Here is a 56,753-nt window from a genome sequence, read left to right as displayed (position 1 = left end):
GCGAACGCGCCCATCACCATCGATTTGCGGGCCCACTCCGAATAAGGATGCTGGCGGTCGACCGCGTCGAACTTCTTGCTCGCCTCGTCGAGGCGTCCGGCATTCAGATTGGCGAGCCCTTGGTTGTAGAGAACGTCGGCCGGTTCGGTCTGGTCGACATAGGTCGACAGGTCGATATCTTTTTCCGACGACATGCAAGCAGACAGCAAGAGCGATGGAACAACCACCGAAAGCGCCAGGAAAACGGACCGCTGCGGCGCTTTCAATTGACCGACTCGCTTGAAGAACATGATTGGATTGCGCCCTTTCGGCGTTATTTCAGTGCCTGTTGCATATCGTTTCCCCAAAACTGGTCCCCACTTCCAGGCGACATGCACTATCGACGGCAGCAGCCATAAACCATAACCGCCTTGCCCGGCAACGCTATGTCTAGGCAATCGAACATTTTTGTGGCGGCCGGGCCGCGCCGGAGCATCCCTGCGATTTCGCCGGCAAATGATGCATTCATGCAACACCAGCGAGCTGCGATGGCATCCGGAAAGTGGCGGCGACTCAGATCATCCAGGGCGCATAGAGAGGCGCGTTGACGGCGCTCATCTCGGCCGCACGGCCGCGCTCGCGGCGGGTCGTTTCGACGATCTCGAACGCGGTACGGTCCGACAGCACGCGCCGCAAGGCGGCCGCATTCAGCCTATGGCCGCCACGATAGGAGCGGAAGCAGCCGATGAAGCGGGCCCCAGCCAGTGCCAGGTCGCCCATGGCGTCCAGCGTCTTATGGCGTACGAACTCGTTGGGGTAGCGCAAGCCGCCCATGTTGATGACGCGGTTGTCGTCACCGATGACCAGCGAATTCTCAAGCGAGGATCCCAGCGCATAGCCGGCGGCCCACAGCCGCTCGACGTCCTTCATGAAGCCGAAGGTGCGGGCGCGCGCGATGTCGCGGCGGAAAATGTCCGCATTGATGTCGGACGCGAACAGCTGCCGGCCGATCGCCGGGCTTTCGAAATCGATCTCGACCTCGAAGCGAGTGCCGTCATAGGGCCTGAACTCAGCCCAGGAGGCGCCGTTCTCGATGCGGACCGGCTTGACGATCCGGATGTAGCGCCGCTTGACCGACAGCGTTTCGATGCCGGCCTGGTCTATGGCCTCGACGAACGCCATGGCGCTGCCGTCGAGGATAGGGACCTCATGGCCGTCGATCTCGATGATGACATTGTCGATGCCGAGCCCGAACAGCGCCGCCATGATGTGCTCGACCGTGGCGATGTGCTCGCCAGAGGGATCACCGAGCATGGTGCACAGGTCGGTTGCGCCGATCTCGGAAAACAGGGCGCGGAACTCGCGACCTTGCCCGTTCTCACTAAAAAGCTGGAAAACAATGCCGGTGTCGGCATCCGCCGGGAGAAAGCTGATGGAAACTTCCTTGCCGCTGTGAACGCCGGTGCCCGTAAGCGACGCGCGCGTCTTCACTGTCGTCTGATAGTCGTGCAAGACAATCCCCATAAGCCCAAAATGCCTAGGTCCGCTTCTCCAGCCCGAGGGGCGCGGCTCTCTTGTAAAAATCGGCAGGCCAGGTCACTTCCCCCGAAATCCCGGCAAACCGACGACGGTAGGCAGCGAAGATAATGTCCCGTCAGGGATAGTCCAAATCACGGTTTCTTACTCTTTGTAACCGCAACCGACATATGGATAGCCTCTTAAGTGCTTGAATTTGCATTCTTTTAAACGTTAACAGGCAAGCAATTCCTTGCTTGCCTGTTAACAATTGTTACAGCCCGTTAACCGCTCAGTTGGCCTGGCGACGCAGGAACGCCGGAATTTCCAGCTGGTCGTCCTCCTGAGTCGCCCTGGCCTGCGGCGTCAGGCGGCCTTGGTCGTCGAGCTGGCCGCGACGAGGCGCGTAGAGCTGCGCGTCCTGGCTTGCCAGACGGCGCACTTCCGGTGCGGCCTGACGCAGCTTGGGCTCGCGCGGCTGCGCCGGCTGCAGGCGTGCAGGCTCTTCCTCGCGGCGCGTCAGGCCGTTGGTCAGACGCTTCAAGAGCCCCATCGGTCCGCTGTTCTCATGGTCGGCCGGGCGGCTCTTGGCGTCGACCTCGGCCTTCACGACAGGCGGAAAGTCCTCGACGCGCGGCATGCGCTGGGGAGCCATCGCGACCGGCTGCTGGACTTCGCGCAGGATCTCGCGCGGCTGAGGCGCCGGCTGCATCTGCTGGACCACGGGCTGCACCATCGGTTGCGGCTGCGCCGGCGGAGCCTGGAAGATCTTGCTCTGCGGACGGAAATCATCCGCATGGGCAATTGGCGCCGGACGGGCTTGTGCCATCGCCGCGGCGTTTGCTTCGGCCAGTTGGATCGCTTCCGCGACCGGATCGGCGGCGCGCGGCTCGAACGCAGCCTGCTGGACCGGCGCGGGGCGGCTTTCCGCCGCGGCAACGGCCGGGCGGGCGGCCGGCTTCTGCGGCGCGGTGCGGATCGAGATCGGCGCGGCGGCGATTTCGGCCGCCGACTTGTCGATGCCGGTGGCGACAACCGAGACGCGGATGACGCCTTCGAGCTCCTCGTCGAAAGTGGCGCCCAGGATGATGTTGGCGTCCTGGTCGACCTCCTCGCGGATGCGGGTCGCCGCTTCGTCGACTTCGAACAGCGTCAGGTCGCGGCCGCCGGTGATCGAGATCAGCAGGCCCTTGGCGCCCTTCATCGAGGTCTCGTCGAGCAGCGGGTTGGCGATCGCGGCTTCCGCGGCCGCCATCGCGCGGCCCTCGCCCGATGCCTCGCCGGTGCCCATCATCGCCTTGCCCATCTCGCGCATCACCGAACGAACGTCGGCGAAGTCGAGATTGATCAGGCCTTCCTTGACCATCAGGTCGGTGATGCAGGCTACACCCGAATAGAGAACCTGGTCAGCCATGGCGAACGCGTCGGCGAAGGTGGTCTTGTCATTGGCCAGCCGGAACAGGTTCTGGTTAGGGATGACGATCAGCGTGTCGACGCATTTCTGCAGCTCCTCGATGCCGAAATCCGCCGTCTTCATGCGGCGCTGGCCTTCGAAATGGAACGGCTTGGTGACGACGCCGACAGTGAGGATGCCCTTCTCGCGGGCGGCGCGCGCCACGACCGGCGCCGCTCCCGTGCCCGTGCCGCCGCCCATGCCCGCGGTGACGAAGCACATATGGGTGTTGGACAGGTGATCGATGATCTCGTCGATGCATTCTTCCGCTGCCGCGCGGCCCACTTCAGGCTGGGATCCGGCGCCCAGCCCCTCGGTGACATGCGCGCCGAGCTGGATCAGCCGGTCGGCTTTCGACATGGTCAGCGCCTGCGCGTCGGTGTTGGCGACAACGAACTCGACGCCGCGCAGACCGGCGGTGATCATGTTGTTGACGGCGTTGCCGCCGCCGCCGCCGACGCCGAACACGGTGATGCGTGGCTTAAGCTCGGTGATGTCCGGCTTTTGCAGATTGATGGTCATTGTCTCCGTCCTTTGCCTTTCCTGCCGCTTCGCCGCCGCGGCCACTTATGGGGCTGTCCCCGTCAATTAGAAACTGTCTCTCAACCACTGACTCATGCGATGCAGTTTTCCGCCCGTTCCGGTCATCCTGAGACCGGAAATTCCTTTCGCCGGATGGCTCTCGAAGCTCGCCATCTGCGGATAGATCAACAAGCCGACGGCCGCCGAGAAGGCCGGCCCCTTCGCCGCTTCGGGCAGGCCCGCCACGCCGAGCGGGCGGCCGATGCGCACATTGCGCCCCAGGATGCGGCGCGCCGCTTCCGGCAGGCCGGCAAGCTGGCTGGCGCCGCCGGTCAGCACCACGCGCTTGCCCACCGCATTGCCGTAGCCGGACTTGTTCAGCCGGTCGCGCAAAAGCTCGAGCGTCTCGTCGATGCGGGCACGCACGATGCGCGTCATGACGGAGCGCGGAATCTGGAGCGGCACTTCGCCCTCGTCGCCGATCGGCTGGATCGAGACCAGGTCGCGGTCATCGGCGCTGCCGGGCAACGCCGAACCGTGCATCACCTTCAGCCGTTCGGCGGCATCGAGCGAGGTGGACAGTCCCTTGGCCATGTCCAGCGTGACGTGGTTGCCGCCGATGGCGATGGCGTCGCCATGGACGAACTTGCCTTCCGAAAACACCGAGATCGTCGTCGTGCCGCCGCCCATATCGATGCAGGCGGCGCCCAGTTCCAGTTCGTCGTCGACCAATGCCGCCAGCCCGCTGGCATAGGGCGTCGCCACCATGCGCTCGACCGAAAGATGCGAGCGGTTGATGGAGAGCTCCAGGTTGCGCATCGGAGCGGCGTCGCCGGTCAGCACATGCATGTCGACGCCAAGCGTGTCGCCGACCATGCCGCGCGGATCGCGCACGCCGCGCTCAGCGTCGAGCGAGAAGCCGACGGGGAGCGAATGGACCACCTCGCGCTCCGTCTTCAGCGCCTGCTTGGCGCCGGCACCGAGCACCCGCTTGATGTCGGCCTCGTCGGCCTCATGGCCGCCGAGATTGATGGTTGCCGAGAAAGCTTCGCTCTTCAGCCGGCCGGCGGTCATGTTCACGATCAGCGAATCGACCGTCAGCCCGGCCATGCGCTCGGCGGCGTCGACGGAGAGACGAATGGCATGTTCGGCACGATCGAGATCGATGACGACGCCCGATTTGACGCCCAGCGACTTCTGGTGTCCGATGCCGATCACCTGGATGCGGTGCGAGCGTCCGCGCAGCAGCTTGCCGTCATCGCATGGCTTCAGCTTCGCCACCATGCAGCAGACCTTGTTCGAACCGACATCCAGCACCGTCAAGGTGCCGGAGCGGCGCGACGAGGCATCGCTTGAACCGCCAAGCCAGCTCATATCTTCGTCTCCGGCTTGCGCTTCAGCATTTTCGGCTTCTCGTTGAGCGCGGCTTCGCGCTGGGTCGCCGCCTCCGGCGTCAGTTGCACGACCAGCCGGTCGGACAGCCGCATGTCGACGGCGGCGATGTCGCGCGACAACAGCCCCTTGTCATGGTCCATGCCGACGAGTTCGGCGAGTGCCTGATCCTCGCCATCCTCGGGAAGCTTGACAGTGATGCCGTTGTCGAGCTTCAGGTCCCAGCGCCGATCGCCGACACGGACATAGCCCCTGATGCGGGTCGCGAGATCCGGGTATTTTTCGATCTTCGCCAGGAATTCCGGCGCCTTGGCCGGCGCGCCGGCTCCGATCAGCAATGGCAGCAGCACCTGCTTGCCACCCGAGAACGGTGCGATAACGGCACCGTCTTTTTCGATGACGGAGAGATCGCTGCCCTGCTGCCAAAGTGCGAACGCCTGACGCTCCTCGACGCGCACCTCCAACGTGTGCGGATAGACCTTGCGCACCGCGGCGACCTCGATCCAGGGCAAGGTGGCGATGCGTTCCCGCGCCGCCTCGGCATCGAAGCCGATCAGCGACGTCCAGCCATCGAGCTCGAGCCTGTCGAGAATATCGATCTCGGACGTCTGGCGATTGCCGACCACCTTGACCTGGTCGACGGCAAAGCCGGTCCGGGCAGTGATGCTCTGGACGATGCCGTCGGCATGACCGCCGAGATAGGCGCCATAGGCGCCGCTCGAGGCAATGAGCACTGCCGACATGATCGCGGCGGAGAAGCGCGGCGCCTGGAATTCGCCCTCGCCCAGGCGCGCCAGGATACGCACCGGGCGGCGAAGCACGCGCGGCAGCACGAAATGGTCGAACGACAATGGCAGGCTGAACAGCGCCGGCCCGGCCACGCCCTTCCCCTTGCCCTGCCCCCATTTCAACGCAGACACGAAGCGTCCTCCACCATCCAACTCAACAGATCGCCGAACGAATGCCCTGCCTGGGCGGCGATTTCAGGCACCAGAGACGTCGGCGTCATGCCCGGCTGGGTATTGACCTCGAGCCATACAACCTCGCCATTTTCGGAGTGACGATCGTCATAACGGAAGTCCGACCGGGAAACGCCCCGACAGCCGACAGCTTGGTGAGCCTTGAGCGCCAGTGTCTGTATTTTTTGGTAAATATTCGGTGAAACTTTTGCGGGGCATTCGTGTTTTGATCCGCCCGCGACATATTTTGAATCGTAGTCATAGAACGAATGGCCCGTCGGGATGATCTCGCAGACGCCAAGCGCCACGTCGCCCATGACGGCACAGGTCAGCTCGCGCCCATGGATGTAACGCTCGACCATGACGGTATCGCCATATTTCCACTCGGACGAGCCGATGACCTGCGGCGGATGCGACTGCCCCTCATGCACGATCACGACGCCGAAGCTCGACCCCTCATTGACCGGCTTCACCACATAAGGCGGCTTCATCGGATGGTTGTTCTGAATGGCGAAGCGATTGGCGACCTTCGATTCGGCGACGGGGACACCGGCCAATTTCACGACTTTCTTCGACTGCTCCTTGTTCATCGCAAGCGCCGAGGCGAGCACGCCGGAATGGGTGTAGGGAATGCCGAGATATTCGAGAATGCCCTGAATGGTGCCGTCCTCGCCAAAAGGACCATGCAGCGCATTGAAGGCGACATCGGGCCCGAGATCGGCAAGCACGGAGCCGACGTCGCGCCCGACATCGACGCGCGTGACTTGATAGCCTTCCGTCTCAAGCACATCGGCACAGGCCTTCCCCGAAGACAGGGACACGGGCCGCTCGGACGAGAAACCACCCAGCAGGACGGCCACATGCTTGTTTTTCATTCCCCGTCATCCCCTCTCACGGCGGATCAAAAACCAAGATTTCCGCAACATTGAGTCCGAGTCTCCCGGCAGGTTGCCCCCCAGACGGAAAACGCGGGAAACGCGTCGAACGACTCAAATCAGGAAACGCTTTGGAGCAGAGAATCAGAGAGTTGATTCACTGGCAAGTGCTTATGATTCCGAGAGATTCACTTTCTGAGAAAATGGATGCGAAAACCGTGCTGTTGAGTCTTTGGAGCAACGGTCGCGCGGTCGTTCCGGACCGGTTGAAGTTCATGCGTCACATGAACTTCAACCGCGGCTAGAGCAGCTGTCCAAGAAACTCCTGGACGGCGTGTCCGGGGCGGAAGTCCCCGATGCGCTTGATCTCCCAGTGCAGCCGGATGCCGGAATGTTCGAGCACCCGCGTGCGCACCGTTTCGCCGAGATATTCGAGTTCGTAGCCGGTCGCTGTCCCGGTGTTGATCATGAAATTGCAGTGCATGGGCGACATCTGCGCGCCGCCGATCAGCAGGCCGCGGCACCCGGCCTTGTCGATCTCTTTCCAGGCTGAGGTGCCTTCAGGATTCTTGAAGGTCGAGCCACCGGTCTTCTCGCGGATCGGCTGCACCGTCTCGCGATGGTTCTGCACCGCGTCCATCGCCGCCTTGATCACTGCCTTGTCCTCAGCAAAGCCCTCGAAAATCGCCGAGGTGAAGATCAGCCCGGACGGTGCCGACGAGTGCCGGTAGGCATAGCCCATATCGGCATTGCTCAGCGTCTGGACGTTGCCTTTGCGGTCGAGCGCACGCACCTCGACGACGCGCTCGCGCGTCTCGACGCCATTGGCGCCGGCGTTCATCCTCAGCGCCCCGCCGATGGCGCCCGGTATGCCGTGGTAGAAATGGAAGCCGCCGATGCCGGCTTCCAGCGCCACCGCGGCGATGCGCTTGTCGGGCGTGGCCGCGCCAGCCTTGATCGATGTCGGCGAAACAATTTCGGTTTCACCGAACCCCTTGGCCGACAGCCTTATGACGAAACCCGGAATACCCCCATCGCGCACAAGCAAGTTCGAGCCGACGCCGACTATGGTCAGCGGTATCTCTTCGGGAACCGCTTTCAGGAAAGCAGCGAGATCCGCCTCGTCCGCTGGCTGAAAGAGCGCCTCGGCCAGTCCTCCGGCGCGGAACCAGGTGATCTTGTCCATCTCGGCATTCGGCGTGATGCGGCCGCGCAGGCCGGCAAGCCGCCCGCCAAGTCTGTCGATCAGCGCCTGGCCCTGCATCATGAGACGGCCAGCTCCTTGGGCAGCGCATAGGCCCATTGCGTGATGTTGCCGGCGCCGAGGAAGACGACGAAGTCGCCGGGCCTGGCCAGATCACGGACAACAGGCGCTATTGCTTCCGGACCCTCGATGTAGCGCGCGTCGCGATGGCCCCCGGCGCGGATGCGCGACACCAGCGCATCCGAGGTCACGCCTTCGATCGGCTCCTCGCCGGCGGCGTAGACCGGCGCCACCATCACCGTGTCGGCGTCGTTGAAGCAGGCGGAGAACTCATTGAACAGATCATGCAGCCGGGTAAAACGGTGCGGCTGGGCAATGGCGATGACGCGGCCCTTGGTGGCGCTGCGCGCGGCTTTCAGCACCGCAGCGATCTCGACCGGATGGTGGCCGTAATCGTCGAACACTTCGACGCCATTCCAGGAGCCGGTTTGGGTGAAGCGACGCTTGACGCCGGCGAAGGACGACAGGCCTTTCTTGATCGCCTCGGCCGACAGGCCGAGCTCATGCGCCACCGCGATCGCCGCCGTCGCATTGGAAACGTTGTGGCGGCCGGGCATCGGCAGGCGCAGATCCGATATCGTCGTCTGGCCGCGTCCCTTGCGGTCGCGGATCACCACGTCGAATTCCGAGGTCGCGCCGGCCATGCGATGGTTGGTGAAGCGCACGTCGGCCTGCGCGTTCTCGCCATAGGTGATGACGCGGCGATCCTCGATTCGGCCGACCAGCGCCTGCACCTCCGGGTGGTCGGTGCACATGACGCCGAAGCCGTAGAACGGCACGTTCTCGACGAACTGGCGGAAGGCTTCGCGCACCTTCTCGAAACTGCCGTAGTGATCGAGATGTTCGGGATCGATATTGGTGACGACGGCGATATCGGCCGGCAGCTTGAGGAAGGTCCCGTCGCTCTCGTCGGCTTCGACCACCATCCACTCGCCGTCCCCCATGCGCGCATTGGTGCCATAGGCGTTGATGATGCCGCCATTGATGACGGTCGGGTCGAGCCCGCCGGCTTCGAGCAGCGTCGCTACCATCGAGGTCGTCGTCGTCTTGCCGTGCGTGCCGCCGATCGCCACTGCCTGGCGGAAGCGCATCAGTTCGGCCAGCATTTCGGCGCGGCGCACGATCGGCAACAATTTCTCCCGTGCCGCCTTCAGTTCGGGGTTGGATTTCTTGATAGCCGTCGAGACAACCACCACTTCGGCATCGCCGAGGTTTTCTTCCCTGTGGCCGACAAAGCATTCGATCCCCTTGTCGCGCAGCCGCTGCACATTGGCGCTGTCGGCCTGGTCGGACCCCTGCACCTTGTAGCCGAGATTGTGCAGCACTTCGGCGATGCCGCTCATGCCGATGCCGCCAATGCCGATGAAATGCACGAGGCCTATGGTCTGCGGCATCTTCATGCGTGCGTTCCCTTCTTAAAATCCGAAACGGTTTTGCGGGACGCAATAGCCTCTGTGAGATCGGCGAGCAACCGTGCGGCATCCGGTTTGCCGACCGACTTCGCCGCGGCAGCCATTGCCGTGAGCCGTTCGGGCTCGGCCATCAGGGCGCCGATCAACGCCGCGATGCGCTCGGGCGAAAGTGAGGATTGCGGCTCCACCTCGCCACCGCCGGCGGCCGCAAGGGCGGCTGCGTTCGCGGCCTGGTCGTGATCGAGCGCATAGGGGTACGGCACCAGCAGCGCCGGTCGGCCGATGACGGCGATTTCCGAGACGGTCGAGGCGCCGGAGCGCGACATCACCAGTTGCGCGGCCGCTATGCGCGCCGCCATATCGCTGAAGAAGGGCGAGACCTCGACACCAACGCCAAGCGCTGCATAGGCCGCCTTCACCCGCCCGACATCATCGGCCCGAGCCTGCTGCGTGATCACCAGCCGCTTGCGCAGGGCGTCGGGGAGCAAGGCGACGGCCGCCGGCACCGCATCGGAGAAGAACTGCGCGCCTTGGCTGCCGCCGAACACCAGCAGGCGGAAGGGATCGTTCCCGGCCGAGGCGGCGTAGGCGGTCTTTGCGGCTTCGAGCACCTGTGGGCGGACCGGATTGCCTGTCGTCACCGTCTTGGCGCCGACGGCGCTTTCGTCTTGCGGCAGGAAGCCACCGGCAATCGCATCGACGCGGCTGGCCAGCGCCCGGTTGGCGCGTCCCATCACAGCGTTCTGCTCGTGGATCAGCGTCGGTACCTTGCGCCGCGTCGCGGCGTAGAGCGGCGGCAAGGTCGGATATCCGCCAAAGCCGACCACGGTATCGGGCTTGATCCTGCCGATGATGGCGGACGCCTGGCGCACGCCGCGCCAGATTTTCCAGAAAGCGCCAAGCAGGGCAACAGGATTTTTCGAGCCCAGCGTCGCGGACTGGATCGGGTGGATGGCGGCGGCCGGGAAGTGGCCGGCAAAGCGCTCAGCACGGTCGTCGGTCGCCAGATGCACCGTCCAGCCACGCGCGTTCAACTCATGCGCCAGCGCCTCGGCCGGAAACAGATGTCCGCCGGTTCCGCCCGCCGAGAGAAGGATAACGCCTCTGGCCATGTCACCCCGCCGGCATGGCGCGCTGCGGCAAGGCAAAGCCCACCTGCTTGCGCTTTTCCGGCCGCTTGCGCGTCAGCGCCAGCACCATTCCCATCGAGATGGCGATGGCAATCTGCGAAGAGCCGCCATAGGAGATGAACGGCAGCGTCATGCCCTTGGCAGGCACCAGTTGCAGGTTGACGCACATGTTGATGACTGCCTGCAGGCCAAACACGGTGACGAGGCCGCCGACCGCATAGCGGGTGAAATCGTCATGCTCCTTCAGCGCCGTGTTGAGGCCGCGCAGCACGATGAAGGCGAAGATGGACATGATGAAGAAACACATAATCAGTCCGAATTCCTCGCCCGCGACCGAAAAGACGAAGTCGGCATGGCTGTCGGGGATGACCCGCTTGACGGTGCCCTCGCCCGGTCCGACGCCGAACCAGCCGCCATTGATCAATGCGTCGCGGCCCATATCGACCTGGAACGTGTCGCCTTCGCCAGTGAGGAACTTGTCGATACGCAGGGCGACGTGCGGAAACACTGTATAGGCGGCAAAGACGCCACCGACGCCGGCCGCTCCGAGCACGACAATCCACAGCCATGGCAGCCCCGCCATGAAGAACATGATGCCCCAGGTGCCGGTCGTCAGCATGGTCTGGCCGAGGTCCGGCTGCGCCACCAGCAGCGACACGACCAGCACCAAGAGCAACATGGCGAAGAGATTGCCCGGAATGTCGGGCTGGCGCTTGTGTTCGGCGAACAGCCAGGCGCACATGATGACAAAGGCGGGTTTCAAAAACTCCGAGGGCTGGATCGACAGGCCGGCAAGCGACACCCAGCGCCGCGCGCCTTTCACCTCAACGCCGATGTAGAGCACCGCCACCATCAGCACCAGCATCAGGCACAGCATGATCAGCGCCATGCGCCGGATCTCTCTGGAATCGAGGAAGGACACCGCCAGCATCACGCCGAGCGCCGGCACGGTGAAGATGATCTGCCTGGTCGCGAAGTGAAAACTGTCGAGGCCGATGCGTTCGGCGACCGCGGGACTTGCGGCGAAGGACAAGACTATGCCCAGCCCCATCAGCGATAGGAACGCCGCCAGGAACCAGCGATCGATGGTCCACCACCAGGTCGCAACCGGGCTTTTGTCGAGACGGCTCTGCATTATCGTGCCCCTCCGATGGGTTTGACGCCCTCGATAGCATTCGCAGCTTGCCTGAAGGCTTCGCCGCGGACCTCGAAATTCTTGAACTGGTCGAAACTGGCGCAGGCCGGCGACAACAGCACCACCGCCTCGCCGCCATCGTCCTTGGCCGCATCATGCGCGGCATGCTCGACCGCGGCTGCAAGCGTGCCCGATATCTCATACGGCACCGCCTCGCCCAGCGTCGCCGAAAAGGCCGGCGCCGCCTCGCCGATCAGATAGGCCTTGGCGATACGCGGGAAGAAGCCGCGCAGCGGCTCGATGCCGCCTTCCTTGGGCAGGCCGCCGGCGATCCAGTAGATGCGTGAAAAGCTCGACAGCGCGGGTGCCGCCGCATCGGCGTTGGTCGCCTTGGAATCGTTGACGAACAGCACGTGGTCCTTGCGGCCGACCTGCTCCATGCGATGCGCCAGGCCCGGAAAGCTTTCCAGTCCGGACTGGATCTCGCCGAGGTCGAGCCCGACCTTGAGGCAGGCGGCCACCGCGGCAAGCGCGTTTTGCGCATTGTGCTGCCCGCGCAGCGAGCCGATGCCTTCGAGGAAGGCGACCCGGCTGTAGCGGCCATGCACCGCTTCCATCAAATTGGTGCCATCGGCGAAATAGCCGTCGGTCAGCGGCAGCCGCTTCGAAATACGGATGACGTGCCGCCCCGCCCGCTCCAGCCGTTCGGCAATCTGCGCACACCAGGAATCGTCGATGCCGACGATCGCGGTCTCGCTGCCGGCAACCAGCCGCTCCTTGATCGAAGCGTAATGCTGCATGGTGCCGTGACGGTCGAGGTGATCCGGCGTCAAATTGAGCAGGATGCCGGCCGTCGGATTGATCGATGGTGCGAGGTCGATCTGGTAGGACGAGCATTCGACGACATAGTGCCGGTCGGGTTGCGGCGGATCGAGTGTCATCACGGCGCGGCCGATATTGCCGCCCATCTGCGTATCGCGGCCGGAAGCCTTCAATATATGCGCCGTCAGCGCCGTGGTCGTCGACTTGCCGTTGGTGCCGGTGATGGCGATGAAGGGGGCGGCTGGCGCGCCGAGCGTCCGCTCGCGGCAGAAAAGCTCGACGTCGCCGATGATCTCGACACCCGAACCGCGCGCCAGTTCCACCGTCCAGTGCGGCTTGGGATGCGTCAGCGGCACGCCGGGCGACAGCACGAAAGCGGAGAACGTCGCCCAGTCGGCTGTGTGCAGGTCGCCGGTTGCAATCCCGGCGGCTGCCGCCTTGGCGACACTGTCGGGATTGTCGTCCCAGGCCAGAACCTCAGCCCCGCCCTCGATCAGCGCGTGCGCGGTCGCGATCCCCGAGCCGCCGAGCCCGAAGAGCGAAACACGCTTGCCTGCGAAGGATGCGGCGGGAATCACGGGGCGCGCCTATCTGAGCTTGAGGGTGGAAAGGCCGACCAGCGCCAGGATGACGGCGATGATCCAGAAGCGGATCACCACCTGGCTTTCGGTCCAGCCGAGCTTTTCGAAGTGGTGATGGATCGGCGCCATCAGGAACACACGCTTGCCGGTCATCTTGAAGTAGCCGACCTGGATGATGACGGACAGGATCTCGACCACGAACAGACCGCCGACGATGACCAGCACGATCTCGTGCTTGGTGGCGACCGCAACGGTGCCGATCAGCCCGCCCATGGCCAGCGAGCCGGTGTCGCCCATGAAGATCGCCGCCGGCGGCGCGTTGAACCAGAGAAAGCCGAGGCCGGCGCCGATGACCGCGCCTAGCACAACAGCCAGTTCGCCGGTGCCGGGCACGAAATGGATCTGCAAATACTCGGCGAATACGGCATTGCCGGAGAGATAGGCAATGACGCCGAAGGACGCCGCCGCGATCATGATCGGTACGATCGCCAGGCCATCCAGGCCGTCGGTGAGGTTCACCGCATTGCCCGCCCCCACGATGACGAAGCAGGAGAACGGGACGAAGAACCAGCCGAGATTAATCAGGAATTCCTTGGCGAAGGGGAATGTCAGCGACGAGGAGAACGGCGCCTGGCCATTATGCATGATCGCCCAGGCGGCGATGCCGGCGATGACGAATTCGAGCGCCAGCCGTGCTTTGCCGGAAAAGCCGAGATGCGACTGTTTCGTCACCTTCAGATAGTCGTCGTAGAAGCCGATCGAGCCGAAGCCCAGCGTCACCAGCAACACCACCCAGACATAGATGCTCGACAGGTTCGCCCATAGCAACGATGAGCCGATGATGCCGGACAGGATCATCAGGCCGCCCATGGTCGGCGTGCCGGCCTTCTTGAAATGGGTCTGCGGCCCGTCGGCGCGGATCGGCTGACCCTTGCCCTGGCGCAACCTGAGCGAATTGATGATGGTCGGCCCGAAGATGAAGACGATCAGCGCCGAGGTGATCAGCGCCCCGCCCGTGCGGAAGGTGATGTAGCGGAAGACATTGAAGACCGAGATCTTGTCCGCGAAATCGACGAGCAGTGTGAACATGCGCTTTTCGTCCCCGACTTGACCCTAGGTCTGTTTGCCGATTGTCGTTTCAGCCGGGAACTTGCCCAGCAACGCATCGACCAGCTTTGCAAAGCCGATGCCCTTCGACGATTTGATCATCACCACGTCGCCTGGCCTCAGCGCGGCAAGCAGCACCGGCTTCAATTCTTCGGCGCCGGCGCGGTATTCCGTCCTGATCTCGCCCGGCAGCGCTTCCGCTAGCGCCCGCATCTCCGGCCCGCCGAGAAAGACGGTCTGCGTGCCGGTGCCGACGATGAGACCGGCAAGTGCAGCATGCAGCTTGGCCGAATACTCGCCTAGCTCCAGCATATCGCCCAGCACGGCGATGCGGCGGCCTTCGCCCGTCACCGGCGTCGCGTTGAGCAGCGCCATGGCGGCCGCCATCGAGGCGGGGTTGGCGTTGTAGCTTTCGTCGATCAGCGTGATCGGTCCACCGGGGTGGCTTGAAGTCGGGCCGCCGGGATGATGCAGCACATGGCGTTTGCCGCGGCCGCGCTCAGCCGAGAGATCGGCCAGCGCCAGGGCAACCTTGTCGAGATCGGCGCCGACCAGACGGGCCGCGCCGAGGACCGCCAGAATGTTCTGCACCATGTGGCGGCCGGGCGCGCCGATGCGAGCCGTCACCTCGTGACCGCCGATCCTGGCGGCAATGTCGGAATGATCGGCATGGACCTCGCATTTGACCAGTCTGAAGGTTGAGCGCGCGTGCTCGCCGAACCCATAGACATGCTCGACGCCGGCGGCGTGCGCCATCTTGTCGAGAAGCTTGAAACGCGCGTCGTCGCGGTTGAGGATCGCCGCGCCGCCAGGTTCCAGCCCTTCGAAAATTTCGGCCTTCGCCTTGGCGATCTCGTCCAGATTGCGGAAGAAGCCGAGATGCGCCGCCGCGATCATGGTGACGATGGCGACATGCGGCCTTACCATCTTGACCAGCGGCCTGATCTCGTCGGGATGGTTCATGCCGATCTCGAACACGGCATAGTCGCAATCGGCCGGCATGCGCGCCAAGGTGAGCGGCACGCCCCAATGGTTGTTGAACGACTGCACCGAGGCATGCACCTTGCCGACCGCCGACAGCACGTGGCGCAGCGCTTCCTTGGTGGTCGTTTTGCCCGCCGAACCGGTCACCGCGATGATCCTGGCCTGGGAACGGTCGCGCGATGCGACACCGAGCTTTTCCAGTGCCACCAGCACGTCCTCGACGACGATCATCGGCGCCGTCAGCCGGCCAAGCGACGGCAGCTTGCCTTCGGCCACGACCAGCACCCCGGCTCCGGCCTTGATGGCGGCGGTCGCGAAATCATGGCCGTCCATCGCCTCGCCCTTGATGGCGAAGAAAGCGTCGCCCGGCTGAAGGCTGCGGCTGTCGATCGAAATGCCCGATATGCCGTCCGGCATCGGCCCGATCGGTCGCCCGTCCATGGCGGCGACCAGCGTCTCGGATGTCCACAGCAAATTCATGCGGCACGCTCCAGCAGCGCGGCACGGACTTCTTCGTGGTCGGAGAAATGCAGGGTCTCGGTGCCGATCGTCTGGCCTTCCTCATGACCCTTGCCGGCCACGATCAGCGTGTCCCCGGCATGCAACATGGCAACGGCCTCGTGGATCGCCGCGCGCCGGTCACCGATCTCGATCGCGCCGGGAGCGGCGGCAAGGATCGCGGCCCGGATCGTCTCCGGCACTTCCGAGCGCGGATTGTCGTCGGTGACGATGACGACGTCGGCGAGCCGCGTCGCGATCTCGCCCATGATCGGCCGCTTACCGCGATCGCGGTCGCCGCCGCAGCCGAACACGACGATGACCCGGCCGGTGGTGAACGGGCGCACCGAGGCAAGCACGTTTTCCAGCGCGTCCGGCTTATGCGCATAATCGACATAGACCGGCGCGCCGTTTGCAGTCGTCCCGACAAGGTCGAGCCGGCCGGGTGCGCCCTTGAGTTTCTCCAACGCCTTCAAGGCCTTGGCGACTGGCGTTCCCGTGGAGATGGCAAGCCCGGCCGAAACCAGCGCGTTGGCTATCTGGAAATCGCCGGCCAGCGGCAGGTCGATCTCGTAGAGCATCCCGTCGGCCTCGACCTCGGCACGCTGGCGGTGGCGCTCATGCTCGACCCGCTTCAGCGTCAGGAAATCGCCGTGGCGGCCGACCGTCAGCACGTCGAGCCTTGCGGCCTTCGCCGCCTGGATGGTTGGCGCCGACCACGGATCGTCGGCGAAGATCACGGCCGGCGCGCCCTTCGGCAGCAGCGCATCAAACAGACGCAGCTTGGCCCGGTGATAGTCCTCGACCGTCGGATGGTAGTCCATGTGGTCGCGGCCGAGATTGGTGAAGCCGCCGGCGGCCAGCCTGACGCCGTCGAGACGGCGCTGGTCGAGACCATGGCTGGAGGCCTCCATGGAAGCATGGGTGACGCCGGCGTCCGCCAGTTCAAGCAACAGCTGATGCAAGGCGACGGGATCTGGCGTCGTCAGCGAGCCATAATCGTTGCGGCCCGGCGCCACCACGCCGGTGGTGCCGATCGAGGCCGCGGCAAAGCCGGCTTGCTCCCAGATCTGCCTGACGAAAGCGGCGACCGAGGTCTTGCCGCTGGTGCCGGTGACGGCCACCATCATCTGCGGCTGTTTGCCGAAATAACGGGCCGCGCTCAGGGCCAGCGCCAGGCGCGGGTCATCGACGGCCAACACTGGAACTGGCAGTCCGCCAAGGGCGCTGTCCTTGCCCGCGACGATCGCGGCAGCCCCTCGTGCGGCGGCGTCCGCGGCATAGGCGGCGCCATCCGCCTTGCTTCCAGCGAGCGCGAAAAAGACGACGCCGGGTTTTACCTGGCGGGAATCCGAAGAGATGCCGGTAACCTCCAGATCGGCGGAAGCTGTTCCTTCGACTGGCAGGATACCGGTTAGATTTTTGAGCTTCATCGAGTTCCGTTCACCGCAACAAAATAGCGCGCAGTTGCCGGCGCGCCCTAAGAATCATTGATAGGAAACCAGCGTTGCACCATTTTCATGGCTGAAATCTGGCTTCACGCCAAGCATGGCCGCGGAACGCCTGATGATATTGCCGGCCATGACCCCGGCATTCGCGGCCGCGACGTCCGTCATGCCCGGCTTTTCCGGGTGCGGAGCATCGGCAATCGTAAACACGAGATATTGCGGATCGTCCATCGGGAATGCGGCGACGAACGTATTGAAATTCAACTCCTTCGAGTAGCGGCCATTGATGACCTTCTCGGCTGTTCCGGTCTTGCCGCCAACGCGGTAGCCGGGGACCCTGGCATTTCTGGCCGAGCCCTTCTCGGCGTTGAGCATGTAGAGATAGCGCATGCCCTCGACCGTTTTGTCGGCTACCACTTTCTTGGCCGCCGCCATCGCGTCCTGCTGGCTGCGGACCAGGAATGTCGGCTCCATCAGATATCCGCCATTGATCAGCGCCGCGCAGCCGACAGCCGCCTGCAACGGTGTCGTCGACACGCCATGACCGAAGGCGATGGTGAACGAGTTGACCTGTTTCCAGACCTTCGGCTCAGTCGGACGGGCGACTTCCGGCAGTTCGGTCTGCATCTTGTCCAAGATGCCAAGACGATGCAGGAATTCGCGGTGCGCCTCGATGCCGACCAGTTCGGCCTCCCTGGCCGACCCGATGTTGGATGAATAGAGGAACACCTCCGGCAACGACAGCACGCGGTTCTTGCCGTGGAAATCGTGAATGGCCTGATGGCCGACCCGGATTGGATGCGAAGCGTCGAAGCGGCTCGCCATCGTCGCCTTGCCGGAATCGAGCGCCATGGCTGATGTGAAGCTCTTGAAGGTCGAGCCCATCTCATAGAGCCCCGCCGACATCCGGTTCAGCCGGTCCTTGTCTTGTGCATTGTAGGGATTGTTCGGATCAAAATCCGGCACCGAGGCCATGGCCACCACTTCGCCGGTCTTGACGTTGAGCACGACGGCGCCCGCGCCCATGGCGCGATAGCGCTCCAGGCCGGCGGCAATCTCGTCGCGCACCACATGCTGGACGCGCAGATCGATCGAGAGCTTCACCGGCTTGAGATCCTTCGCCACCGCCAGGCCCGACGCCTGCAGATCGCTCAGGCCCTGCTCGTCGATATATTTCTCCATGCCGGAGATGCCTTGATTGTCGATATTGGTCAGGCCGACAATGTAGGACGAGGTTTCACCACTGGGGTAGAAACGGCGCTTCTCGGTGCGGAAGCCGAAACCGGGAATGCCGAGCTGCATGATGTCGGCCTGCTGCTTGGGCGTCAGCTGCCGCTGCAGCCAGACGAAGCCGGCGCCGCTCTTCAGCTTATGGTAGGTCTGCTCGTAATCGATCTCCGGCAGCACCGTCGACAGCTTTTCGATCGCCTCGTCGGCGTCGACGATGCGGCGCGGCTCTGCAAACAGCGATGCCGTCTTGATGTCCGTCGCCAGCACCTCGCCGTTGCGGTCGACAATGTCGGGTCGCGAGGCCGTCACCCGGCTCTGCGGGCCGCCCGACATGTCGGGGGTCTGGAAGCCGAGATAGACAAGCCGCCCGGAAATGATCGAGAAGATACCGAAGAACACCGCCATCGTCATGACGATGCGCGCCTTGCCCTTGCCTCCGGTCGCCTTGCGGGCGCCATCGACCACGATTGAACCGTCTTCGCTGGCCCTGGGGCGACGTTTCAGCAGTTTGCCGATCATTGGGCGATGCCTCCGGTCACGATGGGATCCTTGCCGTCCGAGGGTGTGTTGCCGGAATTGTCTGCCATGCCGCCTTGGCGCCCGTTCAGGATGTCCTGGATGTCGAGGGTTTTGGCTGGCAGGTCGCCGAGGCCGACGATCTGGTGCGCGCTGACCGGCTCCAGTTCAAGCTGCGACTTGTAGAGCTCGGCGAGCTTCTGTAGCCGCGATGGCTGGGTGAGCAGGCTCCAGTCGGCCTTGAGCAGGTCGATCGTGTCCTCCTCGTAGCGTATCTCAGCATGGATCTTCTGCACTGCAGCCAATTGGTCCTCGGCCTCGCGCTTGGTTTTGTAGGTCAGGGCCGCCGCCGAGACCATGACGGCGATGAGGACGATGTCGCTGGAACGAAACACGTGCTTACCTCTCCCCCGGCCGCTCGATGCCAGGAAGTTTTGGGCCGGGAAGTTTTGGAAGGCCGAAAATCGAAAAATCGCCGGCACGCGCCGGCGCATCGGTGCGGATGGCGGCGCGCAGCCTTGCCGAGCGGGCGCGCGGGTTGGCCGCAGTCTCGGCCTCACCCGGCGTCACGCCGCCGCCGGACTTGCTGAAGGTGGCACTGCGTGCCCGTGCCTCCGGCATGTGGCGCGAGCCGCTCGCGGCGTCGGAGCGATCGGCAATGAAGCGCTTGACGATGCGGTCCTCCAGCGAATGGAATGTCACCACGGCAAGTCGTCCGCCCGGCTTCAGCGCCCGCTCGGCGGCGAACAGCGCCTTGGCCAACTCACCGAGCTCGTCATTGACGAAGATGCGCAGCGCCTGAAAGACGCGGGTGGCGGGATGGATCTTGTCCTTCGGCGCCCGGCCGATATGCGTCTCGATGGCGTCGGCAAGCTCCAGCGTGCGCTCGAACGGACGCTTTTCGCGACGCGCTTCGATCATGCGCGCGATGCGCCCGGCGTGGCGCTCCTCCCCGAGGAAGCCGAAGATGCGGGCAAGATCGCCCGGCTTGAAGTTGTTGACGACATCTGCGGCGCTGAGGCCCGCCTGCGCCATGCGCATGTCGAGAGGCCCATCGACGCGGAACGAAAACCCGCGCTCCGCCTGGTCGAGCTGCATCGAGGAAACGCCGATGTCGAGCACGACGCCGTCGGCACTTTCGACATGCTGGTCCAGCATCGAGAATGGCGCCTGCACCAATCGCAGGCGGCCGCCTGATTGGGCTTCGAGATTGCGACCAGCCGCTATGGCATCCGGATCGCGATCAATGGCAACCACGGACGCGCCGGCCGCCAGGATGGCCTTGGTGTAGCCGCCGGCGCCGAACGTGCCGTCGACGATGACGTCCCCTTCCGCTGGCGAGAGCGCCTGCAACACTTCGGCAAGGAGGACCGGAATGTGGCGGGCCGGTCCGCCAACGGCGTTGATATCATCGCCGTGGCCCACCGTCATTCCGGTCGCTCCCCAGGCTTCGTCCCCTGCCGAAGCTGCAAAAGCCGGGCCCGCGCCTGCGCTCCGTAGGCCGCAAGCCGTCCCGGCTCCCAGATCTGAAAGAAATTGCCGCGCCCGACAAAGGCTACTTCCGCCGAAAGGCCGGCATGTTCGCGGATGAAGTCGCTGATCGTGATGCGACCATCCTGGTCCAGCTTCAGGAATGTTCCGTCGCCATGGCAGAAGAACGACATGTCGTCCGCCGTCTGCTGGAACGGATCCTCGAGCGCGATGCGCTGCTCGTAGCGGTCGAGCAGGTCGGGCCCGCCGACATCCATGGCCGGCAGATCCAGGCAACGCAGCGCGTATAGATCCGAATAGCCGCGTTTCTGAACGACGGCGCGAAAATGCGCAGGAACGGACACCCGCCCCTTCGCATCGATCCTGCTCACCGTGTTCGACAGAAACCGGTCCATCACACGTCACGGCCGCTTGCGCCGCCGCACCCCTCTTCGTCGTGTTGCACGCGCCACCGCTACGCGTTCCCTGCCCTGAACCCGCCTCCGTGACAGGGGCGAAAACCGGCAAACGCGCAGCCGCCGCGGCTGCCCGATTGGCGTACGCTTCACTCTGACGCGGAACGAAGGCTTTGGTATCGATATGGGATATCATGGGGTGTTATGGGCGTCAACGGGAACAGGCTTCACAACATGCAGTCGCGACCGATGGAAGCGGCTTTGAAAACACGTCTCGTCTTTATGGATCATTAAGCCTAACGAAGCGTTTAGAGCCGCTTGGCCCAACCGGACGCGCCTTGTCGCGAGCTGTTGCCGGGCATAGCGTCTCACCACACGTCCAGGGTCACCAAGAGGGTTGGAATGTCGATGTCTGAAACAGCACGGTCGCGCGCCGCGGCTCTTGCCCACCTCCGTCGCAACGCACTTGCCGTCGGCGATTCCATCCCCCTGCCACTCACCATGGCTGCCATCTTTCACGCACCTGGCGACGCCACCGGTTTCAACCAGTATGGCCGTTTCAGCAATCCGACCTGGGATGCGGTAGAACATATGCTGGCGCATCTGGAAGACGCGCCCTGCGTCGCCTTTCCTTCCGGAATGGCGGCGATTTCGGCGGCATTTTTCGCTGTCCTCAAGACCGGCGACCGCATTCTTCTGCCTTCGGATGGCTATCACACGACAAGGGCACTGGCCGAACGCTTCTTGAAACCACTCGGCATCGCCTACGATGTGAGGCCAACCTCGACCTTCCTCGATGGCGGTTTCGAAGGCTATCGTCTCGCTTTCGTAGAGACGCCCGCTAATCCGGGGCTGGACATATGCGATATCGCGGCGGTGGCCGCGGCCGCACACAAAGCGGGCGCACTGCTTGTCGTTGATAATACGACCATGACGCCTTTCGGCCAGCGCCCGCTCGACCATGGCGCGGATATTGTCATCGCCGCGGACACTAAGGCGCCCAACGGCCACTCCGACGTGCTGTTCGGCCATGTCGCGAGCCGCAACGCCGACATCATCGCCGCGGTGACGGATTGGCGCGAAACGTCCGGCGGCATTCCAGGGCCGTTCGAAGCGTGGCTTGTGCATCGTGGCCTCGAAACGCTCGACGTGCGCTTCGACCGCATGTGCTCCTCGGCGGAAGTGATCGCGCGGCGCCTGCAAGGTCACCCGGCGATCACGGGCCTGCGCTATCCCGGCCTGGAAGGCGATCCTTCGCACAATCTTGCCCGTGCCCAGATGGAACGCTTCGGCTTCCTTGTTTCGTTCGAACTCGCTTCGGAGCAGAAGGCCGAGGATTTCATCAACAACTGCGAATTGATGCAGGCCGCGACATCCTTCGGCGGCGTCCACACCTCCGCCGAGCGGCGTTCGAAACGAGGGGATGCGGTATCGCCCGGCTTCGTTCGCCTTTCTGTAGGCTGTGAGCCGGTGGAAGAGCTCTGGAAGGCGATAGAGGCGTCGCTGGACAGGATCGCCGGCTGACCGGACGATTACGAACCGAGGTCATTGGCTTCGACATTGCGATGGCCGTGCAGCACGCGAAGGATTTCGATCACATCGTCCCTAACTCGATACAGAGTGAGATAATTGCCGACCATTAGATGGCGAACACCCGGTGCGATATCGTCTCGTGGCGCGCCTGAGAAAGGATAGGTAGCCACTTGCTGCCACCGTGCCTCGATGCGGTCGAGCAGCCGGTCGGCTGCAGCCTCGCTGTCGCGCGCAATATGCAGCCAAATCGTGATCAGATCGTCTTCAGCGCGCGCGTTCCGGACGATAGAGAGCAAATTCATGCGGCGCCGTCAGATCGCAAGCGTCTCCGCGCTTCGGCCTTAATTTCCTCCATCGATTCAAATCGTCCCGGCCCGCTGTCGATCCCTTCCTGAACTAGCCTCCGCAACTCCTCGACCGTATAGCCGAAGAGGTCGCGCCGATCCTTCCATTGCCGGAGTGCATCGCGGATTACCTCGCTAGCCGAAGCGTATTCACCAGCGGCGACCACATCGTCGACCGCCGCCGCCAGTTCCGGCGAGAGGGTGATGCTGCGTTTATCGACCTGTCCCATGACCGCTCCTCGTCCACTTGCTGAAGCATGGTACGATTTAATCGTACCGAATTCAAGAAAGTCCCCTGCGGCCGTGGATGCAGATTGGCAGGCGACAAAAAAGCCGTTGAATCAACAGGCGCGCCCCAGGGCGCAACCTGCTGATCGCAAAGGCCTCTTTTCGATATCGCGGAGAAAAACTGCCAGCTGGCCTGTAAGCCGGGTTCTGTATGGCCCTCGCCCCTTGCGGCGCGAGAACGTGGCGGCCATTCATCTTGGGCGCATATTGCCATGCGCCTCACGCAACCTACCCGGACGGTGAGCCGGAAACAGCCCTCGAGGGTTTCCCCTCGCACCGCCCCTATTCGGTCTTGCTCCCGGTGGGGTTTACCGTGCCGCTCCTGTTGCCAGTCGCGCGGTGGGCTCTTACTCCACCCTTTCACCCTTGCCCCGACCCGGCAAAGCCAAGTCGTGGCGGTTTGCTTTCTGTGGCACTTTCCCTGGGGTCGCCCCCGCCGGCCATTAGCCGGCACCGTGTCTCCATGGAGCCCGGACTTTCCTCACCCGCGGCCTTTCGGCTTTTGCTGGTGCGGCCGCCCGGCCAGCTGGCCAAGCGTATAAAGGGGTTCACGCCACAAAACGCAACCAAAAAAGCCGGTTACGACCGGTTCTTGTCACGCCGGCGATCCGACAGCCGCCAGTTGCACCTTGACCTTGCTGCAATAGGCGGCCGAAACCGGGTTCATCCGGGTGGCGCCGTGGCCGGCATTGTATTTCAGGATCGTGCCGCACGTCGTGCCGCCGCCGAGATCCCGCGCCATGGCAAGATACTTCATGCCGTATTTGATGTTGGTGTCCGGATTGAAAAGCCCATTGGCCGAGCCGCTATAGCCCATCATCCGCGCCGTCGCCGGCTTGATCTGCATCAAGCCGATTTCGCCGGCGCCGCCGACGAGGTTCGGCCGATAGTTGCTCTCGATCTTGATAACGGCATGAGCGAGCGACGCCGGCACGCCATAGCTCGCGGCATAGCGCGCCACGATGGCCGAATACTGATCGCCACTGGCCACCGCTGCCGTCGAGGCTGCTGCGTCCTTGATCCCGATCGATGCCGTCGTCGTTTTGTCGACGGCCTTGCGGCCTCGTCTGGTCTTCTGTTTTGTGCTCGGCTTCTTGGCCTTGGTCCAGCTCGCCTTCTCCACTTTCGCGGAAGACCGCTTCGCCGCCCTCACATCCTTGCTGCTTTTGGCCGAAATGGCCTTGCCCTTGGCGGTCGCTGCGACGAGCCCCTGATCGGCCCGTGGGCTCAGCGGCGCGGCGCTCGCCGCCCCGAAGGCAAAAGTCATTACGCCGGCAGCAAGAGCTGCCGTTACAACGGTCAATTTCTGCATGTGATCCTGTTCTGTCTGAACGCGCGAAGATTTCCGCGCGGCATTGCTTGATTAATGTCGGATCATCCGGGGGGTTAGACATCCGACAAGCTGTACGGATCGCCCTTTGAAGCCCGAATTGCGCGCAATGAAGGCGGGGCAAGTCACTTTAAGTGACAGTTTGTAACTTAATGTCGGAAAAGCATTACTTGGACGGCATCCTGACCCAGGGTCAAGTTGGGTGGGAAGCGAGCAGCCGTTGAAGCGTGCGCATCGTCGATCCGTCCGCCACTCCATCGATCCGGCGTGGCCGGAAATGACGCTGGAAAGCCTCGACCACGACCCGCGTCTGCTGGTCGAAAACACCCGTTATTTCGACTCCATAGCCGTAGAGCGCCAGCATCGATTGCAGCGCCTCGACATCGGCGCCAGCGTCGCCGGTCTTCAGCACGGCGCCGCGCCTGATCGGTGCCGCCGCCACCAAGTGGCCGACGCCGGCCTCGAACAGGGCCCGCCAGGGAAACTTCTCGCCCGGATCGATCTTGCGCCCCGGCGCCACGTCGGAGTGCGCCAGCACCCGCTGGGGGGCAATCGCATGCCGGTTGGCAATTCCGGCACACAAGCCGATCACCGCATCGATCTGTCGCTTGGGAAAACCGGGATAACCCAATGAATGCCCCGGGTTGACGATCTCGATGCCGACGGAACAGGAGTTGATGTCGGTGCGTCCGAACCACGAACTCTTCCCAGCATGCCAGGCGCGGTCGCTTTCCCGGACCATCTGCACGATATGGCCGTTCTCATGCACCAGATAGTGCGAGGAGACTTCGCTGGCCGGGTCGCACAGCCACGCCTCGGCCCCGGCGCCTGTCGGCATGCCGGTATAGTGCAGCACGATCATGTCGGGCTTCAGCGTCTCGCGCCGTGGCCCGAAATTCGGCGATACCCTGACCTCGGCGCTCGGCTCGTCGGGCAGGAAGCCGCTCATGCGTGCCGCAGGCCCCGCTCGATCATCTCGTAGGCGGTGTTGATCGCCGCGAGCCTCGTCGTCGCGATCTTGATGAATTCCTGCGGCAGGCCACGCGCGATCAGCCGGTCCGGATGATTGTCGGAAACCAGCTTGCGGTAGCGTTTCCTGACCTCCTCGAACGGCTTGCCGCGCTCGATGCCGAGCACGACATAGGGGTCGGCCGCACCAAGATTGACGTGCCTGGCAAGGATCGCCTCGTAGTGCACCTCGTCTATGCGGAAGATTTCGGCGATGCGGTGCAGGAATTGGCCTTCACGCTCATGGATCAGCCCGTCGGCCTTGGCGATGTGGAACAGGCCGTCGAGTATATCCTCCAGCATCATGCAGTTCGAATGGCCGGAGCCACAAAGCTGCGCCATGCGCTCGGCATAGGTCTCGAAGCCGGCAACGTCACGTTTGGCCAGATCGTAGAGTCGCGCCACGTTGCGCGTCTCCTTTGGCGGCACCTCGAATATTTCCTGGAAGGCGCGTATCTCATCCTGGGTGACGACCCCGTCGGCCTTGGCCATCTTGGCCGAGAGCGCAATCATCGCCACCGAGAAAGCGACGCGACGGCGCAAATCCGCATCGCCGGAAAAAACGGTGCGTACAGCCTCGACCACGTCGGCGACGCCCGACGAGGCTGAGGACGAAATCCGCGTGATGAAGTCGCCGAGGCGGTCCCAAATCGACATGGCCGCTTCTTAGAGCCAACCGGTCCCCGCTATCAAGCCAATAACGGCCGGCATCATACCTCCGACGACAATCGATCTCGTGTCGGAACCACTACCCGCCTGGGCGAAGGGCCGGCAAGACGCCGGCCCTTCGCCAGAACACAGGTACTAATGGACTACTGCGCGGGCGCAGGAGCGGGCGTTGCCGGAGCCGGCTCGGCAGGCTTGGTCGAATTATCCGCGGGCGCCGCAGGTTTCATTGGCTGCTCGGCCGGCGGATTGGTGCTCTGGGTGGTGGTGTTATCCGTCCCCGTGCCGCTGTCGCTGCATGCAGCGACGCCGAGCAGCGCAAGCGCGGACACCGACGCAAGAATGAGTTTTTTCATGATATCTCTCCTTCAACACACGCTCACGTTGCAGTGAACGGTCGAGAAGGAAATGCATCACTCAGCCATGAGTTTCGTAACGATGCGTTTCCGCATGTAACATCGCTCGCATCCTCCCCTTGCGCCTCCCCGGGGGTGAAACAGCTTTGCGCTTCCCTGTGCGGATCGCTGTCATCCACCTGTCATAGCCGGGCGTTACCCGCTTGCGGCAAAGCAAATGGGGAATCACCTTGCCATGACGGACGTTTCCGCAGATCTGATCTTTCGCCGTGGCAAGGAAGTTGGAAAAGCCGTCTACCAGAACCGCCCCCTGTCGAAGGCAGGAATTTCCGAACGGCTGTTCGCCTTCCTGTTTTCGGGCCTGGTCTATCCGCAGATCTGGGAAGATCCCGATGTCGACATGGACGCAATGCAGCTTGGCGAAGGCCACCGCGTCGTCACTATTGCCTCCGGCGGTTGCAATATCCTGGCCTATCTCACCCGGTCGCCGGCCAGGATCGACGCCGTCGATCTCAATGCCGCTCACATAGCCCTGAACCGCATGAAGCTGGAGGCGGTGCGCCACCTGCCTTCGCAGGGCGACCTGTTTCGCTTCTTCGGTGCCGCCGGCAACGACCACAATTCTCAGGCTTACGACCGCTTCATCGCGCCGCATCTCGATCCGGTCAGCCGCCACTATTGGGAGCGCCGCAACTGGCGCGGCATCAGGCGCATCGCCGTCTTCGACCGCAATTTCTACCAGACCGGCCTGCTTGGCCTGTTCATCGCCATGGGCCACCGCACGGCTAAATTCTTCGGCGTCGACCCCGCCGGCATCATGCAGGCCAGGAACATTGGCGAGCAGCGCCGCTTCTTCCACCAGGAGCTGGCCCCGGTGTTCGAAAAGCCGCTTTTGAAATGGGCGACCTCGCGCAAGGCCTCGCTGTTCGGCCTCGGCATCCCGCCGGCGCAATATGACTCTCTCATCACGTCCGGCGACGGCACCATGGCCAGTGTGCTGAAAGCCCGGCTGGAAAAGCTCGCCTGCGATTTTCCATTGAAAAACAACTATTTCGCTTGGCAAGCCTTTGCCAGGCGCTACCCCCAACCCGGCGAAGCCGCCCTGCCCGCCTATCTTGAAAGGCAGAACTATGAGGCCATTCGCGGCAATGTAGACCGCGTCGCCATTCATCATGCCAATCTGATCGAATTCCTGGCAGGCAAGGACGCGGGTTCCGTCGACCGTTTCATCCTGCTCGACGCGCAGGACTGGATGACCGACGACCAGCTCAATGCGCTGTGGTCGGAAATCACCCGCACCGCCTCCGCCGGCGCGCGTGTCATCTTCCGCACTGCGGCCGAGCCAAGTCTGCTGCCGGGCCGCGTCTCCGCTTCCCTGCTCGACCAGTGGAGCTACGAGAGCGATGCCTCGCGCGAATTCTCCACCCGCGACCGCTCGGCAATCTATGGCGGCTTTCATCTGTACGTGAAGCGCGCCTCATGAGCACTACCGAGCTGCCGGCCAATCACGCCGAACTGATGGACGGTGTCTACCGCTGGCAGCGTCACATCTACGACCTGACCCGCAAATATTATCTGCTCGGCCGCGACCGGCTGATATCAGGGCTGGACGTTCCGCCGGGCGGCACGGTGCTGGAGCTCGGCTGCGGCACCGGGCGAAACATCATCCTCGCCGCCCGCAGCTTTCCCGGCGCGCGCTTCTATGGCCTCGACATTTCGGCAGAGATGCTGGAGACCGCAGGCACCGCGATTGCCCGCGAAGGCCTGTCCGATCGCGTCATGCTGGCAAGGGGCGACGCCACGGAGTTCGACGCAAAGGCGCTGTTCGGCCGCGACAGCTTCGACCGTGTCTTCGTGTCCTATTCATTGTCGATGATCCCAGGCTGGGAAAAGACGGTCTCCGCCGCGCTGGCAACGCTCGCTCCGGGCGGTTCCCTGCACATCGTCGACTTCGGCCAGCAGGAAGGCCTGCCGGACTGGTTTCGGACCCTGCTTCGCGGCTGGCTCAGAAAATTCCACGTCACGCCCCGTGAAATGTTGCGCGAGGTGCTGGAATCGGAATCGCGAAAAATCGGCGCAACCTTCCGTTTCCGCACACTTTATCGCGGCTACGCCTGGCTGGCGGTGGTCCGGCCGAGCAGCTGATTGGCTAGCGCAGCGCCTTCACCAATGCCCCGACCATGGTCTGCGGCCTGTAGCCCAGCTTGGCCGGCGTCAGGCCGAGCCGCACCACCACTAATTGCTCGGATGGAATGATGGCGACGGTCTGCCCATCATGCCCCTCCATCCAATAGGTGTCCTTGGGCAGGCCCGCCGCCACGCCGGCACCGGGGTTTTCCTCGTCGCCCGGCGCCTCGATCCACAATTGCCCCTTGCTGTAGACTTTCGAGGCCGACGCAGGTTCGCGCATCCAGTCGACGAAACCGGCCGGCAGTATCTGGTTGCCGTTCCAGACCCCGCCCTGCAGCAGGAACTGGCCCAAGCGGGCCCAGTCATGGGCGGTGGCGTAGAGATAGGATGAGCCGACGAACGTGCCCTGTTCGTCGGTCTCGAGCACGGCGCTGTGCATGCCCAGCGGCTCGAACAGCGCGGTGCGCGGCCACGTCAACGCCTTGGCCTTGTCGCCGACCGCATCCTGCCAGAGCCGCGACAGCATCACCGCCGTTCCGCTCGAATAGGAGAACACCTTGCCCACCTCGCCCGTGAGCGGCTTGGCTTCGGCAAAGCCCGCCATGTCGGGTTCGAGATAGAGCATGCGCGTCACGTCGGCGACGTCGCCATAGTCTTCGTTGAATTCCAGCCCGCTCGACATCGCCATCATGTCGGCAAGGCTGATCGCGGCGCGGCCATCGGCCTTCCACGGCGCGAAAAGGCCCTGGTTGGTCATCGCCATCTTGCCGTTCTTGACCAGCGTGCCGACCATGGCGGCATTGACCGTCTTGGTCATTGACCAGCCGAGCAACGGCGTCCGGGCGGAAAAGCCCTCGCCATAGCGTTCCGCCACGACGCGGCCGTTCTTGACCACCACCACGGCGCGCATGCCGGCGCCGGTCATGGCGGCATCGTCGACGATCTTCACCACCTCCGGGTTCTGCGAGGCTTCGACCCGCTCGCCTTCCGGCCACAGCGCGTCCTGTCTTGTCGCCGAGGGTTCGACATGGATCGCCGTGCGCCGCGCCTTGCCGACATCGCCATCCGGGACCGAGGCGCAGCCCAGCCCGTCGCGGAAAACCGCGATGCTCTTGCCGAGGAAGCCAAGCAGGCCGGCGGAGACTGTGCCCCGGTTCTTGTCGACCGAGACCCGCATCAGCTTGAGCAAGGGATGACCGGGCGCCTGCACATCGACGGCAAGCACCTCGTTGGCATCGCGCCCGGCGACGAAAACGTTCGAGCAGACGATCTTTGCCGAATAGCCCGAGCCGACCCGGATCAGTTCGGGCGGCGCGAAATAAAGCCACCCAAACAGCGCCACGACCGCCAGCACCACCAGGCCGAGCAGCCGTTTGACGATCTTGGCAATGATCCGCATCTTTCCCGCCCCCGAATCCAGGCTCGATCCATGTCATCGATTTGCCGCCATTGCTTCCGCAAAATCATGGGCCTTGTCGAGCGTCGTCAACCAGATATCAACCATGATCGGCGATCACAGGTGCATGTCGCCCAACAGCGCGCCGCGTTTTTGGGATCACGGCAGGAAACAAAATCAAAGCGCGCCGAAAAAATGCGCGTTTTGGCGATATACCGGGCGATGCTGTGGGGCGATCGTCCGGCGGGGGCCAGACCAAGCGCCGGCCATCAGTGCACAGACCCATCAGCAACCGGCTGCAACCGGCTCGGGAGTTGTGATGCGCCGTCTTGCGGCCCTTTTCATGCTGACGCTGCTGGGCGCATGCTCGACCGTGGAGGATCTGTCGCCACTGTCGCCATCCAGCACCCCTTCGGTTGCGGTGCGCGCGCCCCGCTTCGCCGATTCCAAGCCGCATGAATGGGACAGCGGCGCGCCCTGGAATTACGCAGTTCACGGCACCGACGTCTCAAAATACCAGACCTCGGTCGACTGGCCGACCGCCAAGGCCAGCGGTATTTCCTTCGCTTTCATCAAGGCGACGGAGGGCGGCGACCGTTTCGATGATTATTTCAACGAGCATTGGGCGCGCACCAAAGCCGCCGGCGTTCCTCGTGCCGCCTATCATTTCTTCTATTTCTGCACTCCGGCGGCGGTACAGGCGCGCTGGTTCATCCGCAACGTCCCCGTCGACCGTTCGGCCATGCCGCCGGTGCTGGACATGGAATGGAACCCGAAATCGCCGACCTGCAGGCTGCGCCCCGACCCGGCCACCGTGCGCGCGGAGATGACCACCTTCCTCGAAATCGTCGAGCGGCATTACGGCAAGAAGCCGATCATCTACACGTCGGTAGACTTCTTTGAAGACAACGAGCTGTCGACCTTCCGCGGTTATCCCTACTGGCTACGCTCCGTCGCCGGCCACCCGCGTCAGAAATATGGCAGCCACCCCTTCACCTTCTGGCAGTATACGGGAACCGGCATCGTTCCCGGCATGATCGGCAAGTCCGATATAAACGTCTTCAACGGCAGCCAAGCCGCCTGGGACAAATGGTTGAGGCAGAACACCCGTTGACACCGTGTCAACGGGTGCCAAGCCGCCCGGAGGAAGGGTTGCTGCAGAACACCCGTTGACACCGGGCCTGCCGCCTGCTTTCGACACGGCCGGCGGCCAAGAGTGCAACCGCCGGTATTCCGGGGCGACGCGCATCCAGATGGACAGCAAGGCCGCCCGGGAATCCTGAATGTCGAAAGGAAGTCTATGCGACTGCGTCCCCAAGCCCTCGCGGTGCTGTTCCTGTGCGCCACGGCCTTGCCGGCGATGGCGCAGGAATGTGGCGGCGACTTCGAAACCTGGAAGCAGGGCGTGGCAGCGGAAGCCAAGGCGGCGGGTGTCGGCCCTGTCGGCCTCGAAGCGCTCGAGGATGCCAGCTTCGACGAGAGGGCCCTGGCGCGCGACCGTGCGCAGGGCGTCTTCACCCAGACCTTCATCGAATTCTCCAACCGGATGATCTCGGCCTACCGGCTGAAGCAGGGCGCGGCGAACATGAAGAAATATGCCGATATCTTCGCCCGCGCCGACCAGCAGTTCGGCGTCCAGGCGCCGGTCATCACCGCTTTCTGGGCGCTGGAGACCGATTTCGGCGCCGTGCAGGGCGATTTCCATACGCTCAGCGCGCTGGTGACGCTTTCCCATGACTGCCGCCGCCCGCAGCTGTTCCGGCAGCAGTTGGTGCCACTGCTGGAATTGATCGACCATGGCGTGCTGCCGGCCGACGTCAACGGCGCCTGGGCTGGAGAGATCGGCCAGACGCAGATCCTGCCTTCGGATTATCTTGCCCGTGGCGTCGACGGCGACGGCGACGGCAAGATCGACCTGCGGGGCAGCGTGCCGGACGTGATCATGACGACGGCCAACAAGGTGCTGTCGCGCGGCTGGAAACGCGACGAGCCCTGGATCCAGGAAGTGCGCGTGCCCGACGAGATGCCATGGGAACAGACCGGGCGCACAAACAAATTGCCGCTGACACAGTGGACGCAGTGGGGTGTTACCAATCCCGACGGCTCGCCGCTGGTCGACAAGGGCCTGAAGGCCGGGCTGGCGCTGCCCATGGGCCGCAAGGGGCCGGCCTTCCTCACTTACGAAAATTTCGACGTCTATCTCGAATGGAACCAGTCCTTCACCTACGCGCTGACCGCGGCCAATCTTGCCGCGCGGCTTGCCGGCGCGCCACCGATCGACCCGCGCAATCCTGAACCAGGCCTCAACAACGAGCAGATGAAGGCTTTGCAGACCAAACTGGAGGCCAAGGGCTATGATGTTGGCACGGTCGACGGGATCCTGGGCACCAACACCCGCGAAGCGATCCGCAAGGAGCAGACGCGGCTGGGATTGCCCGTGGACGGCTGGCCGACGCCGGAGCTTTTAGCGAAGCTGTGAGTAGTAAGTAGTGACGGAGCCATTTCCCTACTCCCTACTCCCTACTCCCTACTCCCTACTCCCTACTCCCTACTCCCTACTCCCTACTTAATCCGCCATCGTCTCCAGACTCGCCAATCCCACCGGCGCGTCGCCTTCGTCGAAGGACGTCGCCACCTCGACGAAAGTGTCGGGATAGAAGCCGTTGAAACGGGTTCTCAGCGACAGCGAATAGGCGCCGATATGGCCGATCTCGATCCAGTCGCCGGTGTCGACGGTTTCCGGCAGCCAGAACGGCCGCGACAATATGTCGACGGAATCGCAGGTCGCGCCGCAGACCTTGAACGGCACGATGGTTTTCTCGTCGCCATTGCGCGTGCGGATCGCCGGATCGGGAATGAAGCGCGCCGGCAGCGTGATCTTGCCGGTCCATGAATCCGACAGCGACGCCCAGATGCCGTCATTGATGTAGAGCCGCTTGCCCTTGCGCAAAAGCACCCGCACGATCAGCGACAGGCAGCGCGCCACGATCACCCGGCCGGGCTCGGCCACCAGCGGCATCTGGTCGAACTGGTATTCCTTGAGGTCTCCAGAAAGCCGCGACATGATCTGGCCGAGCGACGGCATCGCGACTTGCTTGCGGTTGGGATCATGCCCGTATTCGGCCGGAAAACCGCCGCCGACATCGAGACCGGCCAGGTCGAAGGTCAGCCGGTTGCGCACCCAATCGGCGGAAGCCAATGCCCTTTCGTAGGTGTCGGGGTCCTCGATCTGGCTGCCGACATGGAAGCACAGGCCGACCTTGTAGCCGGTACGGTTCAGCCGCTCGGCGAGCTCGACCGCATAGGCAGGCCCGGCGCCGAACTTCTTCGACAGCTCGTAAGCCGCATGGCCCTTGGTCTGCACTCGAACGAACACGCTGATTGCGCCCGGGTCAATGTCGAGTGCCCTGACCACCCGCGTCAGTTTGGTGATCTCGTCCTCGTGGTCGAGCGCAATGACGCGGATGCCGTATTTCTCCAGCGCCAGCTTGATGTCCGACTGCGCCTTGACGGGATGCATGTAGAGCATCTCGGCATCGGCCGAGACCGCGCGCACGGCGGCGAACTCGCCGGGCGAGGCCACGTCGAAGGCGGAGACACCGGCCTCGACCAGCGTCTTCAGCACGATCTGCTCGCCATTGGTCTTGACCGCATAGGCCGTCTTGCCGGGGAACATGCCCATGAACTGCAAGGCATCGGCCTTCAGCACCTGCGGGCGGAAGCAGTAGACCGGATCGTCCGGGCGAAGCGCCAGTGCCGCCTCGCGGGCATTCTCGAATCGCTGCATGGACGAATCCTTGACCTAGCCTGCGCACAATTAATCCAAGCTAGCGACCAATGAAAACAATTCTGTGTCTCGTGCGCCTGACGGCAGGGCGCTAGGCTTTGTCAGGGGAGACAGGCCATCGGGCAGGTTTCGGGTGGTTCTTGCCTGCGAACCCGATATGGCTTCTGTCTGGCTGCTTGCATTCGGCCGTCCGGGGAGGACGCATCACATGGCAATAGCCGCGACATCAGCACCGCGCCGACCGATGGCGCTCAAGGACTGGGCGCAGCTTCTGCTGCTCGGCGCGATCTGGGGCGGCTCCTTTTTCTTCGCCCGCATTGCCGTGGCGGAGCTTAACCCGCTGGTGCTGGTATTGTTTCGCGTCGCCATCGCGGCACTCGCTTTACAGCTCTATCTCTTCCTGCGCGGCCCATCCTTCCGCCTTGCCCTTCCTCATGCCGGCCTGTTCTTCCTGCTCGCGGTCACCAACAACGTCGTACCTTTTTCGCTGATCTTCGCCGGCCAGACCGAGCTTGGCGCCGGCGTCGCCTCGGTGCTCAATGCGACCACGCCGTTCTGGACGCTGATCCTCGCCAACGCCCTGACATCGGACGAGAAGCTCTCCTGGAACAAGCTGGCCGGCATTGCGCTTGGCGTCGCCGGCACGGCTGTGATGATCGGCCCCGGCCTGGTTGCCGGCCTCGGCGGCCCGGTCTGGGCCAAATTCGCGCTGATCGGGGCATCGTTGTCCTACGGCGTCGCACTGATGGTCGCCCGCCGCTTCAAGGGCGTGCCCTCGCCGGTCATTGCCACCGGGCAGCTGACCGCCTCGACCGTCATCATGATCCCGGTCGTGCTGCTTGCGCACGGTCCCGCCGGCCTGCTCTCGGCCTCGGCGCCGGTCTGGGCGGCGGTGCTGGCGCTCGCGCTGCTGTCCACCGCCTTCGCCTATATCCTCTATTTCAATCTCGTCGCCTCGGCCGGCGCCACCAACGCCTCCCTGGTGACGCTGATCGTGCCGGTGAGTGCCATGCTGCTCGGTTTCCTGTTCCTCGGCGAGCGGCTGGAATTGTTCGAAATCGGCGGCATGATGCTGATCGGTTTCGGCCTGGTGACGATAGACGGGCGCCTGTTCATCCGCAGGGTAGCGCTGCCATGACATGCCAACGACACGAAGCCGCCATAATTTATTCACAGGTTCGTATCTGATTTTTGCCTAGAAGTTTCAACGCCTAACGGCGAAAACGAGGTCGCAAACTCCACAATCGCGTCGCAATGCAGCACATTTTCCGCTTGCCTGTGGCACAAATGACCCTAGACTCCGGCCATAGCTCTTTAAGAGGAGGCTATGTCATGGGACTTACGAGGCCAATCAACGCATTGATGATCTGTGCTGCGTTTGCATTCATCGGCGCCCTCATTATAGGCGTTCTTCCCTGAACCCGCCAAAAACGGGGAAGACCAGCACCCAATAATCAACCAGTTTGAAAGGCCGGGTTTTTACCCGGCCTTTCTGCATCTCAAGCCCGGTTCAGGCGGCTGCGGAGCCAGCCACTTCCGCCTCATGCGAGCGGATGCCGATCATGTGGCAGACGGCAAAGACGAGGTCGGCCCGGTTCATCGTATAGAAGTGGAAATCGCCCACGCCCCGCTCGACCAGGTCCAGCACCTGCTCGGCCGCCACCGCCGACGCGACCAACGCATGCGTCTGCGGATCATTCTGCAGGCCGTCGAAACGTTCGGCCAGCCATGCCGGCACCAGCGCGCCGCAACGTGCCGAGAAATTGGCGACCTGGGTGAAATTGTGCACCGGCAGGATGCCCGGCACGATCGGAATGTAGATGCCGGCTCGACGCGCGCGCTCGACATAGCGCTCGTAGAGATCGTTGTCGAAGAAGAACTGGGTGATCGCCCGCGTCGCGCCATTATCGACCTTGCGCTTCAGCATGTCGATGTCGGTGGCGAAGTCGGGGCTTTCCGGATGCTTTTCCGGATAGGCCGAGACCGAGATGTCGAAATCGCCGGCGCTCTTCAGCGCACCGACCAGCTCGGCGCCATTGGCATAGCCGTCCGGGTGCGGACGATAGGCGGTGCCGACGCCCGCGGCCGGATCACCGCGCAGGGCGACGAACCGCTTCACACCCATCTCGGCGAATTCCTGGATCACCGCATCGACCTGAGGGCGCGGGGCGTCGACGCAGGTCATGTGCGCTGCCGGCGTCAGGCTGGTCTCCTTCAGGATGCGGCCTACGGTGCGTGCCGTGCGCTCCCGAGTCGAACCGCCGGCGCCATAGGTCACCGAGACGAATTTCGGCTTCAGCGGTTCCAGTCGGGTGACCGTGTCCCACAGCCTCGCTTCCATCTCGTCGGACTTTGGCGGGAAGAATTCGAAGGAAACCCTGACCTTGTCGCCAATGTCGGGGCGGCGGGAAAAGCGGAACTGGTTCATCAGGCGATTTCCCCTATCGAACTCACTTTGGTCTGCTGGCTGTCATTGGCAGGATCGGCGATCAGCAGGCGCCGGTCGCGGCCAAGCCAGAGCTTGACCGTGAGCCTGGCCTCGGTGCCGCCGCGCGGCTCGAACTCCTGGGCATCTTCGAGATCAAGGCCCGCTTCGGAGAACCACTCGCCGATCTGCCGGTCGGAAAAGCCGAGGCGCATATGCGCGTGCTCGTCGCGCAGGAATTCCAGGGTATGCGGCGCGAAATCGACGATCACCAGCCGTCCGGAAGGGCGCAGCAGCCGCGCCGCCTCATGGACGGCGCGCGCAGGATCGTCGAGATAATGCAGCACCTGATGGATGGTGACGAGATCGAAGGCGTCGCGCTCGACCGGCGGCGAGAAGATGTCGCCCTGCCGCACCTGAGCATTGGAGACGCCGGCCTTGTCGAGGTTGGCGCGCGCGACGGTCAGCATCTCGCGCGACATGTCGATGCCGATGCCGCGCCGGTAGAGCGGCGAGAATATCTCCAAGAGGCGTCCGGTGCCGGTGCCGAGATCGAGCATCGACTGGAACGGCCGCTTGCCGACGAGCTTCATGAGCGCTGCCTCGACCGCACGGTCAGGCACGTGCAGGGAGCGGATATGGTCCCAGCTTGCCGCGTTCTGCGAAAAATACTCCGCCGCGCGGTCCTGCCGCTTGCGCTTGACCGAGGCCAGCCGCTCGAGATCGCGCTCGACCTGCGGATCGGCGCCGCGAATGCCGGCGACCAGCCGCAGCACGAAGTCGCGCGCGGAATCCGTATCCGACAGCCGGAAGAAAGCCCACGACCCCTCCTGGTAACGGCCGATCAGCCCGGCCTCCAGGAGCAGCTTCAGGTGCCGCGACACGCGCGGCTGCGACTGGCCGAGAATCTCGGTAAGATCGGACACGGTGAGATCACCGCGCGACAGCAGCGCCAGTATGCGCAAGCGGCTCGATTCGGCCGCCGCCTTCAATGTGTCCACCATGGTGTCGAGCGCGACATGCATCAGCGTATTCTCTTTGAAAAAGATATAAACATATGTTTATGTCGATTTTCACAGCCTTGCAAGCGCTATGTCGCTTCCGGACAAGAAAATGCCGCAGGCGTGATTTCTCGGTGCATGTCGCGCCTAAAAATGTGTAGCGGTTTCAGGGCAAGACATGCGTCAACAAAAAGATGGATAAAATGACCGGGCGGCGTGAGATGTTTGAGGTGCGGGAGGGTGAAAAAAGGCTCGAGATCGATCCGGCGCTGATGCCGGCGGATGGCGGCGTCGTCTTCATCGGCCGTATCGCCTCACCATGGACGACGCGCGAAACCTGCCCCAAGAACATGCGCGCGGCGCGCGAGACCGGGCAGCCGGCAGCACTGACGATCGACCCGCCCTACCGCGCCGGCCTGCAAGGGCTGGAGCGCGCCAGCCATCTCGTCATCCTGTCGTGGCTCCACCACGCGCCGCGGACTCTGATCGTGCAGAAACCGCGCCATGCGGCTGAAGCAAAAGGCGTATTCGGCCTGCGCTCCCCTGCCCGACCGAACCCGATCGGCCTGCATGTGGCGAAACTGGTTGCGCTCGACCTCGCCACCGGGCGCATCGAGATCGACGCCATCGACGTGCTCGACGGCACCCCGGTGGTCGACATAAAACCCTATTTCGCATCGACCGATGCCTTTGCCGAGGCGACCATCGAAGGGCGCGACGAATGATGAAGGCGCCGACCGGCCGTCGGCGCGCCGTCGCCAAGGCGTTGACCGCGCTTCTGCCGCTGGCGCCCTATGCCGATATGGAGAAGATCCGAGCGGATGCCGGCTCCGTCCACATGAAGACCTTGCCGCCGACCATTGCCGTGTGGCTGGCGACGGTTGCCCATATCCGCCACGCCCATACCGACTACGAAAAGCTGCTCGCCGAAGGTTATGACCGCGACTCGGCGCGTTTCTTCGTCATCGAGCAGACCAATGTCGTACTTACCCGCTGGCGCGCCACCCGCCTGCTCGACGCCGACGACGAGGATGATTGAAGCTGTTGCCGGTCCGGCACGGCGCTCGGTAGCATGGCTGGCAGCTTTTCACTTCGAGGACGAACGACGCCGGATGACTGGCTCTATGCCCTCTGCCTGACACCGATAGCCTGTGATGCAAGGAGGTGCCGATGAGCCAGACCGCACAGGATACACGGCCGCTGCCTGTGGTGAGCGACCGCCACGTCGACCCGCATGCTTATCCCGACGGCATCGCCTTCCTCGACGGCCAGTACCTGCCGATGTCGCAGGCCAAGATCTCGGTGCTGGATTGGGGATTCCTGCATTCCGATGCCACTTACGACACGGTGCATGTCTGGAACGGCTGCTTCTTCCGGCTTGACCTGCATCTCGACCGCTTCTTCGGCGGACTGGAGAAATTGCGCATGACGATCCCGTTCGACCGCGATGGCGTGACGGAGATCCTGCACAATTGCGTGGCACTGTCGGGACACAGCGCCGCCTATGTCGAAATGCTGTGCACGCGCGGCGCTTCCCCTACTTTCAGCCGCGATCCGCGCCAGGCGATCAACCGCTTCATGGCGTTTGCCGTGCCGTTCGGCTCGGTCGCCAATCCCGAGCAGTTACAGCGCGGCCTCAATGTCGCCATCAGCGACAAGGTGCGCATTCCGCCGGCCTCGATCGACCCGGCGATCAAGAACTACCACTGGCTCGACCTGGTGCGCGGCCTTTACGATGCCTATGACCGCGGCGCCGAGACAGCGCTCATTCTCGACTTCAACGGCAATGTCGCCGAAGGTCCGGGCTTCAACGTCTTCTGTATCAAGGACAACAAGCTCTCGACGCCGGCGATCGGCGTGCTACCCGGCATAACCCGCCGCACTGTCTTCGATCTCTGTGCGCTGGAAGGCCTCTTCGCCACCCCGGCGGACGTCAGTGTCGCGGCATTGCGCGAGGCCGACGAGGTCTTCATCACCTCTACCGCCGGCGGCATCATGCCGGTCACGATGATCGACGGCAGCCCAGTCGCGGACGGCAGGCCCGGCGCGATTACCGGCCGACTGATGGCGCTCTATTGGGACAAGCATAAGGATCCGGCCTGGTCGAGCGCTGTACGCTACCCCTGACCGGTCGCCGCTCCCGTCCAAATAATTCCGCCACCGCCTCTGGAAAGTCGCGGGACGCACCGTATATGGCACAAAGCGGAGAGGCCTCCACTTATCTCTGAAAAAATTCCAGCTTGCACGGGCAAGGACTTCATCATGACAAACAAGGTTTGGTTCATCACCGGATCGTCGAAAGGTTTTGGCCGGGTCTGGGCCGAGGCCGCGCTCGCTCGCGGCGACCGCGTCGCGGCAACCGCCCGCGATGCCGGCACTCTCGCCGCTCTCGTCGAGAAATATGGCGACAACATCGCCGCGATAGAGCTCGACGTCACCGACAAGAAAGCCGTCGATGCCGCAATCACCGGGGCGCACAAGCGCTTTGGCCGGCTCGACGTCGTCGTCAACAATGCCGGCTATGGCCATTTCGGCGCCATCGAGGAGGTCAGCGAGCAGGAAGCCCGCGACCAGATCGAAACCAATGTGTTCGGCGCGCTGTGGGTCACCCAGGCCGCCTTGCCGATCATGCGTGCGCAGCGCTCCGGCCACATCATCCAGATCTCTTCGATCGGCGGCGTCAATGCCTTCGCCTCGCTTGGCCTCTACCACGCCTCGAAATGGGCGCTGGAAGCCTTCAGCCAGTCGCTGAGCCTCGAGGTCGCGGAGTTCGGCATCCATGTCACGCTGGTCGAGCCCGGCGGCTTCTCCACCGACTGGGCCGGTCCGTCGGCCAAGGTCTCCAAAGCGCTGGACGCCTATGCGCCCGTCCGCGCTGCCATGGCGGAGCGCCGCAGCCGCGCCGTGGCCGGCGATCCCGAGGCCACCGGACCGGCGATGCTGGCCATCGTCGACGCGGCCGAGCCGCCTCTCAGGGTATTCTTTGGCGACGGCGGGCTGCCGATGATCAAGCAGGAATACGCCAATCGCATCGCCACGTGGGAAAAGTGGGACCACGTCTCGGTCATGGCGCAAGGCGCCAACAAGAACCGCAACGCCTAGTCGGATCACTCAGCCCACGCCGTTTCGAGCGGCGGCGTGGCTGCCTCGTCAGGCGGGATAAATCCACTGCTCGGGCACCCGCACGGAGATTTCCTCGCCGGACCTGACGATTCCGGGCTTCTCGACCCAGGCGACAAGGCCCCGCAGCCGCTTGGCGACTTTCGGGAAGAGCAGCGCGGTGGCGTCGCGGTCCGTCGCCAGGACATGCTCGGCGATCGACTGTCCGGCGACGCGGCATGGTTTGTTCTGGGCATCGATCTTGATCGTCACGCCGCCCTGGAAGAACAGCAGCGAGCCGGATGGCAACATCGAAAGATGCGGCACCCCTTCGATCAGCAAATTGGCGCCGATCCACTCGGGCTTGATCTCCTCTAGGCCCATGCGTTCGGCGACCAGCGCGAGTTCGTCCGCCGCCACCAGCGACAACTGCCTCTCGTTGCGCATCTCGGTGCCGCGCGGATACCAGGGTTCGCGCCCGCCGGAGCGTCGCGCTATCCCGGCATGAAAATCGCCGGCTATGCCGTCGAAGCCCATCTGCAATTTCTCGACCGCCTTGGTTTCGAAATGGTCGAACGGAGCGGCATAGAGCGCCACCGCCCTTGCCGCCAGCTTGCGGCCCGGCACGATGTCGACCGTCAGGTCCGCCGGAAAAAGCTCGAAGTTGGTTTCCTGCATCAGTCTCGTCTAGAGGCCCTGCGCAATGCGGTCCAGTCGAAAGCGCTGATGATCCGATCACGCCGTTTGATGCCGATCACGACTTTCTTACCGGAAACGCCGTTGCCGTCCTCAGCGCGCCGCATTGCCGCCGCGCGGCCGGCATAGACGAGGGCGCCAGATCGGGAGGAGGTTCGGGTCATGCAGGTGGGACACGCCGTTGCCGCGCTCTGGTTGTTCTGGCTGGTATCGTGGATCCTTGCCGCTTCATGGGCGGATCCCGTGCGCAAGCGGGCGGATTTCAGGGCGGAGGCGCGATATCGGGTTATCTGGCTCGCCGGTACCGTCCTGCTGTTCGTTCCGGCGCACGGCTATGTGGGTCGGCTTCGGCTCTGGACGCCGACGCTCACCCAAGCCTGGATTTGCGTCGCCCTGATCGCCATCGGCATCGCCTTTGCATGGTGGGCCCGCCTGCATCTCGGCCGGCTGTGGTCCAGCACGGTAACGGCCAAGGCCGATCATCGCATCATCGACACCGGCCCTTACGCGCTTGTCCGTCATCCGATCTATACGGGCCTGCTGCTTTCGGTCCTCGCCACTATGGCCGTCAAGGGCACGGTATGGGGCGTCGCGGGCGCCGCCCTGCTGCTTGTCGGGATCGTCATCAAGGCGAGGCTGGAGGAAAGTTTCCTGCGCGGCGAGCTTGGGCCCGCCTATGACGACTACGCGCGCCGCGTGCCGATGCTCGTTCCCTTTTCGCCGGCCTGAAGCGGCAAGCGCGTCCTACAGCATCCGCAGCAGCGCGCCGCCGATCGAATACCCCGCGCCGAAAGCGCAGATCAGCCCGAAGTCGCCCGCCTTCATGTCGGCATGGTTCTCCGACAGCGCGACGATGGCGCCGGCGCCCGCCGTGTTGCCGAGACGCTCCAGCACCATGGGCGCGCGGTCATGATCGACCTCGTGGCCGAATGAGAGTTTCAGGATCATGGCGTTCATGCGCGCATTGGCCTGGTGCAGCCAGAAGCGTCGCACCGCCTGCGGCGTCAGGCCGTGCTCGGCCAGGAACTCCACGATGAATTTGTGCCCGGCGACGGTGACTTCCTTGAACACCTTGTTGCCGACCTGCTTGATCAGATTGCCCTCCAGATCGATCCTGTAGGGATCGTCCTGTGCGGTGCGGGTGTGGTAGCCGAGATTGGTGCGGATGTTGTTCGACATCTGCGTCCAGATGCGCGTGTCGAGCACTTCGAAACGTCCCGGCCGTTTCTCGCCGAGTGCCAGCCCTTCGACCACCATCGACACCGAGGCGTCGCCGAAGATGAAATGCGTCTGCCGGTCGCGGAAATTGAGATGGCCGGTGATGATCTCGGGCGTCGTCACCAGGATGCGCTTGTGGGCGCCCGCACGCACGAGATTGACCGCCATGTGAAGTGCCGCCGCGGCGGATGAGCAGCCGAGCCCCATGTCGAAGCCCGCCCCCTTGGTGCCCAGGGCCTGCTGCATCTCGATGGCGATCGCCGGATAGGGCCGCTGGTGGTGCGAGGCCGAGCAGATCACCAAATCGATATCGGACGGCTTCAGCCCGGCATGATCGAGGGCCTTGCGGGCCGAAGCTATGCCGAACTCGGCCTCCAGCGACAGCGCATCGTCCGGCCGCGCCGGAATGCCCGGTGCCATACGGGTCGGGTCGAGTATGCCTTCGCGCTCGATCACATGACGGCTGCGCACGCCCGAGGCGTGGACGATGAAGTCGCTGTCCGATTTCTGCAGCAGCGGCTGGTCCGTGCCCGACCGGCGCGCGTTTTCCGTGTCGACCCAGCTGTTGAAACTGGCGACCAGTTCCTCATTGCTGATCTCAGGCTCGGGGATTTCGACGCCGATACCGCTGATGATGACGCGATGCATGTCCAGTCCGTCCCATCCGCAGGCGTTCAGGGGCTTTGATGTGGGCGTAAGGGAGGCCCGGCGCAACCCTTGTCGCATTGAGCCGGTTTATGCCAGCTTAAACCGGTTCCCGCGTCCCCTCACCATGCGCACAGTTTGGTGTTAGTCTGTGAGTTGTTCCAGCATGCGCCGTCGTCGCGGCTGCACATGAACTGCCCCGGCTCCTCATCGACGTTGGTCGTTCAAGCCCGCTTGGCGACAATGAAAATGCGCGGGAAACGCAACAGCACCTTGCCATTTGCGGTCTTCTTATAGGCCTTGGCGATCTTGGCCGTGTAGCTTTCGAGGAACAGCATCTTCTCGTCCGCATCGAGCGGGTCGACAAAAGGCTTCAAGCCCGTCGACTTCACCCATTCCACGATCGCCCCGGCGTCGGCCAGCGGATGGTTATAGACCGTGTGCCAGATGTCGAGCCGGTCCGAGAGCGGCGACAACAGATCATAATAGAACGACACCGGCGGCAGCGGCGCGCGCGCCGCCCCTTTCAGCTTGGCTGCGAACGGCATTTCGGCGGCAGTCTCGCGCATCAGCCTGTGGGAATCCTCGCCCATATTGTCTGGCATCTGCACGGCGAGCGCGCCGCCGGGCGCAAGAAAACCCATCAGCCGCTGGAAGACATCAGGATGTTCCGGCAGCCACTGGAACACGGCATTGGCGAAGATCACATCGACCGGTTGAGCCGGCGCCCATGTCGAGGCATCGGCAAGGTCGAAGCTGACATTGGGCAGGCGTGCCCTAGCCTTCTCGATCATGTCGGGAGACGTGTCGAAGCCGCTCACCTGTGCATCCGGCCAGCGCGCGACCAGAAGCTCCGTCGAATTGCCCGGCCCGCAGCCTATGTCGACAACCCTGCGGGGGAAGTCGACCGGCACCTGCGCCACCAAGTCGCGCGCAGGACGCGTGCGCTCGTCCTCGAACTTCAAATATTGGGCGGCGGACCAATCGGGCTTTGCTGGGCTGTTCAACGGTAAGACCTCGCGGCGGTTGCCACCTTCCATGACCGGCGCGACAAGCCGGCTATCCCAATTGGATGACGATCCCGTCGTCGCCGACCCGGAACCGCCACTGCAATAACGGCCCTTACCGCGTCAGCCTCTTATGCGTCATACGGTGCGGAGCCGCCGCCTCCGCGCCCAGGCGGCGAAGCTTGTCCTTCTCATACTCCTCGAAATTGCCTTCGAACCATTCGACATGCGCGTCGCCCTCGAAGGCGAGCATGTGGGTCGCCATGCGATCGAGGAACATGCGGTCGTGGCTGATGATGACAGCGCAGCCGGCATAGGCTTCCAGCGCGTCTTCGAGCGCGCTCAGCGTCTCGGTGTCGAGGTCGTTGGTCGGTTCGTCGAGCAAAAGCACATTGCCGCCGCCTTTGAGCATCTTGGCCAGATGCACGCGGTTGCGTTGGCCGCCCGAAAGGTTGCCGACCTTCTGCTGCTGATCGCCGCCACGGAAGTTGAAGGACGAGCAATAGGCGCGGCTGTTGACCTCGTGCTTGCCAAGCTTGATGACTTCGGCGCCACCGGAGATTTCTTCCCACACCGTCTTGTTCGGGTCCAGCGCGTCACGGCTCTGGTCGACATAGCCGAGCTTGACCGTCTCGCCGATGCGGATCGACCCCGCATCAGGCTTTTCCTGGCCAGTGAAGGTCTTGAACAGCGTCGTCTTGCCGGCGCCGTTCGGGCCGATGACGCCGACAATGCCGCCCGGCGGCAGCCTGAACGACAGGTCCTCGATCAAAAGCTCATCGCCGAAGCCCTTGGTGAGCCCTTCAACCTCGATGACGACATTGCCGAGGCGCTCGCCCGACGGAATGACGATCTGCGTGTCGGTCGGCTTGCGATTCTGCGACTGCTCGACCAGTTCCTCATAGGCCTTGATACGGGCCTTGGACTTGGTCTGGCGCGCCTTCGGCGAGGATTGGATCCACTCACGCTCGCGCCAGATCGACTTCTGGCGGGCGTCGTCCTCGCGGCCTTCCTGGATCAGGCGTTTGGCCTTGGCGTCGAGATATTTGGTGTAGTTGCCCTCGTAAGGGATGCCACGGCCGCGATCGAGCTCGAGGATCCATCCCGTGACGTTGTCGAGGAAGTAGCGGTCGTGGGTGATGATCAGCACCGAGCCCGGATAGTCGCGCAGGTGCTTTTCCAGCCACGCCGTGGTCTCGGCGTCGAGATGGTTGGTCGGCTCGTCGAGCAAAAGCAGGTCGGGCTGTTCCAGGAGCAGCCGGCACAGCGCCACGCGGCGGCGCTCGCCGCCCGACAGATTGGTCACCTCGGAATCGGCCGGCGGGCACTGCAGCGCGTCCATCGCCATCTCGACCTGCTGCTCGAGGTCCCAAAGGTTGAGCCGATCCATCTCGTCCTGGAGCTTGGCCGACTCGTCCGCCGTCTCGTCGGAATAGTTCATCATCAATTCGTTGTAGCGCTCGATGATGGCGGTCTTCCTGCCGACGCCGTCCATGACGTTTTCACGCACGGTCTTGCTGTTGTCGAGCTGCGGCTCCTGCGCCAGGTAGCCGACCGTGGCGCCTTCGGCCAGCCACGCCTCGCCCTGGAACTCCTTGTCGAGCCCGGCCATGATGCGCAGGATGGTCGACTTACCCGAACCGTTAGGACCGAGAATGCCGATCTTGGCGTCCGGGTAGAAGGACAGATGAACGTTATCGAGCACCTTCTTGGTGCCGTAGGCCTTTGACAGGCCTGACATGTGATAGATGAACTGGCGTGCCACGCGCGCTTTCCCTGAAAAACTGACTGATTTGTCGATCTGAATGGAGGTTGGCCGCTATGTAGGCGATGCGGAGCCGAACGGCAATCGCTTTCGCCGCATCGAACCGATCACAGGCCGCACAACAACGGGCGTTGGCGCCCCGGCCTGCCTGCCGGCTGGAATGAGCTCAGGACCTACTGGAACCCGATTGCGTCGACGGTTCCGGTCGGGCAACCGGCCTTGTTGGTCGGCACCGAGGCCAGCAGCAGGTCCTTGAGCGAGCTGTTTGGGCCGATCGGACCGGCAAGGCCAAGCGTCAACTCTCCGATCAGCCGCCGGCCGCTCGACGGATCGATGACGCAGGAGACGCGCACGCGATCGCCGGCGCCGGCACCAAAGGCCTGGTCGAAGGCGCCGCGGATCTGATCCGCCGTCAGCTTGCCGCCGATGTTCTTGGCGAAGAGATCGCGCACCGCTGAGCCGTTCACCGCACGCATCAGGCCGAGTGCGTCGGAAAAGTACTCCTGCTGGTTCTTGCCGTAGCAGGTGCCGTGCTTGATCCATTCATGCCGCTCCAACTGCGAAGCGGTGCCCGGCATAACCTTGTCGAGTTCCGCGCGCGTGCCGGCGTCCAAATCGACAGGCGGAAGATCCTTCCAGTGCGCCGGACTGTCGTTGGCCTTGTCGCTGGCCGGTACCTGGCAATAGAAGTTCCCGTTCGGCTGAGGCCACAGGCCGTGCAAGGTGAAGTTGCTGGCATCGAATTCATTCGGGTTTTGTGCCTTGCATTCGCTCTTGCTGGACTTGGTCTCGCAAAAAGCCGGCTGCCAGCTCAGCGCGAAGACATATTCGGGTTTTCCCGACGCCGCCGGCTTGCCCGGCCCGCCGGGGGTCGCCGGCAGCGTTGCTGCGCTGCTGCCGGAGAGATGTCCGCAACTGACCTTCACCCAGCGCCGATCCGGATCTGCGCCCGGCACCAGGATGAGATAGTGCGTCGGCGCATCCTTGTTGCCCGCCAGCAGTTGATAGCTCTGTCCGGCATCAGTCGAGACATTGCCGGGATTCTTGCCGTTCTTGATGGCTTGCGTCGCCGGACAGGAGGCGTCGGCAACGAAGGTGCCACTCATCCTGACGTCGGCATGGGCCGCACCCGTTAACGATGCCGCCAACATGGCCAATCCGAAAACAACAGCAATGCGCATGGGGAATCCCTGGATGAAAAAGGTGGGCGACAGACTGAAGCTGTGTCCATGTCAGAATTGCGATATTCCACCGGCCAGATGCAAGAAACATCATCGCGAGAAATCCGGAATGGCGGATTGACGCTGAACCGGCCCCGGCGCAAACAAGGCCGGCGCCACCGAGGCGGGCCAGGGTGGAAATCACTGAATGTCATTCAGCCAGCAGCGCATGGTCCGTTCGCCGACCGGCGCCGACCTCAATCTTCTGGTCCGGCAGGCCGACGGCCATCCGCGCGCCGTCATCCAGATCAATCACGGTCTGGCAGAACATGCGGCGCGCTATGATCGTTTTGCCGATTTCCTGGGCGCGCGCGGCTTTAGCGTCTATGTTCACGATCATCGCGGCCATGGCGCAACGAAGGCGCCCGACGCACCGCTGGGCAGGTTCGCGCATGAGGACGGCCCCGCCAAGGTCATCGCCGATGTCGGCGCCATCCATGATCTCATCGCCGGGGAGCAGCCGGGCCTGCCCGTCATCCTGTTCGGCCATTCGATGGGCGCGTCCGTGGCGCTGAACTTTCTCCTGGCCCATTCGAACCGCGTTCACGCCGCCGCCATCTGGAATGGCAATTTTTCAGCTGGCCTGCTCGGGCAGGTGGCGCTCGGCATCCTTGCATGGGAAAGGATGCGGCTCGGCTCGGACGTCCCATCGCGCCTGCTGCCGAAGCTCACCTTCCAGGCCTGGGGCAAGGCGGTGCCCAACCACCGGACCTTGTTCGACTGGCTGTCACGCGACGGGGCCGAGGTCGACAAATACATCGCCGACCCGCTATGCGGCTGGGACGCCTCGGTGTCGATGTGGCGCGATGTCGTCCAGATGGCGCTCAATGGCGGCAGGGACACAGCTTTTGCCGGCGTTCGGCGCGACCTGTCCCTCAGCGTCGTGGGGGGCGAAAAAGACCCTGCCTCGGATTATGGCAAAGGGATCATCCAGCTTGCCGGACGCATGCGCAAAATGGGCTTTTCGAATCTCGTTTCAAAGGTTTACAGCGAGACCCGCCACGAAAGCCTGAACGAGGTGAATCGCGACATCGTCATGGACGATTTCGCGGCATGGGCCGAGACGATCCAGACGCGATGAAGCGTTGGCCCATTGCAAGAGCCGTGACAGCGGCAATCTCTGTTGATAGAGGCTTCGGTTCCGACCAATTCTGGTGATTTATGGCTGAGCCCCCGCTGAAAGGCGTCCGCGTCGTCGAACTCGCCCGCATCCTTGCCGGGCCTTGGGCCGGGCAGTTGCTTGCTGATCTCGGCGCCGACGTCATCAAGGTCGAAAGCCCGGACGGCGGCGACGACACCCGCAAATGGGGCCCCCCCTTCGTCATGGGCAAGGATGGCGAGAACCTGTCGGCCGCCTATTACCATTCCTGCAATCGCGGCAAGCGCTCCATCGCCATCGATTTTTCGACACCGGAGGGCGCCGAAACCGTGCGCCGGCTGGTGGCAACGTCTGACGTGCTGATCGAAAACTTCAAGCTTGGCGGTTTGAAGAAATACGGCCTCGACTATGACAGCCTGCGCAAGATCAATCCGCGCCTCGTTTATTGCTCGATCACCGGATTCGGCCAGGACGGTCCGTACGCGCCGCGCGCCGGCTACGATTTCATCATCCAGGGCATGGCCGGCATGATGTCGATCACCGGCGAGGCGGGACGCGAGCCGCAGAAGGCCGGCGTCGCCATCTCCGACATCTTCACTGGCCTCTATTCCGTCATCGCCATCCAGGCGGCCCTTCGCCACGCCGAAAAAACCGGCGAAGGCCAGCACATCGACATGGCATTGTTCGACTCCCAGATCTCGGCGCTCGGCAATCAGAACCTCAACTATCTCGTCTCCGGCAAGTCGCCTGTGCAGATGGGCAACGCGCATATGAACATCGCGCCCTACGAGGTGCTGCCGGTCCGGGACGGTCACATCATCCTGGCGGTCGGCAATGACGGCCAGTTCGCCAGGTTCTGCGCGGTGGTCGGGCTGGACGAATTGCCCGGCAATCCCGATTTCGCCACCAATCCGGCCCGCGTCGCCAACCGGGCGGCGCTACGCGAGCGGATCGTCGAGGCGCTGAAGACCAAGGATCGCGACCCGCTGCTGGCCAAGCTGGAAGCGGCCAGCGTGCCGGCGAGCCCGATCAACACGATCGGACAGATGTTCGCCGACCCGCAGGCGATCGCGCGCGGCATGCGGCTCGATCTCGACGACGGCCATGGCAATCTTCTGCCCTCGGTTCGCGCACCGATGATCATGTCCGAAACACCGCTCGTCTATGAGCGCCCCTCGCCCCGCCTGGGCGAACATACTGACGAAATCCTTGCCGAACTGGAGAGAGCAAAATGAAAACCGGCGGACAATTGATCGTCGACGCGCTCGAGGCCAACGGCACCGACCGTATCTTCTGCGTGCCAGGCGAATCCTACCTCGCGGTGCTCGACGCGCTGCACGATTCGGCGATCCGCACCATCGTCTGCCGCCAGGAGGGTGGCGCCGCCATGATGGCCGACTGCCAAGGCCGCCTGACCGGCAAACCCGGTATCTGCTTCGTCACCCGCGGCCCCGGCGCCACCAATGCCTCCGCCGGCATCCATATCGCCATGCAGGATTCAGTTCCCGTGATCCTGTTCATCGGCCAGGTCGCCAGCCACGCCAAGCAGCGCGAGGCCTTCCAGGAAGTGGACTATGTCAGGTTCTTTGGCGACATCGCAAAATGGGTGGTAGAGATCGACGATGCGTCGCGTATTCCCGAATTCGTCACCCGCGCCTTTGCCGTGGCGACCTCCGGACGCCCAGGTCCCGTCGTCATCTCGCTGCCGGAAGACATGCTGACCAGTGTCGTCGATGCACCGGCCGCGATCGCCTACACCCCGGTCGAGACCAGCCCCGCCGAAGCCGAACTCGACCGGTTCGAGGCGCTGCTCAATGCCGCCAAACGACCGATCGCGATCCTGGGCGGCACACGTTGGGATTTCCAGGCTGTTCAGGAAATCACCCGCATCGCCGAGGCGTGGTCGCTACCGGTCGGCTGCTCCTTCCGCCGCCAGATGCTGTTCGATCATCTGCACCCGAACTATGCCGGCGATGTCGGCATCGGCATCAACCCGAAGCTGGCGACAGCAATCAAGCAGGCCGATCTGGTGCTGCTGATCGGCGGCCGCATGGGCGAGATGCCGTCCTCGGACTATACGCTGCTGAAGAGCCCCTACCCTGACCAGACGCTGGTCCATGTCCACCCCGATGCCGGCGAACTAGGCCGCGTCTACCGTCCAACGCTTGCGATCAACGCCTCGCCCGCCGCCTTCGTGCGCGCCTTCGCCAACCGGAAGGGACCGGCATCGCCGGGCTGGGCGGCGGAGACGGCAAAGCTCCATGCCGCTTATCTCGACTGGTCGACCCCACCGGAAAGCGGTCCGGGCGCCGTCCAGATGGGGCCGATCATGACCTATCTCGAAACGGTGCTGCCCGACGATGCCATCCTGACCAACGGCGCCGGCAACTACGCCACGTGGGTGCACCGCTTCCATCGCTTCCGCCGCTTTGCCACACAGGGCGCGCCGACCTCAGGCTCGATGGGTTACGGAACGCCGGCGGCGGTAGCGGCCAAGGCGCTTTATCCGGATCGCACCGTAGTCGCTTTCGCCGGCGACGGCTGCTTCCTGATGAACGGGCAGGAATTCGCCACCGCCGTACAATACGGGTTGCCGATCATCGTCATCGTCGTCAATAATGGCATCTACGGCACCATCCGCATGCACCAGGAGCGTGAATACCCCGGGCGGGTGGTGGCCACGGACCTCAAGAATCCGGACTTCGCCGCCCTGGCGCGTGCCTATGGTGGCCATGGCGAAACGGTGGAGAAAACCGCCGACTTCGCCCCTGCCTTCGAGCGTGCTCGCGCCAGCGGCAAGCCGGCAATCGTCGAAATCCGGCTCGATCCGGAGGCAATCACCCCGACCCGAACGATGACGCAGATAAGAGACAAGGCCTGAAAGTCGGTTTCCGGCAGGAGAAAGGGCGGCGCTGTCCCGCAAAGCTTTCGCAAGCAAATACGGGCGCGCGCCCCGAGCGACGTCGCGTTACATCGACGCCGCCGCCTTTTCGATCTGACCGCGGATCTCGCCGTCCTTGTTGGCCGCGGTGTGTATGTTGACGTAATATTTGCCGGCTTCCAGATCGGTCACCTGCGTATCGGTCAATGTCGCCGATCCCTTGATCGGGCTCTTGAGTTTTTTGAACGGGATTACGGGGTCCGCATTTTCCCCCTTCGCGGCCGGGCCATGAATATGTGCGGCCGTCGCCGGCCCGCTGAGGCCGGAGTATTTGACGTTCCAACTGAGTTTCTTCTTGGCGGTGTCAAAGGTGAATGTGGCGGTTCCCTTGCCCTTGGTGGTAACGGGTGGGCTCTGCTGGCTGCCATCGAGCGTCGCCTTGAACTTCATCATGTCGGCCAGGGCCGGCGACGCGAACAGGAAAGCGGTCGAAATGGCCAGCGCCGAAAGCGTCGGCAAGACGGTCTGTGTGCGCATGAAGAACCTCCGATTGGCTGTAGCATCCGCCGTGGCTCCCCGCACGCGCATGCCTCCGACGCAACGCTCGGCCGCCCCAATGTATCCAGGCACACGCTTTTGTGATTTGGCCGCATGAAAAAGGGGCGGTCGCCCGCCCCTCCAACATCGTCCATCAAGCCCCGTCACGAGGCCGCTTTGAGGCCTACTTGATCGCCTTGTCGGTGATCGCGGTGGTATAGGCGCCCTTCGGCTCCTTGGTGATGATCTTCTGGTCGAGCAACGCCTTGGCGGTACGCTCATAGGTCGCCGGGTCGAGCTTGCCGTCGGCATTGTCGATGAGCTTGGCGACTTCGCTCATCATACGCTTCTGGTGGTTCTCGTCCTGGCCGCCACCATCCATGACGATCTCGGCCGCTTCGTCATTGTTGTCGACGGCGTATTTCCAACCCTTCATCGAGGCGCGCACGAAACGCACCATCTTGTCCTCGAAGGCCGGATCCTTGAGCTTATCCTCCGAGGCATAAAGCCCGTCCTCGAGCAGGTCGTTGCCCATCGCCGAGTAGTTGAACACGGTGAGCTGCTCCGGCTTGTAGCCGGCGTCGATCAGCTGCCAAAATTCATTGTAGGTCATGACCGAGATGCAATCCGCCTGCTTCTGAATCAGCGGCTGCACGTCAAAGCTCTGCTTGAGAACGGTGACGCCGTCCGGGCCGCCATCGGTCTTTAGGCCAAGCTTGTTCATCCAGGCGTAGAACGGATATTCGTTGCCGAAGAACCAGACGCCGAGCGTGTGGCCCTTGAAGTCGGCTTCGGTCTTGATCGGGCCGTCTTTCGGACAGACCAGTTCCATGCCGGCCTTCTTGAACGGCTGGGCGATGTTGACCAGCGGCACGCCCTTTTCGCGGGCTGCCAGCGCCCCGCCCATCCAGTCGACGATAACATCGGCGCCGCCGCCGGCGATCACCTGCTCGGGCGCAATGTCGGGACCGCCCGGCTTGATGTCGACGTCGAGACCCTCGGCCTCGTAAAAGCCCTTCGCCTTGGCGACGTAATAGCCGGCAAACTGGGCCTGCGTGACCCATTTCAGCTGCAACGTCACCTTGTCGGCGGCCATTGCCTGGAAAGCGGCCAGCGACATCGCGCCGGCCAGTACAGGAACAATCAGTCTTTTCATTTTTTTCCCTCTGGAGTTAGTGCCCAAACCCACCGCCCCTATCCACCACGGACAGAGGGATGCCAAAACGTGACGGCTCTTTCGACAAGAGCGACCACACCATAAAAGACCGAACCCGCAAGGGCTGCAACTGCGATTTCGGCCCAGACCATGTCGATGTTCATCCGTCCGACTTCGGTCGAGATGCGGAAGCCCATGCCGACGACGGGCGTGCCGAAGAACTCGGCGACGATGGCGCCGATCAGCGCCAGCGTCGAGTTGATCTTCAGCGCGTTGAAGATGAAGGGAGCGGCGGCCGGCAGCCTGAGCTTGATAAGCGTCGGCCAGTAGCCCGACGCATAGGTGCGCATCAGGTCGCGCTCCATATGGCCGGACGCGGCCAGACCGGCGACGGTGTTCACCAGCATCGGGAAGAAGGTCATGATGATGACGACAGCCGCCTTGGACTGCCAGTCGAAGCCGAACCACATCACCATGATCGGCGCCACGCCGATGATCGGCAGCGCCGAGACCATGTTGCCGATGGGCAGCAGGCCGCGCCGCAGGAACGGCACCCGGTCGGCGAGAATGGCCGTGACAAAGCCGGCGCCGCTGCCCACGATATAGCCGAAGATAACAGCCTTGAAGATGGTCTGCCGGACATCGGCGCCAAGGATCGGCAGCGAACTGGCGATGCGCGCGCCGATGGCGCTCGGCGGCGGCAACAGGATGAACGGGATGCCGGCGCCACGCGTCACCGCTTCCCAGATGATCAGGATCCAGGCGCCGAAGATGGCGGGGATGATCAGGCGCAGCGCCGTGCGCATCCAGCTTGCGGTGGGGTGCAGTCCCGATAGCACCGCGACGCAGCGCCAGCCAAGCAGCCAGGCGGCCGTGAGCAGCACGAAATACGGCGCCAGTGCCATGCCTTCGAAACCAGCGATACCTGAGATCAGCAGCCAGGCGACGAGGTGGGCGCCGACAAATAGTACGACCGCTTCCACAAAGGGCGAAATCCTGATCATCGAGACCAGGGCCGTCAGCATGGCAAGGCCAAACATCAGGCCCTTCGTTCCGAGATAGGGATAGTTGGCGCTGGTTGTCGGGTCCGCTAGCGCCGCCGCTTCCGGCTTCGACATGGCGCCGAGTGCGACCGCCATCAGGCACAGCACGATGGCCAGCACAGCCTGCCAGGAAGGCTTCAGCCGGTTCATGCCGGCCTCCCGCCCATGGCGCGGTCGACGAGGCGCCCGGCAATGCCGACCACCATGACCAGCAGCGCGGCCACGATCGAGCCCGCGACAAGCGCCGACCAGATGTCGATGGACTGGCTGTAATAGGCGCCAGCGAGCAGCTTGGCGCCGATGCCGGCGACGGCGCCCGTCGGCAGTTCGCCGACAATGGCGCCGACCAGACTGGCCGCCACCGCCACCTTCATCGAGGTGAACAGGAACGGCACCGAGGCCGGCACGCGCAGCTTCCAGAAGGTCTGCGCACGGCTGGCATTGTAGGTGTGCATCAGGTCGAGATGCATGATCTCGGGCGAGCGCAGGCCTTTCACCATGCCAACCGTCACCGGGAAGAACGACAGATAGGTCGAAATCATCGCCTTCGGGATCAGGCCGGTGATGCCGATCGCCGCCAGCACCACGATGATCATCGGCGCCACCGCCAGGATCGGGATGGTCTGCGAGGCGATGATCCATGGCATCAGGCTGCGGTCGAGCGTCGCCACATGTACGATGCCTACCGCGATGATGATGCCGAGCGCCGTGCCGAAGGCAAAGCCCAGCAGCGTCGAGGACAGCGTCACCCAGGCATTGTAGACCAGGCTGCGGTTCGAAGTGACGTTGCGCAGGAACGTGTTCTCGAAAAAGTTCACCGCCACCTGGTGCGGCGCCGGCAGCGTCGGCTTCGGCTGCGAGAGCGTCTTGCCGATGAACTCGACGGTGCCGGGCGTTTCGTTGGCACGTTGGTCGAGATCGCGCTGGAACGGCGTGTTGAGTATGACGGCGAAGACGTACCAGAGTACGACCACGCCGGCGAGGATGGAGGTTACCGGGATGACCTTTGAGCGGAAGGTGTCCATCTAGCGCCGCCCTTCTCCTCTCCCCACCGGGGAGAGGGTGGCCGGAGCGAAGCGGAGGTCGGGGGCCCTTGCCTTCGTCATCCTAGGGCGAAGCAAGGAGCGAAGCGACGCGGCGCAGACCCTAGAATTCATGCCGTTACCTCTCCGCTCCGCGACCATTCGGAATATGGCTCCCTCCGCGCCGCTTAGCCTGCCGAATATTCTCGACTGTTTGCGCCTTTCGGCAGGCGTCACGGCATGGATCCTAGGGTCTACGTATGCCGCTTCGCGGCTACTCCGCCCTAGAATGACGAAGGCGTAGGTGGCCGCTCCTTCGTGAGGTGGAGGCGCCTTTCGGGGCGCTGCCGCCAGTCCATCCTGCCCCCGCTCAATCATCATAGCTGTGCCCTGCCCTTAAGCCGTCTCGCACCCGTGCGGCGATCGCCAGGAACTCCGGCGTCTCGCGGATGTCGAGTGGCCGCTCCTTCGGCAGCGTCGATTCGATGACGTCGCTGACGCGGCCCGGACGCGGCGACATGACGACGATGCGCGTCGATAAATACACCGCCTCGGGAATGGAGTGCGTGACGAAGCAGATGGTCTTGTTGGTGCGCGCCCACAATTGCAGCAATTGCCCGTTGAGATGGTCGCGCACGATCTCGTCCAGCGCGCCGAACGGCTCGTCCATCAACAGAAGGTCGGCATCGAAGGCGAGCGCGCGAGCGATCGAGGCGCGCTGCTGCATGCCGCCGGAAAGCTGCCAAGGATACTTCTTCTCGAAGCCGGAAAGGTTGACGAGATCGAGCGTGCGCCTGATCCGCTCTCCCTGCTCCGCCCCGGACAGACCCATGATCTCCAGCGGCAGCGCGACGTTGCGCTCGATGGTGCGCCAGGGAAACAGGGCGGCGGCCTGGAAGACATAGCCGTAGGCGCGTTTCTCGCGCGCCTGTTCTGCTGTCATGCCGTTGACCGAAATGGTCCCCGAGGTCGGCTTCTCAAGATCGGCGATGACCCGCAGCAAGGTCGTCTTGCCGCAGCCCGACGGCCCGATGAAGGAAACGAACTCACCCTTGCCGATGGTCAGGTCGACATTGGACAGCGCCTGTACCGGCCCGTCATTGGTCTGGAAGGTCAGGCCAAGCTTGCTTGCCGCGACGACGGCTGGCGAAATCCCCGTCATCGGCCGCGGCCTGCCTGTTCCTGCCCCTTTAGTGCCGGCCCGATTCCGATTGCTTTTATCGCGATGTTGTTTTCCACTCGCCCAGTCCCATTGGTCTTGTTCCACTCATTCGACGCCCGGAGTTTCCCCGATGTCGCCTCAACCCACTTGCCATCTTATCCGCCCTGAAAGCTCTTATGAAGGCAAGCAGGGATTGACCTATTTCGCCGGTATCGCCACCGAGTCGGTCGGCTCATCTGGTATCTGCATGCATGTGCTCACCATGCCGCCCGGCGCCCGCGCTAAGGCGCATCTGCATGAGAACCATGAAACGGCGATCTACCTGCTCTCCGGCGAGGTCCATACCCTGGTACGGCGACCGGCTTGAGAACCACATCGTCGCCAAAGCCGGCGACCTCTTCTACATTCCGGCCGGCGTGCCGCATCTGCCCGCCAATCTGAGTGGGGCCCCGTCTTCGGCCGTCATTGCCCGCACCGATCCCAAAGAGCAGGAAAGCGTCGTCCTGCTGCCGGAACTGGATGCATTGGTCGCCTGAAGCCGGCCTTGCGGGGCTAGGCGCCCATCGGCCAATTGCTTGAGGTTTGCGCTGCCCCTCATCGCCCTGCCGGGCACTTCTCCACGTATCGGGACGGGGAGAAGGACGATTTCGCGAAGGATTTCGCCAATTTCCAGCGTTGCCGGAAAGGGCGCCAAGATTGCGTTCAGTTCCCTTCTCCCCGTCCCTATACGGGGAGAAGGCGCCGGCAGGCGGATGAGGGGCAGCACCAACTTCGGCAATCATCGGCACCGGGAAACTTCCCCGCAGACGGTGCCGTCCTTGTCGGCGATCATCAGTTTCTTGGCGCTTTTCGAGCTGCGCAAACTCAAACCCCAGTCGCCGGAATGCCTGTCCGCTCCACCTTGCGCGGCGCGGTGATCTCCTTCCAGGTCGACAGTGCCCGGTTGACCGCCGCGTTCGGCTCGCGGCCGACGAACTGGCCATGGCCAGGCTTGGCCTTCACCTCGGTCTCCTCGATCGACAATTCGCCACGCGAGAAGACAAAGCGCGGCAAGCCGGTCACTTCGACGCCTTCGAAGACATTGTAGTCGATGACCGACTGCTGCTTCTTCGAAGAAATCGTCTTCTTGCGCTTGGGGTCCCACACGATGATGTCGGCATCCGCGCCTTCGACAATGGCGCCCTTTTTCGGGTACATGTTGAGGATCTTGGCGATGTTGGTCGAGGTTACG

The 56,753-nt window shown here is 63.5% G+C and carries 53 protein-coding genes, 1 other RNA gene and 1 pseudogene (2 of these 55 running past the window's edge); 15 read left to right on the top strand and 40 right to left on the bottom strand.

All coding sequences use genetic code 11. From position 1 onward, the window contains the following. From FJ953_RS03285 to mraZ, 18 genes are all read right to left on the bottom strand, one after another. A protein-coding gene (locus FJ953_RS03285) for an outer membrane protein assembly factor BamD (RefSeq protein ID WP_140623132.1) crosses the window boundary here: on the bottom strand, positions 1–290 show its 5' portion. The gene continues 580 nt to the left of window position 1, outside the view; only the first 290 of its 870 coding nucleotides appear in the window; the start codon lies at positions 288–290; the stop codon falls past the left edge of the window. 262 nt (positions 291–552) lie between these two features. Beyond that, entirely contained in the window at positions 553–1,503 is a 951-nt protein-coding gene (lpxC, locus tag FJ953_RS03280) for a UDP-3-O-acyl-N-acetylglucosamine deacetylase (RefSeq protein WP_140495231.1), read from the bottom strand. Between the two features lie 283 nt (positions 1,504–1,786). Further along, positions 1,787–3,469, bottom strand: a complete 1,683-nt coding sequence (gene ftsZ / locus FJ953_RS03275; protein ID WP_140495229.1) for a cell division protein FtsZ — start codon at positions 3,467–3,469, stop codon at positions 1,787–1,789. 66 nt (positions 3,470–3,535) lie between these two features. Beyond that, the gene (gene ftsA / locus FJ953_RS03270; protein WP_140623130.1) at positions 3,536–4,843 is read right to left on the bottom strand and encodes a cell division protein FtsA; all 1,308 of its coding nucleotides are present in this window, start codon (positions 4,841–4,843) and stop codon (positions 3,536–3,538) included. After that, positions 4,840–5,781 (bottom strand): cell division protein FtsQ/DivIB, encoded by a 942-nt coding sequence (locus tag FJ953_RS03265; RefSeq protein WP_140495225.1) that lies wholly within the window; start codon positions 5,779–5,781, stop codon positions 4,840–4,842. Before FJ953_RS03265 ends, ftsA begins: the two co-directional genes overlap by 4 nt. Continuing rightward, positions 5,769–6,695, bottom strand: a complete 927-nt coding sequence (locus tag FJ953_RS03260; protein WP_140623128.1) for a D-alanine--D-alanine ligase — start codon at positions 6,693–6,695, stop codon at positions 5,769–5,771. Before FJ953_RS03260 ends, FJ953_RS03265 begins: the two co-directional genes overlap by 13 nt. A 301-nt stretch (positions 6,696–6,996) precedes the next feature. Continuing rightward, positions 6,997–7,962 (bottom strand): UDP-N-acetylmuramate dehydrogenase, encoded by a 966-nt coding sequence (gene murB, locus FJ953_RS03255; protein ID WP_140495221.1) that lies wholly within the window; start codon positions 7,960–7,962, stop codon positions 6,997–6,999. Beyond that, entirely contained in the window at positions 7,959–9,359 is a 1,401-nt protein-coding gene (gene murC / locus FJ953_RS03250) for a UDP-N-acetylmuramate--L-alanine ligase (RefSeq protein ID WP_140495219.1), read from the bottom strand. The genes murB and murC overlap by 4 nt, the downstream gene beginning before the upstream one ends. Next, a complete protein-coding gene (gene murG / locus FJ953_RS03245) occupies positions 9,356–10,483 on the bottom strand; it encodes an undecaprenyldiphospho-muramoylpentapeptide beta-N-acetylglucosaminyltransferase (RefSeq protein ID WP_140557537.1) in 1,128 nt (375 codons plus the stop codon). The genes murC and murG overlap by 4 nt, the downstream gene beginning before the upstream one ends. A gap of 1 nt (position 10,484) precedes the next feature. Further along, positions 10,485–11,636: a putative lipid II flippase FtsW gene (gene ftsW, locus FJ953_RS03240; RefSeq protein ID WP_140557536.1), complete on the bottom strand. Its 1,152-nt coding sequence runs from the start codon at positions 11,634–11,636 to the stop codon at positions 10,485–10,487. Beyond that, positions 11,636–13,036, bottom strand: a complete 1,401-nt coding sequence (gene murD, locus FJ953_RS03235; protein WP_140495213.1) for a UDP-N-acetylmuramoyl-L-alanine--D-glutamate ligase — start codon at positions 13,034–13,036, stop codon at positions 11,636–11,638. Before murD ends, ftsW begins: the two co-directional genes overlap by 1 nt. A 9-nt stretch (positions 13,037–13,045) precedes the next feature. Further along, complete coding sequence (gene mraY / locus FJ953_RS03230) at positions 13,046–14,128, bottom strand: phospho-N-acetylmuramoyl-pentapeptide-transferase (RefSeq protein ID WP_140495211.1); 1,083 nt, start codon at positions 14,126–14,128, stop codon at positions 13,046–13,048. Between the two features lie 24 nt (positions 14,129–14,152). Then, on the bottom strand, positions 14,153–15,610 hold the full coding sequence (locus tag FJ953_RS03225) for a UDP-N-acetylmuramoylalanyl-D-glutamyl-2,6-diaminopimelate--D-alanyl-D-alanine ligase (RefSeq protein ID WP_140623127.1): 1,458 nt from the start codon (positions 15,608–15,610) through the stop codon (positions 14,153–14,155). Further along, positions 15,607–17,061 carry a UDP-N-acetylmuramoyl-L-alanyl-D-glutamate--2,6-diaminopimelate ligase gene (locus tag FJ953_RS03220; protein WP_140559521.1) on the bottom strand — a complete coding sequence of 485 codons (1,455 nt, stop codon included), beginning with the start codon at positions 17,059–17,061 and terminating at the stop codon, positions 15,607–15,609. The genes FJ953_RS03225 and FJ953_RS03220 overlap by 4 nt, the downstream gene beginning before the upstream one ends. 54 nt (positions 17,062–17,115) lie before the next feature. Then, entirely contained in the window at positions 17,116–18,825 is a 1,710-nt protein-coding gene (locus FJ953_RS03215; RefSeq protein WP_140495205.1) for a penicillin-binding protein 2, read from the bottom strand. After that, on the bottom strand, positions 18,822–19,217 hold the full coding sequence (locus FJ953_RS03210) for a hypothetical protein (protein WP_140495202.1): 396 nt from the start codon (positions 19,215–19,217) through the stop codon (positions 18,822–18,824). The genes FJ953_RS03215 and FJ953_RS03210 overlap by 4 nt, the downstream gene beginning before the upstream one ends. Before the next feature lie 4 nt (positions 19,218–19,221). After that, on the bottom strand, positions 19,222–20,253 hold the full coding sequence (gene rsmH / locus FJ953_RS03205; protein WP_140495200.1) for a 16S rRNA (cytosine(1402)-N(4))-methyltransferase RsmH: 1,032 nt from the start codon (positions 20,251–20,253) through the stop codon (positions 19,222–19,224). Further along, complete coding sequence (gene mraZ, locus FJ953_RS03200; RefSeq protein WP_140495198.1) at positions 20,250–20,708, bottom strand: division/cell wall cluster transcriptional repressor MraZ; 459 nt, start codon at positions 20,706–20,708, stop codon at positions 20,250–20,252. Before mraZ ends, rsmH begins: the two co-directional genes overlap by 4 nt. A 408-nt stretch (positions 20,709–21,116) precedes the next feature. On the opposite strand from mraZ, the gene FJ953_RS03195 reads away from it, so the two are divergent. Next, positions 21,117–22,232 carry a cystathionine gamma-lyase gene (locus FJ953_RS03195; RefSeq protein WP_140623125.1) on the top strand — a complete coding sequence of 372 codons (1,116 nt, stop codon included), beginning with the start codon at positions 21,117–21,119 and terminating at the stop codon, positions 22,230–22,232. An 8-nt stretch (positions 22,233–22,240) separates the two neighbouring features. On the opposite strand, the gene FJ953_RS03190 is transcribed toward FJ953_RS03195, so the two are convergent. The 7 genes from FJ953_RS03190 to FJ953_RS03160 all read right to left on the bottom strand — a co-directional run bounded on the left by FJ953_RS03190 (position 22,241) and on the right by FJ953_RS03160 (position 26,233). Then, positions 22,241–22,543, bottom strand: a complete 303-nt coding sequence (locus tag FJ953_RS03190) for a type II toxin-antitoxin system RelE/ParE family toxin (protein WP_140623123.1) — start codon at positions 22,541–22,543, stop codon at positions 22,241–22,243. Next, the gene (locus FJ953_RS03185) at positions 22,540–22,815 is read right to left on the bottom strand and encodes a type II toxin-antitoxin system ParD family antitoxin (RefSeq protein WP_140516612.1); all 276 of its coding nucleotides are present in this window, start codon (positions 22,813–22,815) and stop codon (positions 22,540–22,542) included. The genes FJ953_RS03190 and FJ953_RS03185 overlap by 4 nt, the downstream gene beginning before the upstream one ends. Positions 22,816–22,993: 178 nt before the next feature. Then, positions 22,994–23,403, bottom strand: an RNA gene (gene rnpB / locus FJ953_RS03180) — RNase P RNA component class A. A 65-nt stretch (positions 23,404–23,468) separates the two neighbouring features. Further along, on the bottom strand, positions 23,469–24,185 hold the full coding sequence (locus FJ953_RS03175; protein WP_140623121.1) for a transglycosylase SLT domain-containing protein: 717 nt from the start codon (positions 24,183–24,185) through the stop codon (positions 23,469–23,471). A 211-nt stretch (positions 24,186–24,396) separates the two neighbouring features. Then, positions 24,397–25,152, bottom strand: a complete 756-nt coding sequence (locus FJ953_RS03170; RefSeq protein WP_140623120.1) for an N-acetylmuramoyl-L-alanine amidase — start codon at positions 25,150–25,152, stop codon at positions 24,397–24,399. Further along, the gene (locus FJ953_RS03165; protein WP_140495186.1) at positions 25,149–25,868 is read right to left on the bottom strand and encodes a DnaJ family molecular chaperone; all 720 of its coding nucleotides are present in this window, start codon (positions 25,866–25,868) and stop codon (positions 25,149–25,151) included. The genes FJ953_RS03170 and FJ953_RS03165 overlap by 4 nt, the downstream gene beginning before the upstream one ends. A gap of 155 nt (positions 25,869–26,023) precedes the next feature. After that, positions 26,024–26,233 carry a hypothetical protein gene (locus FJ953_RS03160; protein WP_140495184.1) on the bottom strand — a complete coding sequence of 70 codons (210 nt, stop codon included), beginning with the start codon at positions 26,231–26,233 and terminating at the stop codon, positions 26,024–26,026. Between the two features lie 235 nt (positions 26,234–26,468). On the opposite strand from FJ953_RS03160, the gene FJ953_RS03155 reads away from it, so the two are divergent. Beyond that, entirely contained in the window at positions 26,469–27,716 is a 1,248-nt protein-coding gene (locus FJ953_RS03155; RefSeq protein WP_224518994.1) for a DUF3419 family protein, read from the top strand. Next, positions 27,713–28,378, top strand: a complete 666-nt coding sequence (locus FJ953_RS03150) for a class I SAM-dependent methyltransferase (RefSeq protein WP_140495180.1) — start codon at positions 27,713–27,715, stop codon at positions 28,376–28,378. The genes FJ953_RS03155 and FJ953_RS03150 overlap by 4 nt, the downstream gene beginning before the upstream one ends. Positions 28,379–28,382: 4 nt before the next feature. Here FJ953_RS03150 and FJ953_RS03145 read toward each other — a convergent pair whose 3' ends face one another. Next, the gene (locus FJ953_RS03145; RefSeq protein ID WP_140623118.1) at positions 28,383–29,762 is read right to left on the bottom strand and encodes a serine hydrolase; all 1,380 of its coding nucleotides are present in this window, start codon (positions 29,760–29,762) and stop codon (positions 28,383–28,385) included. Between the two features lie 316 nt (positions 29,763–30,078). Between FJ953_RS03145 and FJ953_RS03140 the strand changes: the two genes are divergently transcribed. Beyond that, positions 30,079–30,873, top strand: a complete 795-nt coding sequence (locus FJ953_RS03140) for a GH25 family lysozyme (RefSeq protein ID WP_140516622.1) — start codon at positions 30,079–30,081, stop codon at positions 30,871–30,873. Between the two features lie 186 nt (positions 30,874–31,059). Next, positions 31,060–32,238: a lytic murein transglycosylase gene (locus FJ953_RS03135; protein ID WP_140516624.1), complete on the top strand. Its 1,179-nt coding sequence runs from the start codon at positions 31,060–31,062 to the stop codon at positions 32,236–32,238. Between the two features lie 87 nt (positions 32,239–32,325). On the opposite strand, the gene FJ953_RS03130 is transcribed toward FJ953_RS03135, so the two are convergent. Next, positions 32,326–33,546 (bottom strand): alanine racemase, encoded by a 1,221-nt coding sequence (locus FJ953_RS03130; protein ID WP_140516626.1) that lies wholly within the window; start codon positions 33,544–33,546, stop codon positions 32,326–32,328. A gap of 208 nt (positions 33,547–33,754) precedes the next feature. Between FJ953_RS03130 and FJ953_RS03125 the strand changes: the two genes are divergently transcribed. Beyond that, positions 33,755–34,684, top strand: a complete 930-nt coding sequence (locus FJ953_RS03125) for a DMT family transporter (protein WP_140521220.1) — start codon at positions 33,755–33,757, stop codon at positions 34,682–34,684. A gap of 372 nt (positions 34,685–35,056) precedes the next feature. Here FJ953_RS03125 and metF read toward each other — a convergent pair whose 3' ends face one another. Together metF and FJ953_RS03115 are read right to left on the bottom strand one after the other, a co-directional pair. Beyond that, positions 35,057–35,974, bottom strand: coding sequence for a methylenetetrahydrofolate reductase [NAD(P)H] (gene metF, locus FJ953_RS03120; protein ID WP_140521221.1), 918 nt, complete (start codon positions 35,972–35,974; stop codon positions 35,057–35,059). Further along, positions 35,974–36,996: a metalloregulator ArsR/SmtB family transcription factor gene (locus tag FJ953_RS03115; RefSeq protein WP_140567399.1), complete on the bottom strand. Its 1,023-nt coding sequence runs from the start codon at positions 36,994–36,996 to the stop codon at positions 35,974–35,976. Before FJ953_RS03115 ends, metF begins: the two co-directional genes overlap by 1 nt. A 179-nt stretch (positions 36,997–37,175) precedes the next feature. Between FJ953_RS03115 and tsaA the strand changes: the two genes are divergently transcribed. The 4 genes from tsaA to FJ953_RS03095 all read left to right on the top strand — a co-directional run bounded on the left by tsaA (position 37,176) and on the right by FJ953_RS03095 (position 40,074). After that, complete coding sequence (tsaA, locus tag FJ953_RS03110; protein ID WP_140559514.1) at positions 37,176–37,697, top strand: tRNA (N6-threonylcarbamoyladenosine(37)-N6)-methyltransferase TrmO; 522 nt, start codon at positions 37,176–37,178, stop codon at positions 37,695–37,697. Continuing rightward, entirely contained in the window at positions 37,697–38,011 is a 315-nt protein-coding gene (locus FJ953_RS03105; protein ID WP_140495859.1) for a DUF2293 domain-containing protein, read from the top strand. The genes tsaA and FJ953_RS03105 overlap by 1 nt, the downstream gene beginning before the upstream one ends. 131 nt (positions 38,012–38,142) lie before the next feature. Next, positions 38,143–39,099, top strand: a complete 957-nt coding sequence (locus FJ953_RS03100) for an aminotransferase class IV (protein WP_140559513.1) — start codon at positions 38,143–38,145, stop codon at positions 39,097–39,099. 135 nt (positions 39,100–39,234) lie between these two features. Further along, entirely contained in the window at positions 39,235–40,074 is an 840-nt protein-coding gene (locus tag FJ953_RS03095) for an SDR family oxidoreductase (RefSeq protein WP_140623116.1), read from the top strand. A 48-nt stretch (positions 40,075–40,122) separates the two neighbouring features. Here the strand turns inward: FJ953_RS03095 and FJ953_RS03090 are convergent, their stop codons facing one another. After that, entirely contained in the window at positions 40,123–40,749 is a 627-nt protein-coding gene (locus FJ953_RS03090) for an MOSC domain-containing protein (protein WP_140623114.1), read from the bottom strand. Between the two features lie 180 nt (positions 40,750–40,929). On the opposite strand from FJ953_RS03090, the gene FJ953_RS03085 reads away from it, so the two are divergent. After that, positions 40,930–41,496, top strand: coding sequence for an isoprenylcysteine carboxylmethyltransferase family protein (locus FJ953_RS03085; protein ID WP_140521226.1), 567 nt, complete (start codon positions 40,930–40,932; stop codon positions 41,494–41,496). 15 nt (positions 41,497–41,511) lie between these two features. Here the strand turns inward: FJ953_RS03085 and FJ953_RS03080 are convergent, their stop codons facing one another. The 4 genes from FJ953_RS03080 to FJ953_RS03065 form a co-directional block, all read right to left on the bottom strand. Then, positions 41,512–42,633, bottom strand: a complete 1,122-nt coding sequence (locus tag FJ953_RS03080) for a beta-ketoacyl-ACP synthase III (protein WP_140623112.1) — start codon at positions 42,631–42,633, stop codon at positions 41,512–41,514. A 221-nt stretch (positions 42,634–42,854) separates the two neighbouring features. Further along, a complete protein-coding gene (gene tam / locus FJ953_RS03075) occupies positions 42,855–43,637 on the bottom strand; it encodes a trans-aconitate 2-methyltransferase (protein WP_224671090.1) in 783 nt (260 codons plus the stop codon). Between the two features lie 115 nt (positions 43,638–43,752). Next, positions 43,753–45,402: an energy-dependent translational throttle protein EttA gene (gene ettA / locus FJ953_RS03070; protein ID WP_140495150.1), complete on the bottom strand. Its 1,650-nt coding sequence runs from the start codon at positions 45,400–45,402 to the stop codon at positions 43,753–43,755. Between the two features lie 173 nt (positions 45,403–45,575). Beyond that, positions 45,576–46,583: a ribonuclease gene (locus FJ953_RS03065; RefSeq protein WP_140623110.1), complete on the bottom strand. Its 1,008-nt coding sequence runs from the start codon at positions 46,581–46,583 to the stop codon at positions 45,576–45,578. A gap of 187 nt (positions 46,584–46,770) precedes the next feature. On the opposite strand from FJ953_RS03065, the gene FJ953_RS03060 reads away from it, so the two are divergent. From FJ953_RS03060 to FJ953_RS03050, 3 genes are all read left to right on the top strand, one after another. Then, positions 46,771–47,703, top strand: coding sequence for an alpha/beta hydrolase (locus FJ953_RS03060; protein WP_140623108.1), 933 nt, complete (start codon positions 46,771–46,773; stop codon positions 47,701–47,703). A gap of 80 nt (positions 47,704–47,783) precedes the next feature. Beyond that, a complete protein-coding gene (locus FJ953_RS03055) occupies positions 47,784–48,956 on the top strand; it encodes a CaiB/BaiF CoA-transferase family protein (protein ID WP_140623106.1) in 1,173 nt (390 codons plus the stop codon). Then, positions 48,953–50,602, top strand: a complete 1,650-nt coding sequence (locus tag FJ953_RS03050; protein WP_140623104.1) for a thiamine pyrophosphate-binding protein — start codon at positions 48,953–48,955, stop codon at positions 50,600–50,602. The genes FJ953_RS03055 and FJ953_RS03050 overlap by 4 nt, the downstream gene beginning before the upstream one ends. A gap of 87 nt (positions 50,603–50,689) precedes the next feature. On the opposite strand, the gene FJ953_RS03045 is transcribed toward FJ953_RS03050, so the two are convergent. The 5 genes from FJ953_RS03045 to FJ953_RS03020 form a co-directional block, all read right to left on the bottom strand. Beyond that, positions 50,690–51,139, bottom strand: coding sequence for a CHRD domain-containing protein (locus tag FJ953_RS03045; protein ID WP_140557483.1), 450 nt, complete (start codon positions 51,137–51,139; stop codon positions 50,690–50,692). Between the two features lie 184 nt (positions 51,140–51,323). Next, positions 51,324–52,295, bottom strand: a complete 972-nt coding sequence (locus tag FJ953_RS03040; protein WP_140516654.1) for an ABC transporter substrate-binding protein — start codon at positions 52,293–52,295, stop codon at positions 51,324–51,326. A 38-nt stretch (positions 52,296–52,333) separates the two neighbouring features. Beyond that, the gene (locus tag FJ953_RS03035) at positions 52,334–53,488 is read right to left on the bottom strand and encodes an ABC transporter permease (RefSeq protein ID WP_140567411.1); all 1,155 of its coding nucleotides are present in this window, start codon (positions 53,486–53,488) and stop codon (positions 52,334–52,336) included. Then, a complete protein-coding gene (locus tag FJ953_RS03030) occupies positions 53,485–54,363 on the bottom strand; it encodes an ABC transporter permease (protein WP_140495135.1) in 879 nt (292 codons plus the stop codon). Before FJ953_RS03030 ends, FJ953_RS03035 begins: the two co-directional genes overlap by 4 nt. Before the next feature lie 367 nt (positions 54,364–54,730). After that, positions 54,731–55,522, bottom strand: a complete 792-nt coding sequence (locus FJ953_RS03020; protein WP_140495131.1) for an ABC transporter ATP-binding protein — start codon at positions 55,520–55,522, stop codon at positions 54,731–54,733. Between the two features lie 130 nt (positions 55,523–55,652). Here FJ953_RS03020 and FJ953_RS03015 point away from each other — a divergent pair. Beyond that, positions 55,653–56,058: pseudogene (locus FJ953_RS03015) on the top strand (cupin domain-containing protein). 328 nt (positions 56,059–56,386) lie between these two features. On the opposite strand, the gene hydA reads toward FJ953_RS03015, so the two are convergent. After that, on the bottom strand, positions 56,387–56,753 hold the end of the coding sequence (hydA, locus tag FJ953_RS03005) for a dihydropyrimidinase (protein WP_140557476.1). 1,085 nt of this gene lie beyond the right edge of the window; the window shows 367 of its 1,452 coding nt (coding positions 1,086–1,452); the start codon falls outside the window, past its right edge — the gene reads right to left on this strand; it ends in the stop codon at positions 56,387–56,389.

The organism is Mesorhizobium sp. B2-3-6, from assembly GCF_006442305.1.
GTDB lineage: Bacteria > Pseudomonadota > Alphaproteobacteria > Rhizobiales > Rhizobiaceae > Mesorhizobium.
The sequence above is the reverse complement of the archived record's forward strand: the minus strand, read 5'-3'. Positions and strand labels throughout refer to the sequence as shown.

Coding starts and splice junctions, on each gene's coding strand:
- FJ953_RS03185 (WP_140516612.1), bottom strand. CDS start 22,815: ATGGGACAGGTCGATAAACGCAGCATCACCCTCTCGCCGGAACTGGCG.
- mraY (WP_140495211.1), bottom strand. CDS start 14,128: ATGTTCACACTGCTCGTCGATTTCGCGGACAAGATCTCGGTCTTCAAT.
- ftsA (WP_140623130.1), bottom strand. CDS start 4,843: ATGAGCTGGCTTGGCGGTTCAAGCGATGCCTCGTCGCGCCGCTCCGGC.
- FJ953_RS03165 (WP_140495186.1), bottom strand. CDS start 25,868: ATGTCGATTTGGGACCGCCTCGGCGACTTCATCACGCGGATTTCGTCC.
- FJ953_RS03100 (WP_140559513.1), top strand. CDS start 38,143: ATGAGCCAGACCGCACAGGATACACGGCCGCTGCCTGTGGTGAGCGAC.
- FJ953_RS03220 (WP_140559521.1), bottom strand. CDS start 17,061: ATGAAGCTCAAAAATCTAACCGGTATCCTGCCAGTCGAAGGAACAGCT.
- ftsW (WP_140557536.1), bottom strand. CDS start 11,636: ATGCAGAGCCGTCTCGACAAAAGCCCGGTTGCGACCTGGTGGTGGACC.
- FJ953_RS03155 (WP_224518994.1), top strand. CDS start 26,469: ATGACGGACGTTTCCGCAGATCTGATCTTTCGCCGTGGCAAGGAAGTT.
- FJ953_RS03140 (WP_140516622.1), top strand. CDS start 30,079: ATGCGCCGTCTTGCGGCCCTTTTCATGCTGACGCTGCTGGGCGCATGC.
- FJ953_RS03055 (WP_140623106.1), top strand. CDS start 47,784: ATGGCTGAGCCCCCGCTGAAAGGCGTCCGCGTCGTCGAACTCGCCCGC.
- FJ953_RS03225 (WP_140623127.1), bottom strand. CDS start 15,610: ATGAATTTGCTGTGGACATCCGAGACGCTGGTCGCCGCCATGGACGGG.
- murG (WP_140557537.1), bottom strand. CDS start 10,483: ATGGCCAGAGGCGTTATCCTTCTCTCGGCGGGCGGAACCGGCGGACAT.
- FJ953_RS03115 (WP_140567399.1), bottom strand. CDS start 36,996: ATGCATGTCGCGCTCGACACCATGGTGGACACATTGAAGGCGGCGGCC.
- murB (WP_140495221.1), bottom strand. CDS start 7,962: ATGATGCAGGGCCAGGCGCTGATCGACAGACTTGGCGGGCGGCTTGCC.
- lpxC (WP_140495231.1), bottom strand. CDS start 1,503: ATGGGGATTGTCTTGCACGACTATCAGACGACAGTGAAGACGCGCGCG.
- FJ953_RS03020 (WP_140495131.1), bottom strand. CDS start 55,522: ATGACGGGGATTTCGCCAGCCGTCGTCGCGGCAAGCAAGCTTGGCCTG.
- FJ953_RS03130 (WP_140516626.1), bottom strand. CDS start 33,546: ATGCAGCGATTCGAGAATGCCCGCGAGGCGGCACTGGCGCTTCGCCCG.
- tsaA (WP_140559514.1), top strand. CDS start 37,176: ATGACCGGGCGGCGTGAGATGTTTGAGGTGCGGGAGGGTGAAAAAAGG.
- FJ953_RS03150 (WP_140495180.1), top strand. CDS start 27,713: ATGAGCACTACCGAGCTGCCGGCCAATCACGCCGAACTGATGGACGGT.
- ftsZ (WP_140495229.1), bottom strand. CDS start 3,469: ATGACCATCAATCTGCAAAAGCCGGACATCACCGAGCTTAAGCCACGC.
- rsmH (WP_140495200.1), bottom strand. CDS start 20,253: ATGACGGTGGGCCACGGCGATGATATCAACGCCGTTGGCGGACCGGCC.
- FJ953_RS03035 (WP_140567411.1), bottom strand. CDS start 53,488: ATGAACCGGCTGAAGCCTTCCTGGCAGGCTGTGCTGGCCATCGTGCTG.
- FJ953_RS03040 (WP_140516654.1), bottom strand. CDS start 52,295: ATGAAAAGACTGATTGTTCCTGTACTGGCCGGCGCGATGTCGCTGGCC.
- FJ953_RS03145 (WP_140623118.1), bottom strand. CDS start 29,762: ATGCGGATCATTGCCAAGATCGTCAAACGGCTGCTCGGCCTGGTGGTG.
- FJ953_RS03160 (WP_140495184.1), bottom strand. CDS start 26,233: ATGAAAAAACTCATTCTTGCGTCGGTGTCCGCGCTTGCGCTGCTCGGC.
- FJ953_RS03170 (WP_140623120.1), bottom strand. CDS start 25,152: ATGAGCGGCTTCCTGCCCGACGAGCCGAGCGCCGAGGTCAGGGTATCG.
- FJ953_RS03260 (WP_140623128.1), bottom strand. CDS start 6,695: ATGAAAAACAAGCATGTGGCCGTCCTGCTGGGTGGTTTCTCGTCCGAG.
- FJ953_RS03090 (WP_140623114.1), bottom strand. CDS start 40,749: ATGCAGGAAACCAACTTCGAGCTTTTTCCGGCGGACCTGACGGTCGAC.
- FJ953_RS03095 (WP_140623116.1), top strand. CDS start 39,235: ATGACAAACAAGGTTTGGTTCATCACCGGATCGTCGAAAGGTTTTGGC.
- FJ953_RS03175 (WP_140623121.1), bottom strand. CDS start 24,185: ATGCAGAAATTGACCGTTGTAACGGCAGCTCTTGCTGCCGGCGTAATG.
- FJ953_RS03080 (WP_140623112.1), bottom strand. CDS start 42,633: ATGCATCGCGTCATCATCAGCGGTATCGGCGTCGAAATCCCCGAGCCT.
- FJ953_RS03195 (WP_140623125.1), top strand. CDS start 21,117: ATGTCTGAAACAGCACGGTCGCGCGCCGCGGCTCTTGCCCACCTCCGT.
- FJ953_RS03030 (WP_140495135.1), bottom strand. CDS start 54,363: ATGGACACCTTCCGCTCAAAGGTCATCCCGGTAACCTCCATCCTCGCC.
- murC (WP_140495219.1), bottom strand. CDS start 9,359: ATGAAGATGCCGCAGACCATAGGCCTCGTGCATTTCATCGGCATTGGC.
- FJ953_RS03065 (WP_140623110.1), bottom strand. CDS start 46,583: ATGCGCATTGCTGTTGTTTTCGGATTGGCCATGTTGGCGGCATCGTTA.
- FJ953_RS03045 (WP_140557483.1), bottom strand. CDS start 51,139: ATGCGCACACAGACCGTCTTGCCGACGCTTTCGGCGCTGGCCATTTCG.
- FJ953_RS03050 (WP_140623104.1), top strand. CDS start 48,953: ATGAAAACCGGCGGACAATTGATCGTCGACGCGCTCGAGGCCAACGGC.
- FJ953_RS03135 (WP_140516624.1), top strand. CDS start 31,060: ATGCGACTGCGTCCCCAAGCCCTCGCGGTGCTGTTCCTGTGCGCCACG.
- FJ953_RS03190 (WP_140623123.1), bottom strand. CDS start 22,543: ATGAATTTGCTCTCTATCGTCCGGAACGCGCGCGCTGAAGACGATCTG.
- FJ953_RS03085 (WP_140521226.1), top strand. CDS start 40,930: ATGCAGGTGGGACACGCCGTTGCCGCGCTCTGGTTGTTCTGGCTGGTA.
- FJ953_RS03105 (WP_140495859.1), top strand. CDS start 37,697: ATGAAGGCGCCGACCGGCCGTCGGCGCGCCGTCGCCAAGGCGTTGACC.
- FJ953_RS03125 (WP_140521220.1), top strand. CDS start 33,755: ATGGCAATAGCCGCGACATCAGCACCGCGCCGACCGATGGCGCTCAAG.
- FJ953_RS03060 (WP_140623108.1), top strand. CDS start 46,771: ATGTCATTCAGCCAGCAGCGCATGGTCCGTTCGCCGACCGGCGCCGAC.
- FJ953_RS03215 (WP_140495205.1), bottom strand. CDS start 18,825: ATGATCGGCAAACTGCTGAAACGTCGCCCCAGGGCCAGCGAAGACGGT.
- metF (WP_140521221.1), bottom strand. CDS start 35,974: ATGAACCAGTTCCGCTTTTCCCGCCGCCCCGACATTGGCGACAAGGTC.
- mraZ (WP_140495198.1), bottom strand. CDS start 20,708: ATGGACCGGTTTCTGTCGAACACGGTGAGCAGGATCGATGCGAAGGGG.